The sequence below is a fragment of the Microbacterium lushaniae genome (assembly GCF_008727775.1).
Lineage (GTDB): Bacteria > Actinomycetota > Actinomycetes > Actinomycetales > Microbacteriaceae > Microbacterium > Microbacterium lushaniae.
In genome coordinates this window covers 3,333,210-3,389,258 of sequence record NZ_CP044232.1, presented here as the reverse complement: position 1 = coordinate 3,389,258, position 56,049 = coordinate 3,333,210, and the positions used below count along the sequence as shown (strand labels likewise).

54 protein-coding genes (2 of these 54 running past the window's edge) are annotated in these 56,049 nt (G+C 72.5%); 34 read left to right on the top strand and 20 right to left on the bottom strand.

What is annotated here, in order from left to right:
- The 4 genes in view from F6J85_RS16370 to F6J85_RS16355 are tightly spaced (each overlapping or abutting the next) and all read left to right on the top strand, a layout consistent with a single transcriptional unit that may run on beyond the window.
- Positions 1-756, top strand: partial view of an ABC transporter permease gene (locus F6J85_RS16370; RefSeq protein WP_150926678.1) — the 3' portion only. It extends 93 nt beyond the left edge of the window; only the last 756 of its 849 coding nucleotides appear in the window; the start codon falls outside the window, past its left edge; it ends in the stop codon at positions 754-756.
- Positions 753-1,580, top strand: a complete 828-nt coding sequence (locus tag F6J85_RS16365) for an ABC transporter permease (protein ID WP_150926677.1) — start codon at positions 753-755, stop codon at positions 1,578-1,580. Before F6J85_RS16370 ends, F6J85_RS16365 begins: the two co-directional genes overlap by 4 nt.
- The gene (locus F6J85_RS16360; RefSeq protein ID WP_150926675.1) at positions 1,573-2,379 is read left to right on the top strand and encodes an ABC transporter ATP-binding protein; all 807 of its coding nucleotides are present in this window, start codon (positions 1,573-1,575) and stop codon (positions 2,377-2,379) included. Before F6J85_RS16365 ends, F6J85_RS16360 begins: the two co-directional genes overlap by 8 nt.
- Positions 2,376-3,227 carry a PaaX family transcriptional regulator gene (locus F6J85_RS16355; RefSeq protein ID WP_238706994.1) on the top strand — a complete coding sequence of 284 codons (852 nt, stop codon included), beginning with the start codon at positions 2,376-2,378 and terminating at the stop codon, positions 3,225-3,227. Before F6J85_RS16360 ends, F6J85_RS16355 begins: the two co-directional genes overlap by 4 nt.
- A gap of 54 nt (positions 3,228-3,281) precedes the next feature.
- On the opposite strand, the gene F6J85_RS16350 is transcribed toward F6J85_RS16355, so the two are convergent.
- The 5 genes from F6J85_RS16350 to F6J85_RS16330 are packed head-to-tail and all read right to left on the bottom strand — an operon-like array spanning position 3,282 to position 8,352.
- Positions 3,282-4,808, bottom strand: coding sequence for an acyl-CoA synthetase (locus tag F6J85_RS16350; protein WP_150926673.1), 1,527 nt, complete (start codon positions 4,806-4,808; stop codon positions 3,282-3,284).
- Between the two features lie 44 nt (positions 4,809-4,852).
- A complete protein-coding gene (locus tag F6J85_RS16345) occupies positions 4,853-5,305 on the bottom strand; it encodes a MaoC family dehydratase (RefSeq protein WP_150926670.1) in 453 nt (150 codons plus the stop codon).
- A 15-nt stretch (positions 5,306-5,320) separates the two neighbouring features.
- Positions 5,321-6,505, bottom strand: a complete 1,185-nt coding sequence (locus tag F6J85_RS16340; RefSeq protein ID WP_420846105.1) for an acyl-CoA dehydrogenase family protein — start codon at positions 6,503-6,505, stop codon at positions 5,321-5,323.
- 7 nt (positions 6,506-6,512) lie between these two features.
- Positions 6,513-7,400: an amidohydrolase family protein gene (locus F6J85_RS16335; RefSeq protein WP_150926668.1), complete on the bottom strand. Its 888-nt coding sequence runs from the start codon at positions 7,398-7,400 to the stop codon at positions 6,513-6,515.
- Between the two features lie 22 nt (positions 7,401-7,422).
- Complete coding sequence (locus F6J85_RS16330; protein ID WP_150926667.1) at positions 7,423-8,352, bottom strand: SDR family oxidoreductase; 930 nt, start codon at positions 8,350-8,352, stop codon at positions 7,423-7,425.
- A gap of 91 nt (positions 8,353-8,443) precedes the next feature.
- Here F6J85_RS16330 and F6J85_RS16325 point away from each other — a divergent pair, with 91 nt between their 5' ends.
- Complete coding sequence (locus F6J85_RS16325; protein WP_150926665.1) at positions 8,444-8,911, top strand: MarR family winged helix-turn-helix transcriptional regulator; 468 nt, start codon at positions 8,444-8,446, stop codon at positions 8,909-8,911.
- On the opposite strand, the gene F6J85_RS16320 is transcribed toward F6J85_RS16325, so the two are convergent.
- Positions 8,871-10,124, bottom strand: a complete 1,254-nt coding sequence (locus F6J85_RS16320; RefSeq protein ID WP_150926663.1) for a CynX/NimT family MFS transporter — start codon at positions 10,122-10,124, stop codon at positions 8,871-8,873. The genes F6J85_RS16325 and F6J85_RS16320 overlap by 41 nt on opposite strands.
- Positions 10,125-10,255: 131 nt before the next feature.
- Here F6J85_RS16320 and pcaH point away from each other — a divergent pair, with 131 nt between their 5' ends.
- Genes pcaH through pcaC form a run of 5 tightly spaced genes read left to right on the top strand, consistent with a single transcriptional unit; the run spans position 10,256 to position 14,246 of the window.
- On the top strand, positions 10,256-11,116 hold the full coding sequence (gene pcaH / locus F6J85_RS16315) for a protocatechuate 3,4-dioxygenase subunit beta (protein ID WP_150926661.1): 861 nt from the start codon (positions 10,256-10,258) through the stop codon (positions 11,114-11,116).
- The gene (gene pcaG / locus F6J85_RS16310) at positions 11,116-11,688 is read left to right on the top strand and encodes a protocatechuate 3,4-dioxygenase subunit alpha (RefSeq protein ID WP_150926659.1); all 573 of its coding nucleotides are present in this window, start codon (positions 11,116-11,118) and stop codon (positions 11,686-11,688) included. Before pcaH ends, pcaG begins: the two co-directional genes overlap by 1 nt.
- Complete coding sequence (locus F6J85_RS16305) at positions 11,678-13,078, top strand: lyase family protein (RefSeq protein WP_238706993.1); 1,401 nt, start codon at positions 11,678-11,680, stop codon at positions 13,076-13,078. The genes pcaG and F6J85_RS16305 overlap by 11 nt, the downstream gene beginning before the upstream one ends.
- Positions 13,075-13,851, top strand: a complete 777-nt coding sequence (locus F6J85_RS16300; protein ID WP_150926657.1) for an alpha/beta fold hydrolase — start codon at positions 13,075-13,077, stop codon at positions 13,849-13,851. Before F6J85_RS16305 ends, F6J85_RS16300 begins: the two co-directional genes overlap by 4 nt.
- Positions 13,848-14,246 carry a 4-carboxymuconolactone decarboxylase gene (pcaC, locus tag F6J85_RS16295; RefSeq protein WP_191906662.1) on the top strand — a complete coding sequence of 133 codons (399 nt, stop codon included), beginning with the start codon at positions 13,848-13,850 and terminating at the stop codon, positions 14,244-14,246. Before F6J85_RS16300 ends, pcaC begins: the two co-directional genes overlap by 4 nt.
- Positions 14,247-14,249: 3 nt before the next feature.
- Here the strand turns inward: pcaC and F6J85_RS16290 are convergent, their stop codons facing one another.
- Positions 14,250-15,746, bottom strand: a complete 1,497-nt coding sequence (locus F6J85_RS16290; protein WP_150926655.1) for a peptide MFS transporter — start codon at positions 15,744-15,746, stop codon at positions 14,250-14,252.
- A gap of 196 nt (positions 15,747-15,942) precedes the next feature.
- Between F6J85_RS16290 and F6J85_RS16285 the strand changes: the two genes are divergently transcribed.
- Positions 15,943-17,199: an MFS transporter gene (locus F6J85_RS16285; protein ID WP_150927551.1), complete on the top strand. Its 1,257-nt coding sequence runs from the start codon at positions 15,943-15,945 to the stop codon at positions 17,197-17,199.
- A 122-nt stretch (positions 17,200-17,321) separates the two neighbouring features.
- Here F6J85_RS16285 and F6J85_RS16280 read toward each other — a convergent pair whose 3' ends face one another.
- Complete coding sequence (locus F6J85_RS16280; RefSeq protein ID WP_150926654.1) at positions 17,322-17,726, bottom strand: MerR family DNA-binding transcriptional regulator; 405 nt, start codon at positions 17,724-17,726, stop codon at positions 17,322-17,324.
- A 50-nt stretch (positions 17,727-17,776) separates the two neighbouring features.
- Here F6J85_RS16280 and F6J85_RS16275 point away from each other — a divergent pair, with 50 nt between their 5' ends.
- Positions 17,777-18,991, top strand: coding sequence for an MFS transporter (locus F6J85_RS16275; protein ID WP_150926653.1), 1,215 nt, complete (start codon positions 17,777-17,779; stop codon positions 18,989-18,991).
- A gap of 159 nt (positions 18,992-19,150) precedes the next feature.
- On the opposite strand, the gene F6J85_RS16270 is transcribed toward F6J85_RS16275, so the two are convergent.
- On the bottom strand, positions 19,151-20,506 hold the full coding sequence (locus F6J85_RS16270; protein ID WP_150927549.1) for an MFS transporter: 1,356 nt from the start codon (positions 20,504-20,506) through the stop codon (positions 19,151-19,153).
- A 175-nt stretch (positions 20,507-20,681) separates the two neighbouring features.
- Between F6J85_RS16270 and F6J85_RS16265 the strand changes: the two genes are divergently transcribed.
- The 3 genes from F6J85_RS16265 to F6J85_RS16255 all read left to right on the top strand — a co-directional run bounded on the left by F6J85_RS16265 (position 20,682) and on the right by F6J85_RS16255 (position 23,733).
- Positions 20,682-21,389, top strand: coding sequence for a GNAT family N-acetyltransferase (locus F6J85_RS16265; RefSeq protein WP_238706992.1), 708 nt, complete (start codon positions 20,682-20,684; stop codon positions 21,387-21,389).
- 151 nt (positions 21,390-21,540) lie between these two features.
- Positions 21,541-22,746 carry an L-2-hydroxyglutarate oxidase gene (lhgO, locus tag F6J85_RS16260; RefSeq protein ID WP_150926651.1) on the top strand — a complete coding sequence of 402 codons (1,206 nt, stop codon included), beginning with the start codon at positions 21,541-21,543 and terminating at the stop codon, positions 22,744-22,746.
- A gap of 75 nt (positions 22,747-22,821) precedes the next feature.
- A complete protein-coding gene (locus tag F6J85_RS16255; protein WP_150926649.1) occupies positions 22,822-23,733 on the top strand; it encodes a cyclase family protein in 912 nt (303 codons plus the stop codon).
- A gap of 171 nt (positions 23,734-23,904) precedes the next feature.
- Here F6J85_RS16255 and F6J85_RS16250 read toward each other — a convergent pair whose 3' ends face one another.
- Both F6J85_RS16250 and F6J85_RS16245 read right to left on the bottom strand, forming a co-directional pair.
- Positions 23,905-24,096, bottom strand: a complete 192-nt coding sequence (locus F6J85_RS16250; RefSeq protein ID WP_150921351.1) for a multidrug transporter — start codon at positions 24,094-24,096, stop codon at positions 23,905-23,907.
- A 27-nt stretch (positions 24,097-24,123) separates the two neighbouring features.
- Positions 24,124-24,933 carry an SDR family oxidoreductase gene (locus F6J85_RS16245; RefSeq protein WP_150926647.1) on the bottom strand — a complete coding sequence of 270 codons (810 nt, stop codon included), beginning with the start codon at positions 24,931-24,933 and terminating at the stop codon, positions 24,124-24,126.
- A 227-nt stretch (positions 24,934-25,160) separates the two neighbouring features.
- Here F6J85_RS16245 and F6J85_RS16240 point away from each other — a divergent pair, with 227 nt between their 5' ends.
- Both F6J85_RS16240 and F6J85_RS16235 read left to right on the top strand, forming a co-directional pair.
- The gene (locus F6J85_RS16240) at positions 25,161-26,021 is read left to right on the top strand and encodes a hypothetical protein (protein ID WP_150926645.1); all 861 of its coding nucleotides are present in this window, start codon (positions 25,161-25,163) and stop codon (positions 26,019-26,021) included.
- A gap of 163 nt (positions 26,022-26,184) precedes the next feature.
- On the top strand, positions 26,185-27,570 hold the full coding sequence (locus F6J85_RS16235; protein ID WP_150926643.1) for a glycine--tRNA ligase: 1,386 nt from the start codon (positions 26,185-26,187) through the stop codon (positions 27,568-27,570).
- Between the two features lie 154 nt (positions 27,571-27,724).
- On the opposite strand, the gene F6J85_RS16230 is transcribed toward F6J85_RS16235, so the two are convergent.
- From F6J85_RS16230 to F6J85_RS16220, 3 genes are all read right to left on the bottom strand, one after another.
- Positions 27,725-28,294, bottom strand: coding sequence for an HhH-GPD-type base excision DNA repair protein (locus F6J85_RS16230; RefSeq protein ID WP_150926641.1), 570 nt, complete (start codon positions 28,292-28,294; stop codon positions 27,725-27,727).
- On the bottom strand, positions 28,291-29,919 hold the full coding sequence (locus tag F6J85_RS16225) for a glycosyltransferase family 2 protein (RefSeq protein WP_191906661.1): 1,629 nt from the start codon (positions 29,917-29,919) through the stop codon (positions 28,291-28,293). The genes F6J85_RS16230 and F6J85_RS16225 overlap by 4 nt, the downstream gene beginning before the upstream one ends.
- 99 nt (positions 29,920-30,018) lie before the next feature.
- A complete protein-coding gene (locus F6J85_RS16220; protein ID WP_150926637.1) occupies positions 30,019-31,347 on the bottom strand; it encodes a glutamyl-tRNA reductase in 1,329 nt (442 codons plus the stop codon).
- Positions 31,348-31,529: 182 nt separating this feature from the next.
- Between F6J85_RS16220 and F6J85_RS16215 the strand changes: the two genes are divergently transcribed.
- From F6J85_RS16215 to cofD, 13 genes are all read left to right on the top strand, one after another.
- Complete coding sequence (locus F6J85_RS16215) at positions 31,530-32,363, top strand: class I SAM-dependent methyltransferase (RefSeq protein WP_150926635.1); 834 nt, start codon at positions 31,530-31,532, stop codon at positions 32,361-32,363.
- A gap of 129 nt (positions 32,364-32,492) precedes the next feature.
- Complete coding sequence (locus F6J85_RS16210) at positions 32,493-34,763, top strand: ATP-binding protein (RefSeq protein ID WP_150926633.1); 2,271 nt, start codon at positions 32,493-32,495, stop codon at positions 34,761-34,763.
- Positions 34,764-34,796: 33 nt separating this feature from the next.
- Positions 34,797-35,840 (top strand): uroporphyrinogen decarboxylase, encoded by a 1,044-nt coding sequence (hemE, locus tag F6J85_RS16205; protein ID WP_150926631.1) that lies wholly within the window; start codon positions 34,797-34,799, stop codon positions 35,838-35,840.
- Complete coding sequence (hemG, locus tag F6J85_RS16200; RefSeq protein ID WP_150926629.1) at positions 35,837-37,330, top strand: protoporphyrinogen oxidase; 1,494 nt, start codon at positions 35,837-35,839, stop codon at positions 37,328-37,330. Before hemE ends, hemG begins: the two co-directional genes overlap by 4 nt.
- 107 nt (positions 37,331-37,437) lie before the next feature.
- The gene (locus F6J85_RS16195) at positions 37,438-37,878 is read left to right on the top strand and encodes a hypothetical protein (RefSeq protein ID WP_150926627.1); all 441 of its coding nucleotides are present in this window, start codon (positions 37,438-37,440) and stop codon (positions 37,876-37,878) included.
- A gap of 5 nt (positions 37,879-37,883) precedes the next feature.
- Positions 37,884-38,288, top strand: coding sequence for a phage holin family protein (locus tag F6J85_RS16190; protein WP_150920209.1), 405 nt, complete (start codon positions 37,884-37,886; stop codon positions 38,286-38,288).
- Positions 38,285-38,563 carry a hypothetical protein gene (locus tag F6J85_RS16185; RefSeq protein WP_150926625.1) on the top strand — a complete coding sequence of 93 codons (279 nt, stop codon included), beginning with the start codon at positions 38,285-38,287 and terminating at the stop codon, positions 38,561-38,563. Before F6J85_RS16190 ends, F6J85_RS16185 begins: the two co-directional genes overlap by 4 nt.
- 41 nt (positions 38,564-38,604) lie before the next feature.
- Positions 38,605-39,276, top strand: a complete 672-nt coding sequence (gene hemQ / locus F6J85_RS16180) for a hydrogen peroxide-dependent heme synthase (RefSeq protein ID WP_150926623.1) — start codon at positions 38,605-38,607, stop codon at positions 39,274-39,276.
- A gap of 7 nt (positions 39,277-39,283) precedes the next feature.
- Positions 39,284-40,294, top strand: coding sequence for a hydroxymethylbilane synthase (gene hemC / locus F6J85_RS16175; protein WP_150926621.1), 1,011 nt, complete (start codon positions 39,284-39,286; stop codon positions 40,292-40,294).
- The gene (locus tag F6J85_RS16170) at positions 40,291-41,097 is read left to right on the top strand and encodes a uroporphyrinogen-III synthase (protein ID WP_150926619.1); all 807 of its coding nucleotides are present in this window, start codon (positions 40,291-40,293) and stop codon (positions 41,095-41,097) included. The genes hemC and F6J85_RS16170 overlap by 4 nt, the downstream gene beginning before the upstream one ends.
- On the top strand, positions 41,094-42,077 hold the full coding sequence (gene hemB, locus F6J85_RS16165; RefSeq protein ID WP_150926617.1) for a porphobilinogen synthase: 984 nt from the start codon (positions 41,094-41,096) through the stop codon (positions 42,075-42,077). Before F6J85_RS16170 ends, hemB begins: the two co-directional genes overlap by 4 nt.
- Before the next feature lie 91 nt (positions 42,078-42,168).
- Complete coding sequence (locus F6J85_RS16160; RefSeq protein ID WP_150926615.1) at positions 42,169-43,494, top strand: glutamate-1-semialdehyde 2,1-aminomutase; 1,326 nt, start codon at positions 42,169-42,171, stop codon at positions 43,492-43,494.
- A 59-nt stretch (positions 43,495-43,553) separates the two neighbouring features.
- Positions 43,554-44,561 (top strand): 2-phospho-L-lactate transferase, encoded by a 1,008-nt coding sequence (gene cofD, locus F6J85_RS16155; RefSeq protein ID WP_238706990.1) that lies wholly within the window; start codon positions 43,554-43,556, stop codon positions 44,559-44,561.
- A 45-nt stretch (positions 44,562-44,606) separates the two neighbouring features.
- On the opposite strand, the gene cofC is transcribed toward cofD, so the two are convergent.
- The 4 genes from cofC to cofG all read right to left on the bottom strand — a co-directional run bounded on the left by cofC (position 44,607) and on the right by cofG (position 50,480).
- The gene (gene cofC, locus F6J85_RS16150) at positions 44,607-45,287 is read right to left on the bottom strand and encodes a 2-phospho-L-lactate guanylyltransferase (RefSeq protein ID WP_150926613.1); all 681 of its coding nucleotides are present in this window, start codon (positions 45,285-45,287) and stop codon (positions 44,607-44,609) included.
- A 62-nt stretch (positions 45,288-45,349) separates the two neighbouring features.
- Entirely contained in the window at positions 45,350-46,366 is a 1,017-nt protein-coding gene (gene fgd, locus F6J85_RS16145) for a glucose-6-phosphate dehydrogenase (coenzyme-F420) (protein ID WP_150926610.1), read from the bottom strand.
- Positions 46,363-47,856 (bottom strand): flavin-containing monooxygenase, encoded by a 1,494-nt coding sequence (locus F6J85_RS16140; protein WP_150926608.1) that lies wholly within the window; start codon positions 47,854-47,856, stop codon positions 46,363-46,365. Before F6J85_RS16140 ends, fgd begins: the two co-directional genes overlap by 4 nt.
- Entirely contained in the window at positions 47,853-50,480 is a 2,628-nt protein-coding gene (cofG, locus tag F6J85_RS16135; protein WP_150926606.1) for a 7,8-didemethyl-8-hydroxy-5-deazariboflavin synthase CofG, read from the bottom strand. The genes F6J85_RS16140 and cofG overlap by 4 nt, the downstream gene beginning before the upstream one ends.
- A 135-nt stretch (positions 50,481-50,615) precedes the next feature.
- Here cofG and F6J85_RS16130 point away from each other — a divergent pair, with 135 nt between their 5' ends.
- The gene (locus tag F6J85_RS16130; RefSeq protein WP_150926604.1) at positions 50,616-51,059 is read left to right on the top strand and encodes a hypothetical protein; all 444 of its coding nucleotides are present in this window, start codon (positions 50,616-50,618) and stop codon (positions 51,057-51,059) included.
- Positions 51,060-51,155: 96 nt separating this feature from the next.
- Complete coding sequence (locus F6J85_RS16125) at positions 51,156-52,244, top strand: fatty acid desaturase family protein (protein WP_150926602.1); 1,089 nt, start codon at positions 51,156-51,158, stop codon at positions 52,242-52,244.
- Between the two features lie 21 nt (positions 52,245-52,265).
- Here F6J85_RS16125 and F6J85_RS16120 read toward each other — a convergent pair whose 3' ends face one another.
- Positions 52,266-53,084 carry an ABC transporter permease gene (locus F6J85_RS16120; RefSeq protein WP_150926600.1) on the bottom strand — a complete coding sequence of 273 codons (819 nt, stop codon included), beginning with the start codon at positions 53,082-53,084 and terminating at the stop codon, positions 52,266-52,268.
- On the bottom strand, positions 53,081-54,313 hold the full coding sequence (locus F6J85_RS16115) for an ATP-binding cassette domain-containing protein (protein ID WP_150926598.1): 1,233 nt from the start codon (positions 54,311-54,313) through the stop codon (positions 53,081-53,083). The genes F6J85_RS16120 and F6J85_RS16115 overlap by 4 nt, the downstream gene beginning before the upstream one ends.
- A 112-nt stretch (positions 54,314-54,425) precedes the next feature.
- On the opposite strand from F6J85_RS16115, the gene F6J85_RS16110 reads away from it, so the two are divergent.
- Positions 54,426-55,478, top strand: a complete 1,053-nt coding sequence (locus F6J85_RS16110) for an enoyl-CoA hydratase/isomerase family protein (RefSeq protein WP_150927545.1) — start codon at positions 54,426-54,428, stop codon at positions 55,476-55,478.
- Between the two features lie 75 nt (positions 55,479-55,553).
- Positions 55,554-56,049: the 5' portion of a nuclease-related domain-containing protein gene (locus F6J85_RS16105; RefSeq protein WP_150919827.1), read on the top strand. Its footprint extends 422 nt past the window's final position; 496 of the gene's 918 nt are visible here — the first part of the coding sequence; it begins with the start codon at positions 55,554-55,556; the stop codon falls past the right edge of the window.

The following is a 56,049-nucleotide window of genomic DNA, read 5'->3' as shown; positions in this document are numbered from 1 at the left end:
GTGCTGGGCTTCGCCGGCATTCTCGGCTTCCTCCTGACGTGGCAGCTGCTGCCCACCGTCGGCATCGTGAACCCCGCCTACTTCCCGACCGCGACCGACACGATCGCGCAGCTGTTCGTCCAGTTCCAGGATCTGGAGTTCTGGCGCAACGTCGGACGCACCCTCACCGCGTGGGGGCTGGGACTGCTGATCGCCACGGTGCTCGCGGTGGTCCTGGGGACCGTCATCGGCCTGGTGCCGTTCCTGCGCCGCGCGACGCACACCACGGTGGAGTTCCTGCGTCCCATCCCCTCCGTGGCGCTCATCCCGCTGGCGATCCTGGTGTTCGGATATCAGCTGCAGTCGGCCCTGCTGATCATCGTGTTCGCCAGCTTCTGGCAGGTCTTCATCCAGGTGCTCTACGGCGTCGCCGACGTCGACACGGTGGCCCGCGACACCGCCCGCAGCTTCGGGCTCACGCGCGGCTCGCGCATCGTCAACCTCGTCTTCCCCACCGCGCTGCCCTACCTCATGACGGGCCTGCGCCTGGCGGCGACGGTCGCGCTCATCCTGGCCATCACGGCGGAGATGTTCATCAACAACCCCGGCATCGGGCGCGTGCTGATGCTCGCCCAGGCCGGCGGGCAGTGGACGACGGTGTACGCCCTGGTGATCGTCACCGGGTTGCTCGGGCTCGTCATCAACCTCATCTTCCGGGTCATCGAGCGCCGCTCGCTGTCGTGGCACCAGTCCGTCCGCGGGGAGGAAGTCCTGTGAGCGCCCTCTACACGAGCACCGTCGTCACGCCGCGCCGCCGGTCGCGCACGTGGACCAAGCTCGGCCAGAACACCGCCTTCGCCCTCGGCCTTCCCCTCCTCCTGCTGGTGATCTGGGGGCTGTGGTCCACGGTCGCCTCGGCACGGTTCTTCCCAGGTCCGCTCGTGATCCTGGACGCCTTCATCAGCACGTGGATCGGTCCCGCCTTCTTCGCCGACGTCCTGCCCAGCCTCGGCCGGCTCGCGATCGGCACCGTGCTGGCGGTGGCCATCGGCATCGCCGCCGGCACCGTGATCGGGCTCGTCCCGTGGTTGCGGGAACTCCTCGAGCCGGTCTTCGAGTTCTTCCGGGCGGTCCCCCCGCCCGTGCTCATCCCGATCGTCGCCGTGCTGGTGGGCGCCAACGACCTCATGAAGGTCGTGGTCATCGTGACGGGGGCCATGTGGCCGGTGCTGCTGAACACGATCGAGGGGGTGCGCTCGACCGACTCGGTCATGACCGAGACCGCCCGTTCGTTCGCCCTGACGCGGGGGGAGCGACTGCGCTACCTCGTGCTGCCCGCCGCGAGCCCGCGCATCATGGCCGGTGTGCGGCAGTGCCTGTCGATCGCCCTGATCCTCATGGTGATCTCGGAGATGTTCTTCTCGTCGTCCGGTCTGGGGTTCCAGATCGTCTACTTCCAGCGCAACTACCTCATCGCCGAGATGTGGGGCGGCATCGTGCTGCTCGGGCTCATCGGCGTGCTGCTCGCGGTGATCTTCGGGTTCGCCGAGCGCCGGGTGCTGCGCTGGTACCACGGAATCAAGGAGGTCGAGCATGCCTGAGACGCTGCTCAAGGTTGAGCACCTGAAGAAGGTCTACGAGTCGTCCACGGGCGATGTCGAAGCCATCGGCGACATCAGCTTCACGATGAACGCCGGCGAGCTGGTGTGCATCGTGGGGCCCTCCGGATGCGGCAAGACGACGCTGCTCAAGTGCGTCGCCGGGCTCCTGCGACCCACCGCAGGCGTGGTCGAACTCGACGGCAAGAAGGTCACCGGCCCGCCGCCGAACATGGCGCTGGTGTTCCAGGAGTATGGGCGGAGCCTCTACCCGTGGCTGACCGTGCGGGGCAACGTCGAGCTTCCGCTCAAGCACAAGAAGCTGAGCCGCGCCGAGCGCGACGGCCTGATCGACGACGCCCTGCAGGCGGTCGGGCTCGACCACGCAGCCAAGAGCTACCCGTGGCAGTTGTCGGGCGGCATGCAGCAGCGCGTGGCGATCGCCCGCGCGGTCGCGTACCAGCCCGAGGTCCTCATCATGGACGAGCCGTTCGCCGCCGTCGACGCGCAGACGCGCGCCGACCTGGAGGACCTCGTGCGCGCCCTGCACCGCGACCGCGGGATGTCGATCATGTTCGTCACGCACGATATCGACGAGTCGGTGTACCTGGGTGAGCGGGTCATCGTCCTGTCGAAGTCGCCCACGTGGGTGCAGGAAGACCTCGCGATCGACCTCGCCCCCGAGCGCGACCAGATCACCACGCGCGCGCTGCCCCGCTTCACCGAACTCCGCACGCACGTGTACGAGCAGATCCAGCGCGCCAAGCGCGGTGAGGCCATCCGCCCGGGGACGCCGGCGTGACCACCACGGCGGCCGCGACCGCAAGCGCGGGCGGGGCTGCCGGTGGGCCGGTCATGATCCGCAAGCCGCGCCAGCTGCTGCTCGCCTTCTTCGGCGAGTACGTGTGCGACCGCTATTTCCAGCCGCTGCGCACGAGCGTGCTGCTCACGGTGCTCGAGGGCGCAGGGGTGGCCGCGTCGGCGGTGCGCACGAACCTCGACCGGATGGTGCACAGCGGGCTGCTCGAGCGGCGCCGCCTCGGCCGCGAGATCGCCTTCGAACTGACGCCCCACGGCATCGAGGTCCTGCGGGAGGCGTCCGGCCGCGTCAACGGCCCTGCGCCGTTCGAGCCGAAGGGGGAGGGGTGGACGCTGGTGACCTTCAGCGTCCCCGAGCACATGCGCACGCTCCGCCACCGCCTGCGTGCGGCTCTGACGTGGTCGGGCTTCGCCCTGGTGCGCGACGGACTGTGGATCGCGCCCGGAGAGGTGGATCTCGCGGCCGCGATGGATGCGATCATCCCCGACCTGCCGCCCGGGTCGGTCAACGCCTTCGCCGCGAGCGAGCTGCCCGGGTTCCCGATGGACGAGGCGGTCCGCGCGGCGTGGGACGTCGAGGGGATCCGCCGCGCGCACGAGGAATTCGCCGCGCGGTGGGAGAGTCACGGCGAGGGGGATGAGTCGCATCCCCTGTCCACGCGCGTGCTGCTGGTCGCCGACTGGCTCGCGCTCCTGCGCGCCGACCCGCGTCTTCCGCGGCAGTACATGGACGCCGACTGGCCCGCCGACCGCTCGTTCGAGCTGTTCCAGCGCCGTCATCGCGAGTTCGCCTTCCCCGCCGTGCGGGACTTCGCGAACCTCGTCGGCTGACGCGCCGTCGGTCGCATCCAGCCGCACGGTTCTGCTGTACGCGGCTGGAAACCGCTACACGCGCGGCGTGTACCGGGCGCGCAGGTCGCCCTTGCGCACCTTGCCCGACGCGGTGCGCGGCAGCTCGTCCACGACGATCGCGTTCTTGGGGATCTTGTATCGGGCGATCTTGCCGTCCAGGTGCGCGCGGACCGCCTCGGTGTCGACGGATGCGCCCTCCCGGACGGTCAGCACCGCCCATGGAACTTCGCCCCACCGCTCGTCCGGGACCCCGATCACGGCGACGCCGGTGACGTGCTCGATGTCGCTGAGCAGGTTCTCGACTTCGGCGGGATAGATGTTCTCGCCGCCGGAGATGATCATGTCCTTGAGGCGGTCGGCGATGAAGAGGTAGCCCTCGCCGTCGAGGTAGCCGAGGTCGCCCGATCGGAACCAGCCGTCGGCCGTGAAGGCGTCGGTGCTCGCCTCGGGCAGCCCGTGGTAGCCGAGGAACACGTTCGGTCCCGAGATCTCGATCTCGCCCACGGTTCCCCGCGGCACCATCGCGCCGTGCTCGTCGGCGATCCGCACGTCGGTGAAGAAGTGCGGGACGCCCACGCTGCCCTGCTTCGCCCGTGTCATGTGCGGCGCCAGCGACGTCGCGCCGGGGGATGTCTCGGTCATGCCGTAGCCCTGTGAGAACGACAGGCCGCGCTCCTCGTACGCGTTGAGGATGCGCGTGGGCACCGCCGAACCGCCGCACGTGAGCTTCGCGAGGGTCGAGAGGTCGGTGGCCGCCCACTCCGGGTGATCGGCCATGAGCTGGTACGTGGTGGGGACTCCGCTGAGCATCGTGACGCCGTGGCGCTGGATCTGCGCGAGGGCGCTGCCCGGCTCGAACCCCTTCTCCAGCACGATGGTGGCGCCCTTGAGGATCACCGGCAGGGCGCCCATCCCGAGCGAGGCGACGTGGAAGAGGGGGGAGATCATGAGCGCCACGTCGGTGGAGACGACGTCGTAGTCCACGATGCAGTTCATGGAGACCCACGTCAGGTTGCCGTGACTGAGGACCGCGCCCTTGGGCCGCCCGGTGGTGCCCGACGTGTAGATGATCGCGGCCGGATCCCCCAGCTCCACGTCGGCGTCGGCGTGGCCCCCGGACGCGCCGCGCAGTGCGGGCGCCAGGCCGGCGGCATCCGCGCTCCCCTCCCCGGTCACCAGGACGTGGGCGATCCGCGCGGCCTGGACCCCGGGTGCAACGCGCTCGGTGAACTCGGGGTCGTGGATCAGCGCCACGGCCTCCGAGTCGGTCAGCACGTGGGTGACCTCGGGGGGCGCGAGCCGGGTGTTGACGGGGACGAACACGGCGCCCAGCTGCACGGTGCCGAACAGCACCTGCAGGAACTCGGGGCTGTTCTCGCCGAGATAGGCGACCCGGTCGCCCTTGCCGACGCCGCGCTGGCGCAACACCGCCGACACGCGGTCGGCGGCGTCGGCCAGCTGGCGATACGTCGTCTCGTGCCCGTCGAAGACGAGCGCCGTCTTCTCCGGCGACTTCAGTCGCCGCTTGGTCATCCAGGAGCCGAGGCCGTGGTTGTGCATGGAACTCTCCGTCGAGTTGCTCGGCGCCCCGAGGGGCGCACGGGTCAGGCGTAGAAGCGGTACAGGCCTCGTGCGACGATGGCGGGCTTGGAGCCGCCCTCGATCTCGATGGTCTGGTCGACGGCGAACTGGTAGCCGCCGGCCACCTCGGTCACCTCGGCGATGACGGCGTTCATGCGCACGCGCGCGCCGACCTTCACGGGGGAGACGAAGCGCACCTTGTCGAGGCCGTAGTTGACCTTCGTGGTGACGCCCTCGAGGTCGAACAGCTCCGACCAGAACTTCACCGTCAGCGACAGCGACAGGAAGCCGTGCGCGATGGGGGCGCCGAAGGGGCCGGATGCGGCGCGAGCCGGGTCGACGTGGATCCACTGGTGGTCGTCGGTGGCGTCGGCGAAGAGGTTCACGCGATCCTGCGTGACCTCGAGCCACTCCGACCAGCCCAGGTCGGTGCCGGCGAGGCTCGGAGCGTCGGCGTATGCGGCGATGGTGGTCATGGTGTTGCCTTTCGATCAGAGGAATGCGGACACGCCGGTGAGGGCGCGGCCGACGATGAGGGAGTTGATCTCGTGCGTGCCCTCGTAGGAGTAGACGGCTTCGGCGTCGGCGAAGAATCGCGCGACGTCGTTCTCGAGGAGGATGCCGTTGCCGCCGACGACCTCACGCGCCAGGGCGACGGTCTCGCGCGCGAGCCGTGCGGTCTGCAACTTGGCGAGGGCGGAGTTCTCGTCGAGGTACTCGCCGGCGTCCTGGCGCGCCGACAGCTGGACGATCATGCCCAGCGACGAGGTGAGGTTCGCCAGCATCCGCGCCAGCTTCTCCTGCACCAGCTGGAACCCGCCGACGGGACGGCCGAACTGCTCGCGCTCGCGCACGTAGCGGACGGCCGCGTCCAGCGCGCCCGCCTGCAGGCCCGCCGCGATCCACGCGACGTCCGAACGCATGACGCGCAGGATGCGGGCCACGTCGGCCCAGCCGTTCACCTGCAGCAAGCGGGCCGACGCCGGCACCCGGACGCCGTCGAGGGTGACCACGGCGTTCTGCATGGGGCGCAGCGACACCTTGCCGGTGATGGTGCGCAGCCCGACGCCATCGGCGGTGCGCGGCACGAGGAAGGCCTTGATCAGTGCGTCTGCGGTGTCGCGGGCGAAAACGGTGAGCACGTCGGCCGTGTCCGCTCCGCCGATCCAGCGCTTCTGGCCGTCGATGACCCAGTCGTCGCCGTCGCGGCGAGCGGTCGTGGCGAGCCCGCCGGCGATGTCGGAGCCGTGCCCCGGCTCGGTGAGGGCGAAGACGCCGGCGAGGTCGAACGAGCGGATGCGGGGGTCGAGCTCCGCCGCCTGTTCGGGCGACCCGCCGTGCCGGACGGTGGCGCGGAACAGCCCCGACTGGGCGTTGTAGAGCGTCGCGACGGAGACGTCGGTGCGGGCCAGGACGTAGTTGCGGAAACCGGAGAACATGCTCGACGCCGCCTCCGCGGCATCCACGCCCTGCGGCTGCATGAGATCCAGGGGGACGAGGGCCTCGAGGATCGCCGGCGGCATGGTCGCCGATTCCCACGCGTCCGCCAGCAGCGGCCGCACCTGCTCGTCGAGCACGCTCTGCAGTCCGCGCAGCGCGTCCCGGGCGGGCGCGCTCAGATGCGTCGGCGCGAACCCGAACGGGTCGATGCCGAACGTCGCGTCGCTGGTCAGCACGGGAGCGTCAGCCTCCCAGTCCGAGAAGACGTGCGGCGTTGTCCTTGAGGATCCCCGGCATGACTTCGGGCTTGAGGGCGGTCTGCTCGACGTCGCGCATCCAGCGGTCGGGGGTGAGCAGCGGGAAGTCGGAGCCGAACAGCACGCGGCGCTTGAGGTAGGAGTTGGCGGCGCGCACGAGCTGCTCGGGGAAGTACTTCGGGCTCCAGCCCGACAGGTCGATCCACGTGTTGTGCTTGTGGGTCGCCACCGACAGCGCCTCGTCCTGCCACGGCACGGAGGGGTGGGCCATGATGATCTGCAGGTCGCCGAACTCCGCGGCCACCGCATCCAGCAGCATCGGGTTCGACAGCGCCAGGCGGAAGCCGCGACCGCCGGGCATGCCCGCCCCGATGCCGGTCTGGCCCGTGTGGAACAGCGCCACCACGCCGGCGTCCTGCAGCGTCTCGTACAGCGGGAACCACTGCTCGTCGCTCGGGTCGAACCCCTGCACGGTGGGGTGGAACTTGAAACCCCGCACGCCGTGGTCCTCGATGAGGCGCCGGGCTTTGTCCACGGCGGCGGCGCCCTTGCGGGGGTCCACCGATCCGAAGGGGATCAGCACGTCGTTGTTGCGTGCGGCGCCGTCGGCGATCTCCTCGCTCGACAGCGGCGGGTGGCCGAGGTTGGTCTCGGAGTCGACGGTGAACACCACCGCCGCCATCTTCCGCTCGCGGTAGTAGGCGGCCACGCCGTCCAGGTCGGGGGCGCCGTCGTCGGTGCTGAAGTACTTCGCGGCGGCTTCGGCGAGGTCGGACGGCAGCGAGGCGTGCCCATGCCCGTCGACCTCGATGTGGACGTGGACGTCGATCGCGGTGATCGCCTCGAGGTCGATCGCGGATTCGTAGCGGGTCATCGTCGGCCCTGAGCGCGGGGGGTCAGGCGCCCGGCGCGGGCCGCTGCAGGTCTTCGGGCAGCGGCGGGAACTTCTCGCCGACCGACTGCAGGGGGCCTACCGCATCGGCGAAGCCGTCCTGCAGCGCGTCGTACGACCAGCCGCCGTCGTGGTAGGCCGTGGCCACCGGCTCGGGGTGCGACCACAGCTGCAGGCGGTCGCCGCCCACGCCGATGGCCTGGCCGGTGACGCCGGCGGCCGCATCCGAGGCGAGGTAGGCGATGAGGCCCGCGACGTCGTCGCTCGTGCCGAAGCCGAGGTCGTGGCGGAAGAACGCCGGCATCGGCTCGCCCTTCTCGTCCGCTTCGACGGCGGCGGCGAAGTACGGCACGGTCGCCGTCATGGCCGTGGCGGCGACGGGGATGACGGCGTTGACGGTGATGCCCGCCTTCTTCAGCTCCAGGGCCCACGTGCGCACCATGCCGACGATGCCGGCCTTGGCGGCGGCGTAGTTGGTCTGGCCGAAGTTGCCGCGCTGCCCGGTGGGGGAGCCGATCGTGATGATGCGGCCGGGGATCTCGTTGGCGCGCATGTAGGTCGCCGCCTCACGCACGGTCGTGAACGTCCCGCGCAGGTGCACGTTGATGACGGTGTCGAAGTCGTCGTCGCTCATCTTCCACAGCACGGTGTCGCGCAGGACGCCGGCGTTGGTGACGAGGATGTCCAGCCGCCCGTAGGTGTCGACGGCGGTCTGCACGAGCTGCTTGGCGGTCTCGGTGGGTCCGACCGGCGCGACCACGGCGACGGCCTTGCCGCCGGTGGACTCGATCGATGCGACGGCGTCGGCCGCGGTGGCGGCGTCGACGTCGTTGATGACCACGGCAGCACCCTGCCGTGCCAGTTCCTGTGCGTATGCGAGTCCCAGTCCCCGGCCCGAACCGGTGACGATGGCGACCTTGCCTTCGAGCGACATGAATGACTCCTTCGTTCCCACTCATCCAACTGCACACCGTTGAAAATGTCAATCATTCGCGTTATCCATCAAGTCGGCTAACATCGATGCCATGTCGAAGCCCGCGGACACGGCCGCTTCGAGGGCCGGTCTGGGCGACTCGGTGCTCACCGACGATCTCAGCTTCCTGCTCGCGCGCGCCAATGCCCTCTCGCTCGCCGCCGGTAACGCCGCCCTCGCCGAGCACGGGCTGCGGGCGCGCTCGTACTCCGTGCTGGCCCTGTCGGCCACCGACGCACGGCCGTCGCAGCGGGAACTGGCGGAGTTCCTCCGGCTCGACCCGAGCCAGGTGGTCGCGCTCGTGGACGATCTGCAGTCCCGTGGCCTCGTCGAGCGTCAGCCCGATCCCGCCGACCGGCGCGCGAACGTCGTGGTGGCAACGGATGCCGGGCGCGCGCTGTTCGCCGCGGCCGCCGAGACCGCGCGGCGCTCCGAGGTCGGCGTGCACGCCGACCTGAGCGCCGATGAGCGCGACCAGCTCATCCTGCTGCTGCGCCGCCTGGCCTTCCCTTCGGATTGACCCGCGGTTCGAGCACGAAGCGGTCGCGACCGGCGAAGACCCCCACGACGCTCTGTCCGATCATCGCTGCGAGCAGGAGCGACAGCGACGCGAACCATCCGCCCACCGCGGCGTGCAGTGCTCCGAAGGCGACGGGGCCGACCGCGGCGATGAGGTAGCCCACCGACTGCGCCATGCCCGACAGGACGGTGGCGGTGTCGTGGTCGCGAGCGCGGTGCGCCACGAGCGTCAGTGCCATCCCGAGCGACGCCCCGCCGAACAGGCCCAGAAGCACGCACCACACGAGGATGGCGTCGGGTGCCACCATGAGTCCGACGGTGCCGGTGATGCCCAGGACCGGGATCGCGGCGGGGATGAACCGCTCCGCGGCTCCCCGCAGGACGAGGGGGATCACGAGGGAGCCCGCCAGGGAGCACAGCTGGTAGATCATGACGTCGAAGCCGGCGACCAGCGGGCTGCGCCCCGTCGACACGGAGATCGTCGCAAGCCACGTCACGAGCATGTAGAAGGTGGACGCCTGCAGGCCCATGTAGCCGGCGACCAGCCACGCCGTGCGGTCGGACCAGATGCCGGTCGGCGGACGGCGTGCACTCCCGCGCGGCGGACGCGGCGGATGCGTGCCCCGCGCGGCCCACGCCCACGCGCCGATCGCGAACGGCAGGAGGATGCCGCCGGTGATCAGGAGGGCGACGCGCCATCCCGCCTCGTCGCCGACGGCCTGCGCGATCGGCACCGCGACGCCGGAGGCGACGGCGCCGACGGCGCCGAGGAGCGCCGTGTAGACCGCCATCATGAGGGCGGTGCGCCCGGGGAAGTCGCGCTTGATCGCGGCGGGCATGAGGACGTTCGTCAGGGCGAGAGCGGCGCCGATGATCGCCGTCCCCAGCCACAGCGCGGCGGGCATGCCGGGAAGCGATCTCACGATCGTGCCGGCGGTCAGCAGGACGAGTGCCCACGTCACGACGCGGGACAGCCCGAACCGGCGGCTGAGGTCGTGGGCGAGCGGCGACACGATCGCCCACGCGATGAGCGGGATGGAGGTGATCAGGCCGAGGGTCGCGACCGACATGCCGGTGTCGTCGCCGATCCGGTCCAGGAGCGGCCCGACCGCTGTCACCGTGGGGCGCATGTTCGCGGCGACCAGGCACACCGCGATGACGAGGGTCCCGGATGCGACGGGAGGCAGCCGCGTCGCTTTCGTGTCCTCGCCCATTCTCACGGACTCTAGTCCAGTCGCGGGGGACCCGCGGCCGTCGCTGATTCTCACTCGGTGGGAATGGATCTCCGGGGGCGGTCGCGGGATGTCACCCTGAATGTCGAACCCGGTGAGCCAAAGGAGTCCACATGACCTCAGCGCAGCCCGACGCGCCGGAGCGGGGATCGTTCTCGTCGCCCGCGGAGCCGACCGCCGCAGCACCCGAATCGCTGCTCGCCTCGCCCGACATGCCGTCGCAGAACCAGATCACGCAGGAGATCGTCGACCACCACGCCGCCGCTCAGCGCCGTGCGGACGCGGGTGAGAAGCTCCCGATCAGCCTGCACGACTTCCCGCCGTACCGCTCGAGCCTCCTGCGCCACCCGACGAAGAACCTCAAGCTGGTCGACCCCGAGACCATCGAGCTGTGGTCGCCGGCGTACGGGCAGCGCGATGTCGCCGCCATCGAGGCCGACCTCACGCTGCAGCACACCGGCGAACCGCAGGGCGAGCGCATCACGGTGCGCGGGCGCCTCCTGGACTCGTGGGGCCGCCCCGTGCGCAACCAGCTCATCGAGATCTGGCAGGCCAACGCGGCAGGTCGCTACATCCACCAGCGCGACCAGCATCCGGCGCCCCTGGACCCGAACTTCACCGGAGCGGGCCGCACGATCACCGATGACGACGGCCAGTACGTCTTCACGACGATCAAGCCGGGCCCGTACCCGTGGAAGAACCACGTCAACGCGTGGCGTCCGGCGCACATCCACTTCTCGATCTTCGGCTCGGGGTTCACGCAGCGCCTGGTCACCCAGATGTACTTCCCGGGCGACCCGCTGTTCCCCCTCGACCCGATCTACAACACGATCTGGCGTCAGCAGGACCGCGATCGCCTGGTCGGGGTCTACGACCACGACCTGTCGGTGCCCGAGTTCTCGATGGGGTACCGCTTCGACATCGTCGTGGACGGCCCCGACGCCACCTGGTTCGAGCCCGAGGGAGAGCACTGATGGCCATCCGCCGACCCCAGGAGCCCACGACGCACGAACCCACCGGCGGCCAGACCGTCGGGCCGTTCTTCGCGTTCGGGCTGGACTACGCCAAGAAGCATGAAGTCGTCTTCCCGCACAGCCCGGGCGCGATCGTGCTCGGCGGCACCGTGTACGACGGCGCGGGCGCGCCGATCCCCGACGCCGTCGTGGAGATCTGGAGCGCCGACGAGAACGGGCAGATCCCGCGCGCCCAGGGCGCCATCCGCCGCGACGACCACACCTTCACCGGCTTCGGGCGTTCGGCGACCACCGACGTCGGGCACTACGAGTTCTGGACCTGCAACCCCGGGCCCGTCGACGGCGGCGCGCCGTTCTACTCGGTCGTCGTGTTCGCCCGAGGTCTCCCCGACAAGCTCGTGACGCGCATCTACCTGCCCGAGTACGAGGAGCTGCGGGAGAAGGACGCGCTGCTGTCCTCTCTCGAGCCCGACGAGCGCGCTACGCTCATCGCAACACGCACGCCCGACGGCCATCTGCACCACGACATCTGGCTGCAGGGCGAGAAGGAGACCGTCTTCCTTGCCTTCTGATGCATCCCCCGGCACCGCACGCGCTGTGGATGCCGGACTGCTGTCTCCGGTGACCGTCGGTCACGACGAGACGGTGACGGATGCGGCCGTCCTCGGCGCGCTCGTCGAGGTGGAGGCGGCACTGACCCGCGCGTACGTGCGGCAGGGCATCGCCCCGGCGGCAGCGGCTGAGGCGGTCGCGTCGGCGGGGCAGCGCGTCGGCTCCGACGTGCAGGCGCTTGCCGCAGCATCCGTGGCCGGCGGCAACCCCGTCATCCCCCTGGTCGGGATGCTGCGGGAGCACGTGCCGGCCGACCTGCGCATGTGGGTGCACCGTGGCGCCACCAGCCAGGACATCCTCGATTCGGCCCTCATGCTCGTCGCCCGCCGGGCCGTCGGCGACATCCAGGCGTCGCTGCACGCGGCGGATGCGGCGCTGTCGGCGTTCGCCGCGGCCCATCGCGGCGACGTCGCGGCCGCCCGGACGCTCACGCAGCATGCCGTCCCGACGACCCTCGGGCACCGTGCCGGCATGTGGGTGCGCGGCGTGCGGCGCGCCGCCGACCGGCTCGCCGAGGCGGGCGATCGCCTGCCCGCCCAGCTCGGAGGCGCCGCCGGCACCCTGGCCTCGTTCGTGGAGATCGCCGGAGCCGCCGCCGCCGCCGAGCTGCCCGCGGTGTTCGCCGACGAACTCGGGCTGGCAGCCCCCGACGCGCCGTGGCACACCGTCCGCTGGCCCGTCACCGAGCTCGGCGACGCCCTCGTCCAGGCGATCGACGCGGTCGGCGTGCTGGCCGCCGATGTCGCCACCGCCAGCCGCACCGAGATCGGCGAACTGGCCGAGGGGACCGGCGGCGGGTCGTCGGCGATGCCGCAGAAGCAGAACCCCGCGGCATCCGTGCTGGTGCGCTCGGCCGCCCTGCGCGCCCCGCAGCTGGGCGCGACGCTGCACCTGGCCGGCGCATTCGCCGTCGACGAGCGCCCCGACGGCGCGTGGCATGCCGAATGGCCGACGCTGCGCGAGCTCCTCCGCCTGGCCCTCGGCGCCACCGCGACGGCGGCGACGCTGGCCGCGGGCCTGCGGGTGGATGCTGAGGCCCTGGCCCGCAACGTCGCCGCGACCGGGGGGCTGCTCGTCTCGGAGCGGCTCTCGCTCGTGCTGGCGCCTGCCCTCGGCGCCGCCCGGATGCCGGAGCTCGTGCGGGCCGCAGCCCAGGGCGCCGACCTCGCCGCCCTGCTGTCCGCAGAGCCGGCGGTCCGCACCCTCGCCGATGAGCAGGGCGCCCCTTCGGTGGACGCCTTCGTCGCCGAGCTGCTCGATCCGGCCCGGTACACCGGGCTCGCCGGACGATTCGTCGACGACGTCGTCACCCGGAAGCGCCCCGCCGCCGCAGGACAGGAGAACGCATGAGCACCCCGCCGATCTCACTGAGCGAACCCGTCGGGCCGCCCGATGCGCCGCTCCTGGTGCTCGGTCCGTCACTGGGGACCTCGACCATTCTGTGGGAGACCACGGCGCCCGCTCTCGCCGAGCAGTATCGCCTCCTCACGTGGGACCTCCCCGGGCACGGCCAGGCGCCGCCGGCGACCGAGCCGTTCACCGTCGCCGACCTCGCCGACGCCGTGGCCGACGCCGTGGCCGAGCCGTTCCTGTACGCGGGGGTGTCCCTGGGCGGATGCGTCGGACTCGAGCTGCTCCTGCGGCATCCCGACCGCGTGCGCGCCGCCGCCCTCCTGTGCACCGGCGCCGCGATCGGCACGGGTGACGGGTGGCAGGAGCGGGCCGCGCAGGTGCGCGCCCAGAGCACGTCGACGCTCATCATCGGCTCGGCCCAGCGGTGGTTCGCCCCCGGTTCGATCGAGAAGAACCCCGACATCACCGGCCGCCTGCTGCGGGTGCTGCAGGAGACCGACGACGAGAGCTACGCGCTGTGCTGCGAGGCGCTCGCCGGTTTCGACGCGCGCGACCGGCTGGGGCGGATCACCGCACCGGTGCTGGCGGTGTGGGGTGCCCATGACGGGGTGACCCCGGAGGGCTCCGCGCGCGAGATCGCCGAAGGCGTGCGCAACGGACGCGCCGTCGGCATCGCGGATGCGGCGCACCTGGCGCCGGCCGACGACGCGGCGGCCACCGCATCCGTGCTGCGCGACTTCTTCGACGAGGTCACGGGGGCCCGCGCATGACGCGGCCGGGCGGAGAAGGACTGAGCGACCAGGAGCGCTACGACCAGGGCATGGGTGTGCGGCGCGAGGTGCTCTCGGACGCGCACGTGGACCGTGCCGTGGCGAACACCACCGAGCTCACCGCCGACTTCCAGGACTTCATCACGCGCGTCGCATGGGGCGACATCTGGTCGCGCCCCGGCCTCGACCGCCGTTCGCGCTCGGTCGCCGTGCTGACCGCGCTCATCGCTCTCGGCCACCACGAGGAACTCGCGATGCACCTGCGTGCGGCCCTCCGCAACGGCCTGACGGTCGACGAGATCCGAGAGGTGATCCTGCAGGCGGGCCTGTACTGCGGTGTGCCGGCGGCCAACACCGCCTTCCGCATCGCCTCCGAGGTCTTCGCGCAGGACTGACGCTCAGCGCACGCCCTTCATGAGGCGCAGCACGGGCTTGACGGCCAGGAGCAGCGCGATGCCCAGCACGATCGCGATGGCACCCAGCACCGTGAAGTACGGCACCTCGTCGCGCGGGTCGTAGAACTGGGCGAGCCATCCGGCGATCGAGGTCCCCAGGGCCACCGAGAGGAAGTACAGCGCCACCATCTGCGTGTGGAAGCGCTCCGGGGCGAGCTTGGTCGAAGCCGACAGCCCGACAGGCGAGATGAACAGCTCGGCGAGGGTGAACACCAGCAGGATGGCGACGATCGCCAGCAGCGGCGTGGAGTTGGGGGCGCCGTTGGCCCACGGCAGGAAGAGCAGGAACGCCGCGCCCATGATCATCACGCCGAGCGCGAACTTCGTCGGCGTCGACGGCTGCCTCGGGCCGAGCTTCGTCCACACGGCGGCGAAGACCCCGGAGAGGATGATGACGAAGATCGGGTTGATCGAATTCACCCACGACACCGGCATCACCCACCCCAGGATGTTGCGGTTCAGCTGCTGGTCCGAGTAGATCGTGATCACGGTGAACTGCTGCTGGTACAGCGCCCAGAACCCGACGTTGACGACGAACAGCGGGATGAACGCGAACACCCGCGAGCGCTCGGTGGCGCTGATGGCGGAGGAGGCCAGGATGACCGCGAAGTACGCCACGGCGGCGACGATCGTGACGAGGATCACGATGACGGCGAGGTTATCCGCGCGGACCACCCCGAGCAGGACCAGCGCCACGACCGCGGCGATGCCGGCCACGGCGATTCCCACGACCAGCAGCCGGCGGTCGGCCGGCAGGGGGTTGGGCACCGTGCGGGATGAGGCGGGCAGCTGCTTGCGCCCGAAGGAGTACTGCAGCAGGCCCAGGGCCATGCCGACGGCGGCGGCGCCGAAGCCCCAGTGGAATCCGACGGTGGACTGCAGCGCCCCGGTGATGATCGGGCCGAAGAACGCGCCCAGGTTGATGCCGAGGTAGAACAGCGAGAACCCGGCGTCGCGGCGGGTGTCGTCGGCTCGGTAGAGCGAGCCGACCACGGACGTGGCATTGGCCTTGAGGCCACCGGATCCCACCGCCACCAGGATGAGGCCGACGCCCAGGCCCCACATGCCGGGGAGCAGGGCGAGGGCGATGTGGCCGGCCATGATCACGATCGCGCTGTAGAACAGCACCCGCTCCGACCCGAGGAGACGGTCGGCCACCCACGCGCCGAGGATCGTGGAGAGGTACACCGTTCCGCCGTAGGCGCCGACGATGCCCGCCGCGATCGAGCGGTCGATCGCCAGGCCGCCCTCGGCGACGGTGAAGTACATGTAGATGAGCAGGATGCCCTGCATGCCGTAGAAGCTGAATCGCTCCCACATCTCCACGCCGAACACGTGGGCCAGGGCCCACGGCTGTCCGAAGAACCGTGTGTCGCCGTCGCCGGCGCCGCTCACGGCGGTGCCGCCGGTGTCGTCACCTCCGTGGGATGCATCCGACATGGCGCCAGGCTAACCCCGCGTTCCCGGATGCACACGGGCCCTGTGCCGGGCGGGGGGACGCGTGCGGCGGGATACGCTGGACGCGGCCGATCCGCGCCGCCCCCTTCGACCCCGGAATGCCGTGACCCCCGCTGCGCCCCCTCTGGCCCCGGGCTGGCGCACGTGGCTCGTGTGGGTGGTCGGGGTCGCCGCCTACATGCTGTCGGTGACCAACCGCAGTTCGCTCTCGGCGGTCGGCGTGGACGCCGCGGTGCGCTTCGACGCCGACGCATCCGCCCTGTCGATGTTCGCCGTCGTGCAGCTCGCCGTCTACGGCGGCCTGCAGATCCCCGTCGGCCTGCTGCTGGACCGCTTCGGTGCCCGCCCCATCGTGACGGTGGGCATGGTGCTCATGGCGGTGGGACAGGCCGTCATGGCCCTCGCCTCCGACGTCGGCATCGGGCTGCTGGCGCGCGTGCTCATCGGCGCCGGCGATGCGGCCGTCTTCCCCAGCGTGCTGCGGGTGATCGCGCTGTGGTTCCCCGCCCAGCGGGCGCCCGTGCTCGTGCAGCTGACCTCGACCATCGGCCAGTTCGGGCAGATCCTCTCGGTGATCCCGCTGGCGCTCCTGCTCCACGCCACCTCGTGGTCCATCGCGTTCGGGTCGCTGGCGGGCCTGGGTGTGCTCTTCGCGGTGCTCGCCTTCACCGTCATCCGCAGCCGTCCGCCCGGACGCACCGCGGATGTCGCCGTCGACACCGACACCGGGGCCATCCAGGTGGTCCGCTCGGCCGCCGACCTGCGGGAGGGGTTCCGCGAGTCGTGGGCGCATCCGGCGACCCGCCTGGCGTTCTGGTCGCACTTCGCCACGCCCTTCGCCGGGACCGCGTTCGGCCTGCTGTGGGGTTTCCCGTTCCTCACCGCCGGCGAAGGACTCTCGCCCGCCGCAGCATCGCTCGTGGTGACGTCGTTCATCGTGTTCCTGATCGCGCTCGGTCCGATCATCGGGGCGCTGTCGACGCGGCATCCGATGCGACGATCCCGCTTGCTCGTCCTCCCGGCGGTCGCCTTCCAAGCGGCCGTCTGGCTCGCGGTGATCGCATGGCCGGGCCCCGCGCCGCTGTGGCTGCTGTTCGTCCTCGCCTTCGCGCTGGGTACCGGCGGGCCGACCTCGATGATCGCGTTCGACCATGCCCGCACCTACAACCCCAGCCATCGGCTGAGCACGGCCACGGGCATCGTCAACGGCGGCGGCTTTCTCGCGGGGCTCCTGGCGATCCTGTTCATCGGCATCGCGATGGACGCGCAGGGCGCGGGCACGCCCGAGACCTACACCCTCGACGCGTTCCGGAACGCGTTCCTCACGCAGGTTCCGCTGTGGGCGCTGGGAGCGGTCATGATCGTGTTCGAGCGCAAGCGCACGCGCGTCCACGTCGGCCTGGATGCGCCGCGGCGCCGTCGCCGGCCGCGCTGAGGCGCGTCGGCCGACCTGCCGAGATCAGGAGAATCGCCGGAATCAGGACGCATTGTGCCTCCGGCGTCCTGATCTGGGCGATTCTCCTGATCTCGGCGCCGGGCGCGGGCGCCGGTCGCGGGTCAGCCGGCGGATGCGTCACCGGCCGAAGCGGGGTGCCCGACCAGGTCGCCGTGCGGGGTGCGGCGCAGGTACCGCGTGAGTGCGTCGCGACTGCGCGTCAGGCACGAGATGCGCCCCTCGATGGCGGCGAGCTCGCCGGCCAGCTCCTCGGCCAGCCCTCGGGTGCACTCCGCGGGCGCCGGGGTGTCTTCCCATCGCTCGATGTCGAGGACGAGGCGCGTCATGCGCGTGGTCAGTCCCGCCGAGATGAGACCGCGGACCCGTTCGGCCTCGGCCACGGCCGTCTCGGCGTAGGCGCGGTATCCGTTCGCGGTGCGGTGGGAGGCGAGCAGACCCTGCTCCTCGTAATACCGCAGCATCCGTGTGGGGATTCCGGTGCGACGGGACAGTTCGCCGATCCTCATGCGCCGACCCCCTTGACCTTGACACTGATGTCACACTTTAGCGTCGGAGCATGGCTGAATCCCGACCTGTTCCAGTCGCCGTGCGACGCTTTCCCGCCGCCACGCTCCTCCTGCTCTCCCTCGGCGTCTTCCTGACCGTCACGGCCGAGGCGCTGCCGGCGGGGATGCTGCCCGAAACGGCCGCCGACCTGCGTGTCTCCCCGGAGCAGGTCGGCCTGCTCATCTCGGTATGGGCGGTGACGGTCATCGTCACCAGCATCCCGCTCGCGCGCGTGTTCGCGTACGTCGACCGACGGCTCGTCGTGGGCGGATCGCTGGCCGTGTTCGCCCTGGCGAACGTGGCGACGGCCTGGGCGCCCGACTACGGCATCGCCCTGGCCACACGCGTGGCCGCCGCCGTCGCGCACGGCGTCTTCTGGGCCGTGGTCATGGTCTACGCCACGGCGCTGCTCTCGCCGTCGCACCTGGGCCGCGGGCTCGCGATCGTGACCGCCGGCGGCACGGCCGCCACGGTCGCGGGACTCCCGGCGGGCACCGTGCTCGCCCAGCTGGTCGGGTGGCGGGTCGCCTTCGCTGCCCTGGGCCTCGCCGCGCTCGTGATGGCGGTGCTCGTGGTGGCGCGGATGCCGCGGCTCCGTCCGCCGCGACCCGACGGCGACGTGCACGCGGGTGGCTTCTGGCGCGACCGGTCGCTGCCGGCGATCGCCGCCTTCGGGGTCGCAGCGGTGCTCATCGCGCTCGGGCAGTTCGCGACGTTCACGTACGTGCGTCCGCTCCTGTCGTTCGCCGGGTTCGACGAGGGGTGGGCGGCGGCGCTGCTGTTCGTCTACGGCACGGCGGGCCTGGTCGGCGTCGTGGCGGCGGGGTGGCTGGCGGATCGCTTCCCGCGGGCGGCGCTGGCCGCGACCCTCGTGGTCTTCGCCGTGGCCCTGGCGACACTGGCGGCGGCCATGTCCACCGCGGCGGCGGTGGTCGTGGCGCTCGTCCTGTGGGGCGCGGCGATCGGCGCGATCTTCCCGCTGCTGCAGGCCACCCTCATGCGCGCGGCCACCGACCGCACCCGCACGCTGGCCAGCGCGGGCATCGTCGTGCTGTTCAACGTGGGTATCGCCATCGGGCCGTGGCTCGGCGGCGTGGTGGGCGGAGCATCCGCGCCGCAGGTGACCGCGGCCGTCTCGGCCATCGTCCTCGCCGCCGCCGCCGTCGCCGGGGGCGCAGGCGTGCTCCTGGCCGGACGCCGGGCGCCAGTGCGTGACCGAGCCTGACCGCCGGCCTTCGTCGTGCCCCGGCCGTCGGGTCGCCGCTCCCGAAATCAGGAGGATCGCCGGAATCAGGACGTATTTGGGCTCCGGCGTCCTGATCTGGGCGATTCTCCTGATCTCGGCGCGCGGCGCGGGGCGCGGGGAGGGAGCAGGATGCGGTGGTCAGCGCCGCCGCGGCTCGGGCAGCGAGGGATGCCGCTCGCTCGGGCTCGGCCGCGGCGGGATGAGCAGCGCGAGCACGAGCGCGACCACGGCGGCGCCGATGCCGAGGACGAACGCGGTCTGGAACGCGCCGGCGCTGGGCACCTGCATCCCCTCGTGCGTCGTCGACATGCCGGCCAGGACCGCCCCGACCACCGCGGCGGCCGTGCTCGTACCGAGCGAGCGCGACAGCGCGTTCAGGCCGTTGGATGCTCCGGTCTCGCTGGGCGGCACCGAACGCATGATGAGCATCGGCATGCTGGCGTAGCCGAAGCCGATCCCGAAGCCGATGAGGATGTTGGCCACGAGCAGGTGCCAGATCTCGCTCGCCCACACGAGCGAGAACGCGTATGCGAGCACGAGGGACGCGGCACCGGCGATCAGGAGAACCCGCGGGCCCACCATGCGGGCGAGCCGGCCGGAGAGGGGCGAGAGGGCCATCATGATGAGCCCCGAGGGCATGATGATCAGGCTCGCCGCCAGCAGCGACAGTCCGAAGCCGACGCCGGTGGCGGTGGGGAGCTCGAGCATCTGCGGGTAGGACACCTGCGAACTGAACAGCGCGAATCCCATCGCCACCGACGCGAGGTTGGTCAGCAGCACCGGCCGGCGGGCGGCGACTCGGAGGTCGAGCAGCGGTTCGGCCACCCGCAGCTCGAACCATCCCCACGCCACGAGCACCACGACGCCCCCGGCGCCCAGGCCCAGCGTCAGCGGCGAGGTCCAGCCCCACTCGCTTCCCCGCGAGACGGCCAGCAGCACGCTCAGCAGCCCGACGGCCAGGCCTGCCGCACCGATGAAGTCGAACCGGCCGGCCGTGCGCAGGACGCTCTCCGGGACGATCCACACCACGAGCGCGAGCACGATGACCCCGAGGGCCGCGGAGATCCAGAACAGAAGGTGCCAGTCGCCCTCGTCGGCGATGACCGCGCTGATCGGCAGCCCCAGCGATCCGCCGACGCCGAGCGTCGCGCTGATGAGCGCGATGGCGGAGTCGATCCGGTCTTCGTGCAGCACGTCGCGGAGGATGGAGATGCCCAGCGGAACCACGCCGGTCACCGCGCCCTGGAAGACCCGCCCCACGATCACGCCCACGATGTCCGTGGACATGGCCGCGATCACCGATCCGATCACCATCGCCGCCAGCAGCACCAGCACGATGCGGCGCTTGCCGTACATGTCGCCGAGCCGGCCGGCGATCGGTGTGATCACCGCCGCCGACAGCAGGGTGGCCGTCACCACCCACGCGGTGTCTTCACGCGGGGCGTCGAGCAGATCCGGAAGCCTGGTCTGGATGGGGACGACGAGGGTGAACATGAACGACGAGCACAGCCCTGCGACCGCCAGCACCGCCACGATCAGGGCCTGCGGGGGAAGTCGGGTCAGCCTGCGTCTATCCCCGCGCCCCGTCACCGATCCAGGCTATCGGGGCTGGAGAGCCCAGAAGGTCGCGTACGGGACGCCGGAGCGCACTCGGTGCCAGACTGTGCGTGTGAGGGAGCCCTCCGACATCGAGATCCGCGAACTGGCCGATATCGCGCAGGTGCACACCGCCGCTGCCGTACTCGCGGAGGTGTGGCCGGCAGACCGCCAGGCGCTGCCCGTGCAAGCCCTGCGCGCCCTGCAGTACTCGGGCAATTACGTCGTCGGGGTCTACGACGGCGAACGCATGGTGGGGGCATCCGCCGCGTGGTTCGGGCCCCCCGCCGGCCGCACGATGCACTCCCACGTGACCGGGGTGCTGCCGGAGTATCAGGGGCGCGGGGTCGGGCGCGTGCTCAAGCAGCATCAGCGCGACTGGGCGTTCACCCGGGGGATCGGCCGCATCACGTGGACCTTCGATCCCCTCATCGCCCGCAACGCGCACTTCAACCTGCAGGTGCTGGGCGTCCGCGTCACCGACTACCTGGTCGATCAGTACGGGGCGATGCCGGATGCGGTCAACCGCGGTGTCCCGTCGGACCGGCTCCTGGTGTCGTGGGCGCTGGCCGAACCGCCCGCAGCCATGCCTGACGCCGCCGCCGTCGCGGCGGAGGTGCGGATCCCCGGCGACATCGACGCGATGCGGCGGGAGACGCCCGCCGCGGCGGCCGCGTGGCGGAACGCGGTGCGACGGGGGCTGCGGCGGCACCTGGAGGCGGGCCTGCGCATCGGCGGCTTCGACGACGAACGCGGCTACCTCCTGGTGGCCGCCCACTGACGCCCGACGTGGGGCTCGGCGGCACGCGGCATCCGCCGTCGCTTGCCATCCGGGCGGTTCCCGGGGATGCTGGGACCGGCGGGGGCCGCGGGTGGGACCGTGACACGAGCCCCGCCGCTTCGGGGGAGAGTGCACATGACGGATGCGTCGGATGGCTGACCGCGTCGGCATCATCGGCGGAGGCATCGTCGGCGTGGCGATCGCGCGGGAACTGAGTGCGCGCGGCGATGAGGTCACGGTCTTCGAGAAGGAGGCCCGGCTCGCCCAGCATCAGACCGGGCGCAACTCCGGGGTGGTGCATGCGGGCCTCTACTACGCGCCCGGGTCGCTGAAGGCGCAGTTGTGCGCGGCCGGGCGGGTCTTCATCCGCGAGTTCTGCCAGGAGAAGGGGCTGCCCTACCGCGAGGTCGGCAAGCTCGTCGTCGCCGTGGACGACAGCGAGCGGGGAGCCCTCGCCGAGATCGAGCGCCGCTCGATCGCCAACGGCGTCCCCGACCTCGCGCGCATCGACGACGTCGCCCGCCTGCGTGAGATCGAGCCGCACGTCGCCGGCGTGGCGGCGGTGCATTCACCGCACACCGCGATCGTGGACTACGCCGCGATCACCGAGGCGATGGCGCAGGACGTGCGCGCCGCAGGCGGCAGCATCCGTCTGGGACACGAGGTGACCGGGATCCGCTCGGAGGCCGGGAGCATCCGCGTGGTGACGCCGGTCTCCGACGACGTCTTCGACCGCGTCGTGGTGTGCGCGGGGCTGCACTCCGACGTCGTCGCGCGACTGGTCGGCGCGGATCCGGCGCCGAAGATCCTCCCGTTCCGCGGCGAGTACTGGGAGCTCGCCCACGATCGCACCGACCTGGTGGCGGGCATGATCTATCCCGTGCCCGATCCGCGCTTCCCCTTCCTGGGCGTGCACTTCACGCGGGGCGTGTACGACACCGTCCACGTCGGACCCAACGCGGTGCCGGCGCTCGCACGCGAGGGGTATTCGTGGCTGAGCGTGTCGGCGCGCGACACATGGGAGTCGCTGCGGTGGCCCGGCGCGTGGCCGCTGGCCAGGCAGCACTGGCGCATGGGCGTGGACGAGATCAGCGGATCGCTCCTCAAGCCGCTGTACTACCGGAAGGCCCGGCGCTTCATCCCCGAGCTGCGCCTCGCCGACCTGACGCACAAGACCGCCGCCGGCGTGCGCGCGCAGGCGTGGGGACGCGGGGGAGAGCTGCTCGACGACTTCCAGGTCGACCAGGTCGGCGCCGTCACCCTGCTGCGCAACGCGCCGTCGCCGGCGGCGACCAGTTCGATCGCGATCGCCCGGTACGTCATCGACAACCACCTGGCGACCGCCGCCTCGTCCTGAGCACGTGACCGGAACCGTGTGCACCATGGCATCTTCGGGCGGGCCGTGCGAGGCGGGCCCGCCTACTCTCACGCCATGACCGAGCACCGAGCGCACTTCGACTTCGACATCCGCTTCGCCAACGGCGGAGGGCTGACCGGAACCGGGTTCCGCCTGGACGTGCCCGCCGCCGATCTCGACGACGACGCCCTCGCCCGGCTCCTCGTGCGCCATCTCGGGCTGGCGCTGGTGGCAGAGGTGACGCTGCGCGACGTGCGGATCGTCGCGGAGCCGCACCGCGGCAGCCGTGGCGTGGATGCGGCATCCGAACGGACGCGGCGGATCATCGACCTGAGCCATCCCATCCACGCCGGCCTGGTCACCCACCCCGGGCTGCCGGCGCCGACCATCGAGCCCCACCTCACGCGGGAGGACTCCCGGGCCAGGTACGCGCCCGGCACGGAGTTCGCGCTGGATGTCATCACGATGCTCGGCAACACCGGCACCTATCTCGATTCGCCCTACCACCGGTACGCGGATGGGGCGGATCTGGCCGCGCTCGACCTCGAGACCCTCGTGGGCCTGCGCGCCGAGGTGTTCCACCTCGAAGACGCGTGGGATGCCGCCGCCCGCGGCATCCGCGCCGAGACGCTCGCCGATCGTGACGTGCGCGGCGCCGCCGTCCTGCTGCACACCGGCTGGGAGCGATGGTTCGGCCGGGAGGAATACGGGCGCGGTGCGCCGTTCCTCACGGGCGAGGCCGCCCGGTTCCTCGTCGAGCAGGGCGCCGTGCTCGTGGGCATCGACTCGGTCAACATCGACGACATCGAATCCGGCGGGGAGCGGCCGGCCCACTCCGGGCTGCTGGCCGCCGGGGTCCACGTGGTCGAGCACCTCACGCGGCTGGGCGAGGTGCCCGCTCGAGGGGCCCGCTTCACCGCCGCACCGCCCGCGGTGGAGGGGTTCGGCACGTTCCCGGTGCGGGCGTTCGCCGAGGTCGGGGCCTAGACGGGCGGGCGGCGCGGCCCCGGCCTGTCCGGCGGGGCGTGCGGCGGCCTGCCCGGCGTGCGGCGGCCTCCCGGCCTGCCCGGCAGCCCGATGGTGCAGAACTCAGGAGAAACCGGGCCGGGGGGAGGCCGCGCGGGCCGTAACGGCCCGGATCTCCTGAGTTCTGCGCGGTCAGTCCTCCTCGGCGGCGGGGTCGCCTTGGCCGGGGCCGGGCCGCACGGCTGCGTCGTCGCGGATGTCCACGCGCGTCACGCCCTCCCGGTGGGTCACGTCGATGCGGGGCGCGGCGTCCTCCTCGGTCGCGTCCGGCGCCGAGGTCAGCTGATCGGTGCGCTTCTCGTCGTCGCTCTGCGGGTCGCTCATGGTTCCTCCTACGGTGGTCGAAGTGGGTCAGCCGGCGTTGCGCCAGTCGTCGCTGGTGAGGTCGGATCCGGCCTGCGGCCCCATCTGCAGCATCCCACCGTCGACGACCCAGCTCGCGCCGGTCACGTACGACGCGGCCGGGGAGGCAAGGAAGGCCACGACCGATGCGACCTCCTCGGGCCGCCCGGGGCGGCCGAGCGGGATGCCGGGACGGTGCGTCTTCTCGGCATCCTCGGAGTCCATGTCGGTGAGAGGCGTCGCGATCTCACCGGGTGCGACGGCGTTGACCGTGATGCCCTGCGCGCCCAGCTCCTGCGCCATGGTCTTCACCAGACCACCCAGGCCGTGCTTGGCCGCGACGTACGCGGCGCTGCCCACGCGAGGCTGATGCTCGTGGACGCTCGTGATCGCGATGATGCGCCCGCCCGTCCCTGCCGCCGCCATCCGCCGCGCGGCGGCCTGGATGGCGACGAACGCGCCGTCGAGGTTCAGGCCGAGGTCCTGCCGCCAGCCGTCGAGGTCGAGGTCGAGGGATGCGCCACCCGAGCCGCCGCCGGCGTTGTTGACGAACACGTCGACGCCGCCGAGCTCTTCGGCGAGGCCGTCGATGACGCCCCCGGCGGAAGCCAGGTCGGTGGCGTCGAAGCGGGCGATGACGGCGCGTCCGCCGCGTGCGCGCACGGCCTCGGCGGTGCGCTGGGCGCCCTCCTCATCCGAGTGCCACGTGATGCCCACGTCCAGCCCCGCTTCGGCGAGGGCGACGGCGCACGCCGCGCCGATTCCCGAGTCCGAGGCGGTGACGATCGCACGGCGGGGGGAGAAGTCGGAGGTGTCCATGCATCGACGCTACGAGCCCGCATCCCCCGCGCCGACACCCTTTACATCCGCCGCTCCCGGCGTTAGCGTCCCCGCCTTCGCCGCCCGCGCCCCGGCGCCCCAGCCCCCCGCGCCCCGCCCCGCCCCGGCGAAAGTGCATCACCTCGGCGAGAGTGCACCGGATTCGGTGCGGATTCGCCGAGGTGATGCACTCTCGGCGACTCGAGCGCCGGGAGTACCCTGACCGCATGAGCGAGGTGCGGGCCGCAGCATCCGCGGTGACACTCGCGCTGGCGGGGGCCCTGCTCGTCGGATGCGGCGGCGCCGACGCCGAGCCGGAGGCGCTCCCCGCCGGGGTGGAGGTGAGCCTCGTGCAGCAGCGGTCGGATGTGGCGGCGCGGCAGGCCCAGGTGCGCGTGCGCAACGACGGCGACACCCCGGTGACGCTCGGTGCCGTCGAGGTGGCCGACCCGAGATTCGACGGCGTCGCGGTGCGCGTGGTCGACCGCACCACGACGCTGGCTCCCGGCCGCGGCGTCGACATCCGCGTGCAGCTTCCCCCGGTGGACTGCGCGGGCCAGGATGCGGCCACCACGACGGTCGCGATGGAGATCGAGGTCGGCGACACGGCGTACCGCGCGGAATCCGACATCTCCGACACCCTCGGGTTCCTGCTCGAGCTGTATGCGCGCGAGTGCCTCGCCGACGCGCTGGCCGAGGTCGCGACCGTCTCGATCGCCGGCTTCACTCCGGCCCCGACCGGGCAGGCGGGCGGGCTGACCCTCTCGATCGAGCCCACCGGAGCGGGCACCGCGCGCCTGGAGGCCGTGGACTCGACGCCGCTGCTCATGTACGTCGCCGGGGCGCCGCCGGCTCCCCTTCCCCTCGGCATCGACATCGGCCCCGGCGCATCCGCGACCACCGTCGAGATCCCACTGGTGCCGCAGCGCTGCGATCCGCACGTCGTGCAGGAGGACAAACGCGGCACGATCTTCACCGTCGACGCGGTGGTCGGTGACGTGCGGGGCGAGATCGACATCCCCGCGCCGCCGGAGATGAAGGCGCGGATGCTGACGTGGGTCGCGGAGTGGTGCGGCTTCGGCGGATGACCCCGCCCCGCCCGCGATTGGCGCGGCGCAGGGGGCCGGCATGCCGCGGTCCCGCGCGGGGACTGCGCCACGAGCACGGCGGCGAGGGGGCCGGGCGCCGCTCGGTAGAATCGAGGCGCCGAGATTCCGCGGCATCCCACCTCTTGCGACCATTGGAGCCACCGTGGCCGAACAGTCCCGCCTCGACAAGGTCATCGCCCTCGCCCGCCACCGCGGGTTCGTCTTCCAGGCGGGCGAGATCTACGGCGGATCCCGCTCCGCGTGGGACTACGGACCCCTCGGCACCGAGCTGAAGGAGAACATCCGCCGCCAGTGGTGGCAGACGTTCGTCCGCGGCCGCGGTGACATGGTGGGCCTGGACTCCTCGATCATCCTGCCCAAGCGAGTGTGGGAGGCATCCGGTCACGTCGCCACCTTCACCGACCCGCTCGTGGAGTGCCTGCACTGCCACAAGCGTTTCCGCGCCGACAACCTCATCGAGGACTTCGAGGCGCGCAAGGGCCGCGCCGCCGAGAACGGGCTGGGGGATGTCCCGTGCCCGAACTGCGGCACGAAGGGGCAGTACACCGAGCCGAAGGCGTTCTCGGGCCTCGTCAAGACCTACCTCGGCGTCGTCGACGACGAGAGCGGCCTGTACTACCTCCGTCCGGAGACGGCGCAGGGCATCTTCGTCAACTTCAGCAACGTGCTCACCGCCTCGCGGCGCAAGCCCCCGTTCGGTGTCGGGCAGGTCGGCAAGGCGTTCCGCAACGAGATCACGCCGGGCAACTTCATCTTCCGCACGCGTGAGTTCGAGCAGATGGAGATCGAATACTTCACCCCTCCCGCCGAGGCGGACGAGTGGTTCGAGCACTGGGTGGAGGCGTGCTGGAACTGGTTCATCGACCTCGGCATCCACGCCGACAACATGCGCCGCTACGACGTCCCCGACGAAGACCGCGCGCACTACTCGGCCGGCACGATCGATGTCGAGTACCGCTTCGGGTTCCCCGGCAAGGAGTGGGGCGAGCTCATGGGCGTGGCCAACCGCACCGATTACGACCTGAAGAACCACTCCGAGGCATCCGGTCAGAGCCTGACCTTCTTCGACCAGGCGTCGGGGGAGAAGTACACGCCGTTCGTGATCGAGCCGTCGTTCGGGCTGACCCGCGCGATGATGGCGTTCCTCGTCGACTCCTACGTGGAGGAGGAGGTTCCCAACGCCAAGGGCGGCGTCGACACCCGCACGGTGCTCAAGCTCGACCCGCGACTGGCCCCCGTGAAGGTCGCCGTCCTGCCGCTCTCGCGCAACGAGCGGCTCTCCCCGCTCGCGCGCGAAGTCGCCGACGGGCTGCGCGGGTTGTGGAACGTCGACTTCGACGACGCCGGTGCGATCGGCCGGCGATACCGCCGGCAGGACGAGATCGGCACGCCGTACTGCGTCACGGTCGACTTCGACTCGCTCGAGGACCACGCCGTCACGGTGCGCGACCGCGACACGATGGCGCAGGAGCGCGTGCCCCTCGACGCCCTCCACGCGTACCTGACCGAGCGCCTCCGCGGCGCCTGACGCCGACTGCCCGCCGCGCACAACGGCGGGGACTTTCGGTGGCGCGCCGGGTGCGGCGGCAGTGGGGCGGCGTGTCGGCGACGAAGCCCGCGGTTGTGCGCGCGCGGATGGGATCGCCGCGCGCGGATGGCGCAGGCGGAGCGCGGCCCGGCGGCTACTGCTGCTTCGCGGCGGCCTTCATGGCGCGCTTGTGCTCGCGCACCTTCGTGAGCGAGTCGGGGCTGGTGATGTCGGCGACCGAGCGGAACGAGCCCTCCTCGCCGTAAGGGGCGGATGCGTCGCGCCAGCCCGGTCCGTCGAAGCCGCACTGCTTGCCCAGCAGCGCGAGGAAGATCTTCGCCTTCTGCTCGCCGAAGCCCGGCAGCCGCTTCAGCCGCGCGAGCACGTCGGCGCCGGAGGGGGAGTCCTGCGTCCAGATCGCCGCGGCGTCACCGCCCCAGTCCTGCTCGACGGCCGCGCACAGCGCCTGCACGCGCGCGGCCATCGAGCCGGGGAAGCGGTGGACGGCCGGCGGCGTCTTGAACGCCGCGGCGAACGCGTCGGGGTCGTATCCGGCGATGGTGGCGGCATCCACCGCGCCGATGCGGTCGCGGATCTTCAGCGGTCCGGTGAAGGCCGTTTCCATCGCGATCTGCTGATCCAGCAGCATTCCGACCAGAAGCGCGAGCGGATTCTCGGTGAGCAACCGGTCGGCATCGGCGTCGGCGGTGATGTGCAGGCTCATGCTGCCATCCTCCCACCGGCGCCCCGCCGGCGGATGCGGCGCACCAGGCGGCCGGCGCGGCGCACGCCGCGGGCCACCGCGTCGCGCGCGCGCCCGGCCGGCCACTCCCGCTCGAGCGCGAGCGTCCCGTCGCTGCTGCGGACCAGCGTGCACCGGCGCCCAGCGAGCACGGGGGAGCGGCCGACGGCGTCGACGACGGCCTGGTCCGCGCGCAACGGCACCTCGCGGCTCCAGCCGGCGTGCTGCACGCGCACGCGGAGCGGACCGCCGCGCGAGGTGCTGCGACGACCGAAGGTGTGCAGCGGGTCGATCGTCAGGGTCGCGGCATCCAGCCTCGTCGCACCTCGCCCGGGGATGCGGCGAGCCGGACCGCGCCGGTCGCGCAGGAACAGCTCGACGTGGTCGTCCTGCAGATCGCGGGTCGCATCGAACGTCTCCTCCGGCACGACGTCGAGGCCCAGTTCCGCCGGCGGGCGCCACACGAGCGTGCGCGCGGCGCTGCGCGCCGCGGCGGTGGAGCGGGCCGGGATCCGCCGTTCCTCGAAGACGACGGGCTCGTCCCCGGCCGTGAACGCTCCGACGCGGACGGTCAGGACGAGCTTGCCCCGGCGCATCCACCGGGCGGCGGTCACCTCGGCGCTGCACGTGAGCGCGGCCTCGAACCCGGCCAGGCGGACGAGCTCGTCGCGGTGATCGCCCAGCAGCAGTGCCGACCGCACGCGCAGCGGGAAGGTCAGGCCGCGCTGGACCCCGGGGCCGAACCTGCGGCGGGAGAGGGGGACGACGACGTCGAGGAACCGGGCCCGGTAGTCGTCGGGATAGCGGAGCATGCGGCGGCCGCCCAGCCGCTTGAGGATCTTGCCGCGATACCAGTGCCGCAGCAGGGTGTCGCGCAGCGGGCCGGGACTGGTGTGCTCCTCGACGATGTCGAGCACGGCCTCCAGGTGCGGGAAGTAGGTCTCCGGACCGATGCGGGACGAACTGGCGCTCCCGGGGTTCTTCAGCCACGCGTAGCAGCGCTCGCTGGCGAGGATGGAGATGGTCGTGGCGGCGAAGTAGGCCTGCATCACGAACAGGTGATCCTCCAGGCGCACCTTGCCGTCGGGGAAGCGGATGCCGTGCTCCCGCAGGAACGAGGTGCGGAAGAGCTTGTGCGGCGTGAGGAGTTCCAGAAGGGGGTCTTTGCCGAGCTCGGCTCGCGGGATGTCGCGCCGGAACATCTGCGGGATCCGCCGGCCCACGCCCACCACCTTGCCGATCACGACGTCGGAGGAGTACCGGTCGGCGTAGTCGCACAGGTGCTGCAGGGCCCCGTCGAAGAAGCGGTCGTCCTGATCGGAGAAGAAGACGTACTCCCCGCGGGCGGCGTCGATGCCGGCGTTGCGGGGGGCACCGGGCCATCCGGTGTGCGGGAGCGTGAGCACGCGCACGTTCGGCCGGGTCTGCGCCACGCGCGCGAGGCGGTCCCGGGTCTCCTGGCCGGAGCCGTCGTCGCACAGGAGCACCTCGAACCGACGGGCATCGAGGGTCTGCCTGTCCAGCGACGCGATGAGGTCGTCGAAGCCTGCTCCCGGCTCGAACACGGGAACGATCACACTCACCCGTACCGATGTCGGTTCCGTCACTCGTGCGCCCCTCGCCTCGACGCGGGCCGGGAATGCCCGGTTCGCGTGCAGGGACTATCCAACATGGCTGTCGAGGGAGCGGGTAGGGGCCAGGTCAGATCACGCGACGCCGGCATCGGATGCCGAGGCGTCGGGCTCCTCGTCGCTGACCTCGATGCCGAAAAGCGTCGACAGGGCGGCGAAGTACTCCTCGCCGCGCCCCAGCTCGGCCAGCTCGTGCGCGCGCGCGGTGGGGGCGTGCAGCAGCACGCCGACGAGGTGGCGCAGGGCCTGCTCGGTGCGGCCGTCGTCGTCGCCGCGCGCTCGAGCGCGAGCGATCTCGCCCTCGAGCACCCCGAACGCGTGGGTGCGCAGCGCGACGACTCCCGGGGTGACGTTGCGGCGCTCGCCGACGACGGCGAAGCGTCGCGCGGCGTCGCGCACGACTTCGCGGGCGGCGTCGGTGGCCTGCAGCTCCTCCACCGGAGCGTGCAGGCGGATGGTCTCCAGATCGAGCAGGTCGACGCCGGGGACGCCGGCCACATCGGGGTCGACGTTGCGGGGCAGGCCGAGGTCGATCACGAGCCGGCGTGCGAGGGAGCCGGCGGGGTGCCCGTCCGTTGCCGGCGCGACCGTCTCGGAGCCGGTCCGCCCAGCGGCGAGGGTCGCCGCGCTGAGGACGGGATGCTCCGCCGAGGTGCACGTGATGACGAGGTCGGCGTGCGCGGCGACGGACGGGTAGCGCTCGGCGGCGAGGTTGTGCAGGCCGTACTTCGCAGCGAACTTCGCGCCTCGGCCGGAAGGCGAGTACACCGAGATGTCCTGTGCGCCCTGATCGCGCAGTGCTGCGACGGTGGCGGCGGCGTAGGCGCCCGTGCCCACCAGCAGCACCCGCAGCGCCGACCAGTCGGCGATCCGGCTGTCGGCCAGTTCCAGGGCGAGACGCACGAGCGAGCGACCGGCACGGCTGAGGGCGGTGGCGTTCTTCACGCCGCGCTGCGCCTCCGAGGCGCGTTGGAAGAGCCGCTCGAGTTCGCCGGAGGTCGCGCCCAGGCGGCGCGACTCTTTCAGTGACCGGCGCACCTGTCCGGCGATCTCGCCCTCGCCGATGACGACGGACTCGAGTCCGGATGCCACGGCGAACAGGTGCTCGGCGACCTCGTCGCCGCCGAGGACCCGGTACGAGCCCTCCAGTTCGGCGGCCGAGACGCCCGTGGCCGATTCGATCGCGGCGAGCGTGGCCTCCACGCCGACGACGCGGGAGGCGGTGACCGGCTCATCCATGTCGACGTAGGCCTCGAAGCGGTTGCACGTGGCGACCACGACGGCGCCCTGCACGCATTCGGAGTGCGCGGCGATGAGGGGGGCGACGGGAGTGGAGGGGACGCTGAGGCGCTCGAGAAGCTCGAAGGACGCGGTCTTGTGACTCGCGGAGACGCACAGCAGCACGAGAGGAGATTCTACCCGCGCGCCGCAAGTGGCCGGCCGGATGCCTCGACGGCGAGGGAACCGGCCCCGCGGTCCGTATGGGGCGCTGCGGGCGTGCGTGCGGATTTCCGTGCGGGGCACGGATGCCGCGGCCGCGCGCGGCGAGGAGGGTTGGCCTGTCCGCACGACAGGAAGGAACTGACATGACCGATACGCAGACATCCGTCGTCGACGAGGACGATCGGGCGCTCAAGGCGAAGCACCGTGCGATGTGGGCGTCGGGGGACTACCCCGCGCTCGCGAGCGATCTGATCTGGTCGCTGGGCCCGCATCTGATCGGCGCCGTCGGCGTCCAGGCGGGCGACCGCGTGCTCGATGTCGCCGCCGGCAGTGGCAATGCCGCCATCCCGGCGGCACTGCGCGGAGCCACGGTGGTCGCCTCCGACCTCACGCCGGAGCTGTTCGACGCCGGTCGCCGTCGCGCCAGGGAGGCAGGTGCCGACCTGGAATGGCGGGAAGCGGATGCCGAGGCACTCCCCTTCCCCGACGACGCGTTCGACGCGACCGTCTCCTGCGTGGGCGTGATGTTCGCCCCGCACCACGCGCGCTCGTCCGCCGAGATGCTGCGCGTCACCCGCCCGGGCGGACGGATCGGCGTGCTCAACTGGACGCCGGAGGGATTCGTGGGCCGCATGTTCGCCACGATGAAGCCGTTCAACGCGCCGCCCCCGCCCGGAGTGCAACCCGCACCGCTGTGGGGCGATGATGCGCACGTCCGCGAGCTGTTCGGCGCATCCGTCACCGATTTCTCCGCCGTGCGCGAGACCGTCACGATCGACCGGTTCGACACGGGCCGCCGGTTCCGCGAGTACTTCGCCTCGCACTACGGGCCCACCATCGCGGTCTACCGGCGCATCGCCGACGATCCCGTGCAGGTCGCGGCGCTGGATGCGGCGCTGGACGAGCTCGCGGATGCCATGATCGCCGACGGCGGGATGCAGTGGGAGTACCTCCTGGTCACCGCGACCGTGCGGTGATCAGGGCGGCGTGCCGGGGGGAATGGGCGGCGATCCGCCGCACGTGGCCGGGCGGGCCGTTGTCCGTCCGGCCACGGTCGCTCCTGACACGCCCTTCCGCCTGCGCCGCGCCTGAGTAGAGTGGCGCCCGTGAGCGGGTCCGCCCTCACACCGCGCGAGCGCGCGGTGCTCGCCGCGGTGGAGCGGCGACAGACCAACCCCGAGATCGCCGCGGAGTTGTTCATCTCCGTGCGCACCGTCGAGAGTCACATCGCGAGCCTGCGGCGCAAGCTCGCGGCCGAGAGCCGCACGGCCCTCGTCGAGGCCGCCCGCGCGCGGCACGCGTCGTCGGTGCCGGTGCCGGCCGACACGCTGCACGGCCGCGACGAAGACCTCTCGGCCGTGCGCGCGCTCCTCGAACGCCACGGGTGGGTCACGATCGTGGGGCCGGGAGGGGTCGGCAAGACCCGCCTCGGTCTCGAAACCGCGCACGGCGATGGCGCCCGCACACCGCTCGTGGTGGAGCTCGAGCACGCGACCCCCGATGACGTGGCCACCCGGATCGCCCGCGCCCTGGGCCTGGAGGCCACCCCCGGCGACCTGCAGGGGGCCGTCTCGGTCGCGCTGGCCGCGCGCGCACATCTCCTGCTCCTGGACAACGCCGACCGGGTCGGACCGGCCACGGTCGCGGTGGTCGGCGCCCTGCGGATGCGCGTCCCGTCCCTGCGCGTCCTGGTGACCTCCCGTACCCCGCTGGGCGCGTCGGGGGAGGCGGTGCACACCCTCCGCCCCCTCGCGGCGGAGGGCGCGGACTCGCCGGCGTGCGCCCTGCTGTCCGATCGCCTGCGTGGGGCCGGAGGGGACGCCGACGACGCGCCCCTGGTGGCGCGGATCGCCGAGCGGCTGGACGGACTTCCGCTCGCCCTCGAGCTGGCCGCATCCGTGGCTCGCCACCTCCCGCTCGCCGAACTGGACGCGCGCCTGGCGCGCGACCTGGCGACGTTGGACCGCGCCACCCCGGCCGGACGGCACCGCAGTCTCGACACCGCCTTCGGATGGACGTGGGACCTGCTGTCGGCGCAGGAGCAGGACGTGCTCCGGCGCCTCGCCGCCCTTCCCCGCACGTTCGACATGGACCTCGCCGCCGCCGTGACCGGGCCCGGCACGACCGGCGTCGTGCTCCGGCTCCTCGATCACTCCCTGATCGTGCCGACCCGCAGTCATCCCGGCCGGTTCCGGCTGCTGGCCGTCATGCGCGAATTCGTGCACGCCCGTACGGAGGCGGCGACCATCCGGGAGGTGCTGGAACTGCACGCCCTCGCCGTCTCCCGGACCGCCCGGGCGTTCATCCGGACCGCGCGCACCGACGCGAGCCCGTCCGCGGCGCACCGGTCGGCGGTGCTGTGCCCGGAGGTCAACGCCGCCCTGCGGTGGATGATCGCGGCGGGTCACCCCGACGCGATCACGCTCGCCGCCGACCTCGCCGTCGGCGTCGAGCAGTACGGGGCCGACATCGACAGCATCGACGCGCTCGCCGACGCCGCCCGCGACGAGGGGGTGCTCGCCTCCGCCACGCCGCAGCAGCTGCTGGCGGTGGGCGCGGCGCTCGCGTTCGTCGACATCGGCCTCGTCACCGCCCTCGCCCAACGAGCGGCAGCGGTCGCCACGGATGACGACGGTACGCGCGCCGCGGAGCAGCTGGCGGCGTGGGCGGCCGCCTACCGCGGTGACGTCGAGGCCGCGCTCGCGCACTGCGCGGCAGCGGAGCGGCTGACCGGCGTCGATTGGGATCGGGGAGCCATCCACCAGGCGCGGGGGATCGCGCTGCGCGGCGGCACGGCACCGGACCGGGCCGCCGCGCTGGCGGCGTTCGCGTCGTCGATGCGCGCGTACGCACGGGCAGGCGACCTCGTCCACGTCAACAACGTGCGGTACATGATGGCCTCCGTCGCCGCCGGCGACCCGGATGACCGCGAGCGGGCGGTGAGGTGGGCCGCGCAAGCGCGCGAAGCGGCCGAGGCGATGCAGAACGCGCACGAGACCGCGCACGCGCAGCTCGTGCAGGCCTCCCTCGGGCTCGCCGAGGCGGGCGATCCCGACGACCTCGTCGACGCCTTCCGCCACCTGGGCGACCTCCGCTGCCTGCACCGGGCGCTCATGCTGCGGGCCGCCGCCGCGCCGCCCCGCGAGCGCATCCCCTACCTGAACGAGGCCCTCGACATCGCCACGACCGCGCGCGACCCGGCACGCCAGATCGCTGCGGCCGACGAGCTCGTTCGCGCCACAGCCGCCGCATCCGATCGCACCGGCGCCCTGGCCGCCCTGGACCGGCTCGGTGCGCTCGCCGGAGTCGAGCGCGCCCGCGCGGCCTGTCCGACCGAACTGATGGCCGACTTCATGGGCGGCACCGCCGTGCCCTGACGCCCAGCCGGCACCCGGACGCCGGGTGCGAGGATGGGAGACGTGGCCTCACCCGACGCACCCCTTCTCCGTGCCCTCCGCGGCGACCGCCCCGACCGCACCCCGGTGTGGTTCATGCGCCAGGCCGGCCGTTCGCTGCCGGAGTACCGCGAACTCCGCGTGGGTACGCGGATGCTGGACGCGTGTCTGACACCCGACCTGGCGGCCGAGATCACGCTGCAGCCGGTGCGGCGCCACGGAGTCGACGCGGGCATCTTCTTCAGCGACATCGTCATCCCGCTGCGCCTCGCCGGCATCGACGTGGAGATCGAGCCGGGGCGCGGACCGGTCTTCGCCGACCCGGTGCGCACCGCATCCGATGTCGCGCGCGTCACCGCGATCGACCCGGCCGCCGTCGCGGAGGCCGCCGGCCCCGTGCGCGAGGCGGTGCGCATCGTCACCGACGAACTCGGCGACACGCCCCTCATCGGCTTCGCCGGCGCCCCCTTCACGCTCGCGGCGTACCTCGTCGAGGGGGCACCCTCCAAGGAGCACCTGCGTGCGCGCGCGATGATGCACGCCGATCCCGCATCCTGGCATCGGCTGGCCGGCTGGCTCGCCGAGGTGTCGGGGGCGTTCCTCCAGGCGCAGGTGCGGGCCGGCGCCTCGGCCGTGCAGCTGTTCGACTCGTGGGCCGGCTCGCTGTCCGCCGCCGACTATCGCGCGTACGCCGCACCGCACTCGCGCGCAGCGTTCGAGGGCGTGGCGGCGCCCCGCATCCACTTCGGTGTCGGCACCGGTCCGTTCCTCGCCGACATGCGCCTGGACGGGATCGCCGATGCCGTGGGCGTGGACTGGCGCCAGCCGCTGGATGAGGCCGCCGCGGTCCTGGGCGAGGGCACGACGGTGCAGGGGAACATCGACCCGGCGCTGCTGTCGGCACCCGAAGAGGTCCTCCTCGCGCACGTCGCGGACGTGCTGGCGCGCGGCCGACGTGCGCGCGCGCACATCCTCAACCTCGGTCACGGCGTGCCACCCGACACCGATCCGGACGTGCTGAGCCGCATCGTGGCCTTCGCCCATGAGGAGGCGGTGTGAGCGAGGGCCCGCTGGACCACCTCGCCGCGCACGCCCGCGAGAAGCATGTCGTGGTCGTCGGCGGCGGCATCGCCGGCCTGGTCGCCGCGCTGGAATGCGCGAAGGTCGGGATGCGCGTGACGGTGCTCGAACAGGGGCCGCGCGTGGGCGGTGTCGTGCGGTCGGCGGAGATCGACGGCCTCGTCCTGGATGTGGGCGCCGAGAGCTATGCCACCCGCGGCGGCACGGTGCGTTCCCTCGTCGACGAACTCGGGCTGAGCGAGGAGGTCACCACCCCCCGCCCCGCCGGCGCGTGGGTGGCGGGTCTGCCGGGCGGGGCAGCGGCGCCGCTGCCGCGCGGCGGCGTGCTGGGCATCCCCGACAACCCGTGGGCGCCGGAGGTGCGGCGCATCATCGGCTGGCGCGGCGTGTGGCGTGCCTACCTCGACCGTCTGCGTCCGCCGCTCACCATCGGCCACCAGCAGAGCCTCGGGCAGCTCGTGCGCAGCCGGATGGGCGCGCGCGTGCTGGAGCGTCTCGTCGCCCCCGTGACCAGCGGGGTGTACTCCGCCCGTCCCGACGACATCGACGTCGACCTGGCAGCGCCAGGGCTGAACGCCGCCCTGACGCGGACGGGATCGCTCAGCGGCGCCGTCGCCGAGCTGCGCGGCGGCCGCACCGCCGCACCGGGGAGTGCGGTGGAGGGCCTGCGCGGAGGCATGTCGACGCTCGTGGACGCTCTCGCCGAGCGGGTGCTGCAGCTGGGCGGCGACATCCGCACCGGCACGCGGGTGCGCGGCCTGGACGCCACCGAGAAGGGCTGGGCGGTGCACGTGGCCCCCCACGAGGGCGATGCCGCGTCCGCCGAGGACGGGGCGGCCCCGCCGGTCGACGCCGACGCCGTCATCGTGGCGGTGCCGGAAGGCGCCGCGCGCGAACTGCTCGCTCCGGTCGCGCCGCTGCTGGATCGCGAGGCGGCGCCCTCGCCCGTCGTGGAGGTCGTCACCCTCGTCGTCGATTCCGCCGCGCTGGACGCCGCACCCCGGGGCTCTGGGGTGCTCACGGTGCCGGGCACGGGGGCGGCGAAGGCCCTCACGCACTCGACGGCGAAGTGGGAGTGGGTGGCGCGCGCCGCCGGCCAGGGCCGCCACGTGCTGCGGGTCTCCTTCGGCGCGCAGGGGGAGGAACCGGCCACCGCGCAGCTCGACGACGCCGCGGCCGCGTCCCTGGCGCTCACTGAGGCCGCCAGGATGCTGGGCGTCCGACTGGATGCGGCCCACGTGCGCGGCGCGCGGCGCGAACGCTACGCGCAGGCGCAGCCGGCGGCCACGATCGGCCGCGCCGCCACGACCGCCGCGGCCCGCGGTGCCCTCAGCGCCGTCGCGGGCCTGGGCGCGACGGGCGCGTGGCTGGCAGGCACGGGGCTCGCCCAGGTCGTGCCGGACGCACGTGCCGAGGCCGACCGCATCCGCTCGGCGCTGCTGTGGCGCGACGCGGGCTCGGGCGCGTGACCCTGCCTCCCCGCTCGGAGGATGTCAAGGGTGAATGCCGCGGATGGAATACGGGGCTACTGTGGGATCGCACCGCACCTCCCATCATCGATCGTGAGGAGAGCCCCATGAAGGGCAAAGTAGGACTCGTCATCGGCCTCGCGGCCGGCTACGTGCTCGGCAGTCGCGCGGGCCGCGAACGCTACGAGCAGATCAAGGAACAGGCTGTGAAGGCCTGGCACACCGACCCGGTGCAGAAGCAGGTCGACAAGGCCAAGGCGTTCGGCACCTCGGCGGCCAAGGTCGTCCCGGGCGTCCTGTGGGACGGCGCCAAGCGCGTCACCACGGCAGCCGGCGGCTCGGGCAGCGTGTCGGAGAAGGCGCAGCGCGCTGCGGCGGCGGCGAAGTCGGCCGCCCGTGACGTCGCCGACGCCGTCGAGGACTCGCTGGAAGAGGCCGAGGAGGCCGCGACCGACTCCGCCTCGGGCGACACGAAGACCTCCTCTGACACCAAGACGGGTCAGAAGAAGGCCGACGAGACCAAGAGCGCCACCAGCGCCGGGAGCTGACTGACATGACCACGCCGCGCGGGTTCCGCGACCGCGCCGACGAGAGTCTGTTCACGCTGCTCGGGGACATCCCCGAGCTCGTGCGCAATCTTGTCGTCGCCGAGATCAATGCCGCCAAGAAGTGGCTGGGCGAAACGGCGAAGCAGGCCGGGATCGGGGCCGGGTGGCTCGTCGGCGCCCTGTTCGTGCTGTTCTGGTCGCTGCCGGTGTTCTTCGCCTTCGTGATCGCCGGCCTGTCGTCGTGGTGGCCGGTGTGGCTGTCGGCCCTCGTGGTGTTCGGCGTGATGCTGGTCATCGTCGCGATCCTCGCGCTCCTGGGCATCATGCGATTCCGCCGACTCGGATCCGGGGAGAACCCCGGACAGGCGGTGGCCGAAGACATCCGGATCGTGAAAGAGGCCCGCGAATGAGCGTTGACCGACCCGTTCCCGTTCCCCGCACCGCCGTCGCGCTGGGCATCTCCGATCCCGTCGAGAAGGCGCGCGCCGAGCTGAAGGCGACGCTCGCGGCCATCGAGGTCAAGGCGAACGTGCCCAAGCGCGTGGGTCACGGTGTCGACCGCGGCGTGGCGCAGGCGCGCGAGTTCGCCCGCGTCAACCCCACCGGCGCGGCTGCCACCGTCGTCGGGGTCGCTGTGGCCGCCGGCCTGGCCGTGTGGGGATTGGTGCGGCTCTACACGCGGTGAGCGCGTTTGGTCGCTCGGGCGCCGCGGAGCAGACTGGAGGCATGCCCGAGCACTCTCCCGAATCCGTGTTCACTCTCTGGGCGGTGCTCCGCCGTGACCCTGACAATCCCGTCGCCGAGCCCGACGACACCGAATTGAGCGACATCGTCGCCCTCATCGAGAGCGGCGGGGTCACCGTGCGCGGCTTCTACGACGTCAGTGGCCTGCGCGCCGACGCCGACCTGATGATCTGGATGCACGGCCCGGATGCCGAAGCTCTGCAGCGCGACCTGCGCCGCCTTCGCCGTACCGAACTGCTCCGTCCGCTGCTGCCGGTGTGGAACGCGATGGGGGTGCACCGCGACGCGGAGTTCAACCGCGCACACGTCCCCGGCTTCCTGCGGGGCGTTCCGGCGAAGCAGTGGCTGACGGTGTACCCGTTCGTGCGCAGCTACGAGTGGTACCTGCTTCCCGAAGCCGAGCGCCGCGCGATGCTCGCCGACCACGGTCGCAAGGGCGCCGCCTTCACCGGTGTGACCGCCAACACCGTCGCATCCTTCGCGCTGGGCGATTACGAGTGGCTCCTGCCCATGGAAGCCGACGTGCTCACCGATCTCGTCGACATGATGCGCGAACTCCGCTACACGGAGGCCCGCCGGCACGTCCGCGAGGAGGTGCCGTTCTTCACGGGGCGCCGCATCGACCCGCGCGAGGTGCCCGAGGTGCTCCAGTGAGGCGCCGATGACCCTGCGCCTGGGCACGCGGCGCAGCGCGCTGGCCCTCGCTCAATCCCAGCAGGTCGCCGACGCGCTCGCGGCGGCGTCGGGGCAGGCCGTCGAACTGGTCCCGATCGTGAGCGAGGGCGATGTCTCCCGGGCGTCGCTGTCGCAGCTGGGCGGCCGCGGGGTGTTCGCCACGACGCTGCGCGAGGCGCTGCTGGCCGGGCGCTGCGACCTGCTCGTCCATTCGCTGAAGGATCTGCCCACCGCGCAGCCCCCGCAGCTCGTGATCGCGGCCACCCCGGCACGGGAGGACGCACGCGATGTCGTGATCACCCGTGACGGTACGCCGCTGGGCGACCTCGCCGAGGGCGCCGTCGTGGGGACCGGGTCGCCGCGGCGCATCGCCCAGGTGCGGCGCCGCAACCCCCGTGTGAGCGTGCAGGACCTCCGCGGCAACGTCGACTCCCGCCTCGCCCGTGTGCGCGACGGCGAGCTGGATGCGGTCATCCTCGCCGCCGCAGGGCTCTCCCGTCTCGGCGGCGACCTGGGCGGTCTGCACGCGGAGCCGCTCGGGCTGGCCGACTGGCCGACCGCGCCGGGCCAGGGCGCGCTCGCGGTGGAGACCACCGCCGATGCCGACGCCGCGCTGCTCGCCGCGCTCTCGAGCCTCGACGACGCCGCGACCCGCACCGCGGTCACGGCGGAGCGCGCGGTCCTGGCCGGCCTGGATGCGGGGTGCTCGGCGCCGGTCGGAACGCATGCGGAGGTCACGGACGGGGATCTGCGGGTTCGCGCCATCGTCTACGCCCTCGACGGGGCGCGGAGAGTGGGGCTGGACCGCACCGTTCGTCTGGAACTCCCTCCGCCCGACCAGCGGGGGTATGGTGGGTACCCAGGTAGCGGCGATGGCGCGGATGCTGCCGACGGCGCGGACCCGATCGCGCGTGCTACGCGCACCGGGCACGACATTGCACGTCGGCTGCTCGAACGCGGGGCGGCCGATCTGGTACCACGAGAGTCGACCCCATGAATCACAGCTCCCGGCATACGCCGGCACCCAGCAAGCCCCTGGCGGGCTGGCGTGTGCTCGTGCCGCGCGGGGGCCCGTGGGGTGACGGCGTGGCCGCGACCCTCCGTCAGCAGGGCGCCGTGCCCGTGATCGCCCCGCTGATCAACTTCGCCCCGACCAACGACCAGGCGAGCCTCGAGCAGGCACTCGCCGACCTCGCCGCCGGGGCGTTCGACTGGCTCACCGTCACCAGTGCGACGACGGTGGACGTGCTCTACGCCTACCGCGCGCAGATCCCCGCCAAGACCAAGATCGCAGCCGTGGGTGAGACGACGGCCGCAGCCCTCCAGGCCGTCGGCTACCGCGTCGATCTCGTCCCCGAGCGCGACAACTCCGCCGCGGGACTCGCGGAGGAGATGATCGCCCGCGAGAGTGCGCCGCGCGACGTGCTCACGCTGCGCAGCGAGATCGCCAAGCCCGTCCTCACGCGGCTGCTGGCGGAGGCCGGCCACCGGGTTCGCAGCGTCGTGGCCTACCGCACCGTGGGGGTGCCGGTGTCGGACAAGGTCGCGGCCGACGTGGCATCCGGCCGGATCAACGCCGTCCTCGTCACGAGCGGTTCGGTCGCCGAGCAGGTGCACGCCCAGTTCCCCGACATCCCCGCCGCGACCGTGATCGCCGCCATCGGTCCCCGCACCGCCAAGGACGCACGCCGCAGCGGTCTGAGCGTGGATGTCATCGCCGATCAGCAGACCGTGGACGCGCTCATCGACGCCGTCTCCCGCTTCTCCCTCCCGCACGCCTCCGACGAGTTGCAGCCGTGAGCTTCCCGCAGCATCGCCCCCGGCGCCTCCGCCACACTCCGGCCGTACGCCGCCTCGCGCGGGAGACTCACCTCGTCCCCTCGCAGCTGGTCCTCCCGCTGTTCGTGCGCGAGGGCATCGCCGATCCGGTGCCGATCTCCTCGATGCCGGGCGTGCACCAGCACACCCTCGACTCCCTGCGGGCGGCGGCTGCGGATGCCGCGACGGCCGGGCTCGGCGGAGTCATGCTGTTCGGCGTCCCGGCGGTGCGCGACGCGGTCGGATCCGGTGCCGACGATCCCCGTGGCATCCTCAACGTCGCCACCGAGGCGCTCGTGGCCGAAGTGGGCGACGCCCTCGTGGTGCAGACCGATCTGTGCCTGGACGAATTCACCGACCACGGCCACTGCGGCGTCCTGGACGCCCGCGGCGGTGTCGACAACGACGCCACCCTCGAGCGGTACGCCGCGATGGCTCTCGCTCAGGCGCGCGCGGGGTCGGGGATGCTGGGGCTGTCGGGGATGATGGACGGCCAGGTGGCGCACGTGCGGGCGGCTCTGGATGCCGAGGGCTTCACGGACACGCTGCTGCTGGCCTATTCGGCGAAGTACGCGGGAGCCTTCTACGGGCCGTTCCGCGAGGCGGTCGATTCGCAGCTGACCGGCGATCGCCGCACGTACCAGCTCGACCCGGGCAACGGCCGCGAGGGCGTGCGCGAGGCGCTGCTGGATGTGGACGAGGGCGCCGACGTCGTCATGGTCAAGCCCGCCCTGCCGTACCTGGACGTGCTCGCCGACGTGCGCGCCGCCGTGGACGTGCCCGTGTGGGCGTACCAGGTGTCGGGCGAGTACGCGATGGTCGAGGCCGCCGCCGCGAACGGCTGGATCGACCGCCGCCGCGCGATCGAGGAGAGCCTCGTGTCGATCCGCCGCGCCGGCGCCGACGCCATCCTGACCTATTGGGCGGCCGAGGCCGCCCGCTGGCTCCGCGCCGACCTGTGAACGTCGGAGGATCGCGCCGACGTCGGAGGATTTCCCCCGCATCCTCCGACCTTCGCGACATTCTCCGACGTGGGTGGAAGGGAAACCGCACATGACCGACCGCAACGACGAGTGGTTCGACAGGGCCCGCGACGTGATCCCGGGCGGGGTGAACTCGCCCGTGCGCGCCTACGGGTCCGTCGGGGGCACGCCGCGCTTCCTGGCGTCGGCGCGCGGCGCGACGGTGACGGATGAGGCCGGTCGCACGTACATCGACCTCGTGGCGTCGTGGGGCCCGGCCCTGCTCGGGCACGCACATCCCGACGTCGTCGCCGCCGTGCAGGACGCGGCATCCCGCGGGCTCTCCTTCGGGGCTCCCACCTCGGGCGAGGTGGAGCTGGCCGACCTGATCGCCTCCCGCGTCACGGTCGGTACGGCCCGCCCGGTCGAGAAGGTGCGGCTGGTCTCCACCGGCACCGAGGCGACCATGACCGCCATCCGCCTCGCGCGCGGGGTCACCGGGCGCGACCTGCTGGTCAAGTTCGCCGGTCACTACCACGGCCACTCCGACGGGCTCCTGGCCGCGGCCGGCTCCGGCATCGCGACGCTGGCCCTCCCCGGATCGGCGGGCGTGCCCGCCCCCATCGCCGCGCAGACCCTCGTGCTGCCCTACAACGACCTCGACGCCGTGCGCGACGCCTTCGCCCTCCACGGCGACCGCATCGCCGCCGTCATCGTGGAGGCGGCCGCGGCGAACATGGGCGTGGTGCCGCCGGCCCCGGGCTACAACGCCGCGCTCGCCGACATCGCCCACGAGCACGGCGCGCTGTTCCTCCTCGACGAGGTGCTCACCGGGTTCCGCGTGCATCCGGCCGGGTTCTGGGGGCTGCAGCAGGCCGCGGGCGAGGAGTACACGCCCGACCTGTTCACCTTCGGCAAGGTTGTCGGCGGCGGGATGCCGCTGGCCGCCCTCGGCGGACGCGCCGACGTCATGGACGCCCTCGCCCCGGCCGGCCCGGTGTATCAGGCGGGCACGCTGTCGGGCAATCCGCTGTCGGTCGCGGCGGGCCTGGCGACGCTGCGCGGGGCGACACCGGACGTCTACGCGCGCGTGGATGCCGCGGCATCCGCGATCGCCGACGCGCTGTCGGCGGCGCTCACGGCCGAGGGCGTCGTGCACGCCGTACCCCGGGCGGGCTCCCTGTTCGGCGTCGCGTTCCTCCCCGACGCCCCGCGAGACTACGCCACCGCGCTCACGCAGGAGTCGTGGCGCTACGCGCCGCTGTTCCACGCGATGCTCGACGCGGGCGTGTCGCTGCCGCCGAGCGTCTACGAGGCGTGGTTCCTCACCGCTGCGCACGACGATGACGCCGTGAGCCGGGTGATCGAGGCCCTCCCCGCCGCCGCGCGGGCCGCCGCATCCGCCGTCGCGCCGTGACCGATCCCGGCCGCGCGGCCGCGAGTGTGCATCACCCCGGCGAGAGTGCATCGAGTTTCGTGCACTCTCGCCGGGGTGATGCACTTTCGGCGGAGGATGGTCCGCGCGTCGTCGTGCTGGCCGGCGGCGTCGGCGGCGCGAAGTTCACGCTCGGCGTGCGCGCGGCCCTGGGTCGCCGAGGGGCGCCGGAGGCCACCGTCGTGGTCAACACCGGAGACGACCTGTGGCTCTCGGGCGTGCGGCTGCAGCCCGATGTCGACTCGATCACGTACGCCCTCGCGGGCGTGAACGACACCCACCGCGGCTGGGGGAGGGCCGACGACACCGAGCGGGTCAACGCCGAGCTGCAGGAGTGGGGCGCGGGCTGGCCGTGGTTCACGCTCGGCGACCTCGATCTCGGCACGCACCTGGCACGCACCGGATGGCTGCGCGACGGCCTCACCCCCACCCAGGTGCTCGAGCGGATGTCGCGGCGCTGGAACCTGGGCGCGCGCCTGCTGCCCATGACCGACGCCGAGGCCGACACGATCGTCACGGTGCGGGACGCCGACGGCGCCGAGCGCGACCTGCACTTCCAGGAGTGGTGGACGCGCCATCGCGCCGCACTCACGCCGGTGCGCTTCGACAACCCCGGCATCGCGGCCGCGTCCCCTGCCCCCGGAGTGGTCGAGGCCATCGCCGCCGCCGACGTCGTGCTCGTGGCGCCGTCGAACCCGGTCGTCTCGATCGGGCCGATCCTGGCCGTGCCGGGGATGCGCGAGGCGCTGGCGGCCGCATCCGCCGTCGTCGGTGTCTCGCCCATCATCGGCGGCCGGGTCGTTCGCGGCATGGCCGACGTGTGCCTCACGGCGATCGGCGTCGAGACCTCCGCGGCCGCCGTCGCCGCGCACTACGGCGCGCGAAGCTCGGGCGGGCTGCTCGACGCGTGGCTGATCGCCGAGGAGGACGCCGCTGCCGCGCCGGACGTGGATGCCGCGGGCATACGGTCGGTGGTGGCGCCGCTGTGGATGACCGACGTGGACGCCTCGGCCGCGATCGTCGACGCCGCACTCGCTGCCGCGTCCTGACGCCCTGCGCGCAGCCCGACGGGGGCGGGGCGGCCCTCCCGCCCGCTACGCGACCGGTGCGGCGCTCAGCAGGGCGGCGGTGCGGGGTCCGAGCCCCAGGGCCTCCGCGGCCGCCAGCTGTGCGGGAGTGTCCACGTCGCGGCGCAGGGTCGAGTCCTCCGGCACGTCGAGGTCGGTGCATCCGAGCAGCCGGTGGCGGGCGGCGGAGTCCTCGCCGAACGCCGTCGTCCACACCGCTCCCGGGCGGGCGGTGACGAGCGTCGACCCGGTGCCCTCGGCATCGGGAACGAGCCCGCGCTCCACCGACCCGGCGGCGCCCAGCGCCGCGTCGAGGTCGACGGAGCGCAGCGCCGGCAGGTCGCCGAGGAGAGCGGCGCGGGGTGCGCCCTGGCCCGCCGCCTGCGCGCCGAGGGCGATCGCGGCGTCCAGGCCCGCCGCATCCACCTCGCGTACGATCTCCACCCGCGGCGTCCCCGTCGCCGCCCGGATCAGCTCCTGATCGTCTGTCACGACGACGACGCGCGCGACGCGGGTCGCGCCTGCCGCCGCGGCGATGGTGTCGAGCGCGATCGCGCGAGCGAGGGCAGCGCGGTCGACCGCCGCATCGGCGAGCCGCGTCTTTCCGACCGTCGCGGGCTTGACCGGGACGATCACGACCCACCCGTCCGCGCCGTACTCCGGCTCATTCGCGCTCGTAACCGGTTCCAGCGGCGGGTTCGGGGTCATGCGGTTCGTCCATCCTGTCGAGGTCGGGGGTGGCGCCGCGCGGGCGCCGGAACGGGGAGGGGTCAGCTGAAGCGGGAGCGCAGGCGCGGCAGGATCTCCGCCCCGTACATGCGCAGGAACTCCGCCTGGTCCTCACCCGGGTCGTGGAAGACGAGGTGGCGGAATCCGAGCTCGATGTACCGGGCGATCCGCTCGACGTGCTCGTCGGGATCGGTGGAGACGATGAAGCGGGATGCGGCGCGCTCGATGGGCAGCGCGTCTGCCAGGCGCTGCATCTCGATGGGGTCGTGCACGCCCATCTTCTCATCGGCCGAGAGCGCGAGCGGTGCCCAGAAGCGGCACTTGTTCAGCGCCGTGTCGGCGTCGGGGTGGTACGAGACCTTCACCTCGATCATCGTGTCGATCGCGTCATCGGCGCGGCCGGCCTTGCGCAGGCCCTCGTGCAGCGCCGGCAGCAGGGTGTCGGTGTACAGCTCGGGCGCCTTGCCGCTGGTGGTGATGTACCCGCCGGCGATGCGACCGGCCAGGCGGGTTGCGGCCGGACCGGAGGCGCCGATGTAGATCGGCACCTTCTCCTCGGCCGCGGGCCTGTCGTAGATCGTGGCATCCTTCACCGAGTAGTACGTCCCCTCGAAGGTGACGCGTTCGCCGTCCCACAGCTTCTCGATGAGCGTGATCGCCTCCTTGAGGCGCTGGAAGCGCTCCGGCGGCTCGGGCCATTCCAGCCCCAGCGTCACCTCGTTGAGCGCCTCCCCCGTCCCCACGCCCAGGATGACGCGGCCGGGATACATCACGCCCAGCGTCGCGAACGCCTGCGCGATGACGCCGGGGTGATAGCGGAAGGTGGGCGTGAGCACCGAGGTGCCCATGACGATCCGCGACGTGCGCTGACCGAGCGCCCCGAGCCACGGCAGCGCGGCCGGGGCGTGCCCGCCGTCGTGCATCCAGGGCTGGAAGTGGTCGGAGAGGAAGACCGAGTCGAACCCCATCTCCTCCGCCAGCACACCGAACTCCAGCAGTTCGGCCGGCCCGAACTGCTCGCTCGAGGCCTTGTACCCGAATCGCAGCGGTACCGTCATGACTCTTCTCCCATCCCCCCGCGCACGGGGGCGTGCTCCCACTCGAACTCTGACCCGTCGGCCGCGGCGAGCCGCTCGCGGAACGCCTGCACGGTACCCGGCCACAGCAGGGTGAGACGCCCCGAGCGGGCGTCGACGTACCAGTTGCGGCATCCGCCGGTGATCCACGGCGTGGATGCGGCGGCCTCGACGATCTCGCGGGTGTAGGCCTCCTCGGCCTCCGGGCGCGTGCGCAGGACGGCGCCGGGCCGGCGATCGCGCAGGGCCAGGGCGCGCACGGCGTACGCGGCCTGCTCCTCCACCATGAGCACCGAGGAGTTGTGACCGAGGCTCGCGTTGGGGCCGTTCAGCACGAACATGTTCGGAAACCCCGACACGACCGTCGAGCCGAACGATGTCATGCCGCCCGACCAGTGCTCGGCGAGCGTGCGGTCGTCCTCGCCGCGCACGAGGTCGGCGTAGGGCTGCTGCGACGCGGTGAACCCGGTCGCCAGCACCAGCACGTCGGACTCCACGCGCGTTCCGTTCGCCGAGACGAGCGTCGAGCCCGCCACGGCGGCCAGCGCCGAAGGCTCCAGGGTCACCGCACCCGACGCCACGGCGGGGTAGAAGTCGTCCGAGAGCAGCACGCGCTTGCACCCGAAGGCGTAGCCGGGCGTGAGCGCGGCGCGCAGCGCCGGGTCGGCGACCTGCGATGCCAGGTGGGCCAGCGCGATCTCCCGCGCCGCGGCGGCGGCTTCGGCGTCGCCCGAGCGCGAGGCGAATCGTGCCTCCCCCTCGGCGTACAGTGCGGCTCGGAGGCGGGCCAGCTCGCCGGGGTGCTCGGAGAAGCGGCGCTGCTCGTCCTCGGTGTACGTCGACTCCCCACGGGGCACGATCCACGCCGGCGTCCGCTGGAACAGCGTGAGCGCACCGGCGACCCGCGCCAGTTGCGGCACGAGCTGCACGGCGCTGGCGCCGGTACCCACCACGGCGACCCTGCGGCCGGCGAGCTCGACGTCGTGGTCCCACCGCGCGGAGTGGAAGATCGGCCCGGGGAAGGTCTCCAGCCCCGGGATCGCGGGGACGTCGGGCTCGGTGAGACGCCCGCACGCGAGCACGAGGGTGTCGGCGATGATCGGCTCACCGCCGGTGCGGATGCGCCACACCGCGGCGTCGGCATCCCAGTCGGCTCCGAGCATGGGGGTGCGCAGCCGCATGCGGTCGCCGAGCCCCTCGGTCTCGGCGATGCGGGAGAGGTAGCGGTGGATCTCCGGGCCGGGCGCGAACGTCGCCGACCAGTGCGGGTTGGGGTGGGCGGCGAAGCCGTACAGGTGCGAGGGCACGTCGCACGCGACGCCGGGGTAGGTGTTGTCGCGCCACGTGCCGCCGACGGATGCTCCCCGCTCGAGCACGACGAAGTCGTCGCGTCCCGCGCGGCGCAGTGCCATCGCCATCCCGAGCCCGGCGAATCCGGCGCCGACGATCGCGACCGCCGTGCGCGTCGTCATCGCCCGCCCTCCTGAGGCTCGACGGGGGCCGGCCGAGGGGTGCGGTAGTCGGTGGTGCGCCGGCGGAACGGCCGGAACAGCCGCGCAGCGATGCGCGCCGCATCCGTCGCCGGCAGTTCCAGGCCCTGCTCGATGCCGGTGTCGGGGAGCACGCGGCCGTCCAGCAGCGTGCCGCCGAGGTCGTCGCCGCCGGAGCCCAGCAGCACCGCGGCCGCCTCGCGGCCGACGCGGGTCCACGGGATCTGGATGTGCGGGATGCTGCCGGACAGCAGCAGGCGCGACACCGCGACCATGGCGCGGTGCTCGTCGATCGGTGCGCGTCCGGGGACGAGGGGCGTGCCGTGGCCGGGCAGGGGGATCGGGACGAACTCCGTGAACCCGCCCGTGTGGGTCGATCGGGTCGCTGAGCCCGTCGACGCGTCCTGGATCCGCCGCAGCATCCGCAGGTGGGCGACCCGCTCGGCCGCCGTCTCGACGTGACCGTAGAACAGCACCGACGTGGAGCCGAACCCCGCGCGGTGGGCGGCGGTGATCCCCTCCGTCCACCGGTCGATGTCGAGGTCGCCCGGGGCCACGAGGGCGCGGACGCGTTCGCTGAGCACCTTGACCCCGGTGCCGGGGACGGTGTCGACGCCGGCGGCGCGGAGTGCGTGCAGGGCCCCCTCGAGTCCGAGACCGCCGCGCTCGGCGAGATCCCACACGTCCTGCGGGCGGTAGGCGTGCACGTGCAGGTCGCCGGCGGCGTCCTTGGCCGCGCGCACGATCTCGAGGTACGCCTGCGGGTCCTCTTCGTCGGGCAGCCGCCCCTGCACGCACAGCTCGGTCGCGCCCAGCTCGGCGGCGTCCGTGGCGATCTCGGCCACGTCATCCAGGCCGAACGTGCCCGCCCCGCCCCGGCCCGCGGCACGGAAGCCGGTCGAGGTGAGGTTGCGGTTGACCACGAGCGTCACGGCTTCGCCCACGGTGTACCGGCGCACGTCGTCGGCCGTCGCGGCGAGCGCGTCGAGGTCGGATCCGGTGGCGCGCAGCAGCGACTCCCACTCGGCGTCGTCGAGGGCGAGCGGATCCGCCGCCGCCCGCTCCGCCAGGCGGCGGCCGGCGCTCGGGTGCGCAGAACTCAGGAGATCCGGGGCATCCGGGGCTGTGGCGGCCAGCCGACTCGGCGTGTCTCCTGAATTCTGAACGGCGGCGGATGCGCCGGATGCGGCGGGTGAACCGGCCTCGGCGCCGGATGCGCCGGATGCGCCGGATGCGGCGGATGCGGCGGGGGCGGTGGGGTGCGCAGAACTCAGGAGATCCGGGGCATCCGGGGTCGTCGCGGCGCCTCCGTTCGGCGTGTCTCCTGAGTTTTGAACGGAGGGAAGCGGCGAGGGGCGCACATCGGCGGCCAGGCCGTCGGCGTCGGCCAAGGCGGACACGGCCGGATGCAGCGCGGGGTCGATCCACGCGTCGGCGGCGCGGACGTACTCGGGGTGGGCGGTCAGCCGTTCCCGCAGCGTGAAGCCGGCGTCGGCGGTGAAGCGGGCCAGGTCGTCGAGGTGGGGCCACGGCCGCTCGGGGTTGACGTGGTCGGCGGTCAGCGGCGACACGCCGCCCCAGTCGTCCGCTCCCGCGCGGATGAGCAGGGCGAACTCCGCCGGATCCGACAGGTTCGGCGGCACCTGGATGCGCATGCGCGGCCCGAACACGAGCCGGGTGGCGGCCACGGCGGCGACGTATTCGCGCAGGTCGGCGTCGGGTGCGCCCTGCATCGCGGTGCGGGGCTTGGCGCGGAAGTTCTGCACGATCACCTCCTGCACGTGTCCGTACCGCTCGTGCAGGTCGCGGAGGGCCACGAGCGACTCCGCCCGGTCGCGCAGGGTCTCGCCGATGCCGACGAGGATGCCGGTGGTGAACGGGATCCGCGACCGCCCGGCGTCCTCGATCACCCGCAGCCGCAGCGCCGGGTCCTTGTCGGGGGAGCCGAAGTGCACCTGCCCGGGCTCGAGGAACAGCCGCTCCGAGGTGGTCTCCAGCATCATGCCCATCGAGGGGGCCGTGGGACGGAGCATCCGCAGTTCGTCGGCGGTCATGACGCCGGGGTTCAGGTGCGCGAGCATGCCGGTCTCGGCGGTGATGAGGCGCGCGATGGCGCCGACGTACTCCAGGGTCGAGGCGTAGCCGTGCTCGTCGAGCCACGCGCGCGCTTCGGGCCAGCGGTCCTCCGGGCGGTCGCCGAGGGTGAGAAGCGCCTCCTTGCACCCCAGGGCCTGGCCCTGTCGGACGACGGCGAGCACCTGCTCGGGCGACATGAACGCCGGCTTGCGCTTCTTCAGGAGCTGTCCGGGGGTGTCCACGAACACGCAGTAGTGGCAGCGGTCGCGGCACAGCGTCGTCAGCGGCACGAACACCTTGCGCGAGTACGTCAGCACCGCCGGACGGCCGGCGTGGATCAGACCCGCGTCGCGCACCGCGGCCGCGGCATCCAGGAGCGCGTCGAGATCGTGGTCGGTCGCCGCCAGCAGCACCTCGGTGTCGTCCGCATCCAGCACCGCTCCCTGCGCGGCTCGCGCGAGCACATCGCGAACGGCTGGATGGGGCAGGCCCCGGGGTGTCACCTGCGGCACGACGCTGCCGGTGGTCATGCTTTCAGGCTATCCCGATCGGTGGGGGCCGGCTCCGTGCCACCCGGGGGTTGACCGCCGCGCCGGAGACGGATCGTTGCCGACCTGTGAGCATTCGTGCGCACGGCGGTGCGGTGCCGCTGGCAGACTGTCCGCATGGTGACGCTGCTGCTGGACTCGACGCAGCTGGAGGTCGTGCTCTCGACCGTCGAGCGTGCGCTGTCGTTCCGGCGGCGCAACATCGTCGTGCCGCGCGAGCAGATGGTGAAGGCGCAGCTGACCGATGACGCGTGGACGTGGTTGCGCGGCGTGCCCAGCCCCGGTACCTACCTGCCCTCGGCGGTCGCGATGGGGTCGTGGAAGTCGGCCTTCGGTGCGGATTTCGCCCTCATCCGCCGTCGCCGCCCCGGCGTGGTGATCGACCTGTCCGGTCACGAGGAGTTCGAACGGCTCATCCTCACCACCCGGCACGGCGTGGCACTCATGCGTGCGCTGCGGCTGGATGTCGCCGACGAGCCCGAAGACGTCGCCGTGCTGGCGACCTCGACGGCGCCGAAGGTGCGACGCCGTCGGCCCGTCGTGGCACCCGGCGTCGGCTGAGCGTATTCAAGCGGATCGACGCTCTGCAACGCCAGCCTTTGCGTCGGTCGCGGCCGATCGGGTCGAATGGGAAGACGACACCGATGGAGCGTGCCCATGACGACGGTCGAACCGCGACCCGCCCCCACCCGTGCCGCGCGAAAGGGCGCGCACGTCAACAGTGACTTCACCGAACTCGCCAAGACGATTCAGGCCAGCGGCCTCATGCGTCGCCGTTACGGCTACTACTGGGCCAAGCTGATCGGCCTGCCCGTCCTCGTCATCGCGATCCTGGTGGCCTTCGTGATGATCGGCGACACGTGGTGGCAGCTGATCACCGCGGCCGTGCTCGGGGTCGTCTTCACCCAGGTGGCCTTCCTCGGGCACGATGCGGCGCACCGCCAGATCTTCGTGTCCGGCAAGTGGAACGACTGGACGAGTCTCATCATCGGCGACCTGTTCATCGGGATGAGCTACGGATGGTGGCGGCACAAGCACACGCGCCACCACGCCAACCCGAACAAGGAGGGCGCAGACCCCGACATCGACCTCCCCGTCGTCAAGGTCACCCGCGAACGCCTCCGGGACCGCAACCGGCTGGTTCGATGGCTGGGAAGCCACCAGGGGGCGTTCTTCTTCCCGATCCTCCCGTTGGAGGGGATCGCGCTGCACGTCGCGAGCGTGCAGCGCGTGCTCGCCCGGGAGCCGGTCGCGCACCGCTGGGTGGAGATCGTCTTCCTCAGCATCCGCCTCATCGGTTACGGGGTGCTCGTCTTCGTCGTGCTGTCACCGGGGATCGCCTTCGCCTTCCTCGCCGTGCAGCTCGGGGTGTTCGGCTTCTACATGGGCGCCTCGTTCGCGCCCAATCACAAGGGCATGCCGATGGTGCCCAAGGACGCCAAGCTGGGCTTCCTGGAGCGCCAGGTGCTCACGAGCCGCAACATCCGCGGCAGCCGTTTCATCGACATCGCGATGGGCGGTCTGAACTACCAGATCGAGCATCATCTGTTCCCCTCGATGCCGCGCCCCCACCTGCGCAAGGCTGCGCGCATCGTGTCGGAGTACTGCCGCTCGCGGAACCTGCCCTATACCGAAACCGGTCTGATCGAGTCGTACGCGATCGTGATCAAGTACATCAACCGGGTGGGTCTCAGCGAACGCGATCCCTTCGACTGCCCGCTGGTCGCCCAGCGCAGAGCCCTCTGACGAGCGCGCCTGGGGCCGGCGTCAGTTGACGTCGCGCCGCCAGCTGGTGAACTGGCCCACGACGACGAACACCAGTGCGTAGGCGAGCAGGACCAGGCCGCCGCCCCACCACGCGAGCGGCTCGGTCGCGGTCGGCATGCCGAGCGAGAACGCGCTCGCCCCCACGAGGGCGTCGCCGGCGGCCCCCGGCAGCACGCTCACCACGGGTCCGAGGCCCTCGATGAAGCCGCCGGCCAGGCGCACGAGCGGCTCGATGAACTGCGTGAAGGCCAGCACGATGACGATCGCGACCACCTGGTTGCGCACGACCGACCCCACGCCGATGCCGATGAGGGTCCACAGCACGAAGGCCAGCAGCATCCGCCCGGCCAGGGCCCACGTGTCCGATGACGCCAGTCCGGTCTCCAGGCCCGAAGCGGCGAGGATCACGGCGCCGGGGCCGACGGTGGCGACGAGCCCCAGCACGCCGAACAGCAGCCCCATGACCACGCCGATGACGACCTTCGCGGCCAGAGCCACACCCCGACGGGGGACGGCGAGGAAGGTGGGGGTGAGCGTCTTGTGCCGGAATTCGGTGGTCACCATGAGCGTGCCCACCAGCAGCGGGAAGACGTACCCGAACGAGGTCGCGGTGCTGTAGATGACCGAGGGGAGGGCATCCGGCGGCACCAGCGGGGTCTCGGTCCCGCCCAGCGCCCCGGTGGCGAGGGACGTGAGCAGCAGTCCGAAGCCGGCCGCCGTCAGCCCCACGTAGATGATCAGGACGAGACCGAGGATCCACCAGATCGCGGTCGTGAACTGCTTCGTGAGCTCGGATCGGCTCGCGGTGACGAGGCTCATCGCCGTCCCCCCTCGTGGTCCTGGCGTTCACGATCGGCGAGCTCGTCGTCGTCGCGGGCGGGGAGGACGATGTCGATGACGCCGGTGGACGCGACGGCGAAGGATGCGGTGGCCCCGGAGGCCTCGTCGGCATGGCCGCGTTCCGGCTCCGGGTCGGGCTGCGGCCCCGGCTCCGGCGTCGGCTCGGCGCCGGGCAGCTCCGCCGCCTCGGGCTCCGGCCCCACGGCGTCGGCCGCCGGCTGCGACTCGGGTCCGTCCCCGCCCTGAGGCTCCGGCTCGGTCTCGCCCGCCGCATCCGCGGGCACAGGGGCGGCCCCGCCGGCGCTGACGTGCACGCGCTCGCCGCTCACGAGCTCCAGGAACACGTCCTCGAGGGTCGCACCGCGGCGCTGCAGGCTCGACAGCGCGATCCCGGCCGCGTGCGCCACGGCTCCCACTTCGGCCGGCTCGGCGGTGCGCACGGTCAGGCCGTTGCGAAGCACCTCGAACGAGTGCCCGGCCGCCGTGAGGGCCGCCTCCAGTGCGGCCCTGTCGGCCGCGTCGACCACGGTGGCCTGATCGGATGCCTCGGCGAGGTCTTCGATGCCGCCCTGGAACACCAGGCGTCCCTTCGCGATGATCAGCAGCGCGTCCACGGTCTGCTGCACCTCGCCCAGCATGTGGGAGGAGACCAGCACGGTGCGTCCCTCTGCGGCGAGGGCGCGGAGCAGCCCGCGCATCCACCGGATGCCCTGCGGGTCCAGGCCGTTCGACGGCTCGTCCAGGACCAGCACGCCGGGGTCGCCGAGGAGGGCGTACGCGAGGCCCAGGCGCTGACGCATACCCAGGGAGAATCCGCCGACCTTTCGGCCTGCGGCATCCGCCAGGCCGACCAGGCCGAGCACCTCGTCGACGCGGCCGCGCGGGATGCCCGCCGCCCGGGCGTAGACGAGCAGGTGATTGGCGGCGGTGCGACCGGGGTGGAAGCTCGATGCCTCCAGCACGGCGCCGACGGACTGCAGAGGCCGGGCGAGCTTGGCGTAGGGCACGCCGCCGATCGTCGCGGTACCCCCGCTGGGGCGGACGAGGCCCAGCAGGATGCGCAGGGTCGTGGTCTTCCCGGCGCCGTTGGGGCCGAGGAACCCGGTCACGAGGCCCGGTTCGACGCGTGCGGACAGATCCGTGACGGCGGTGACGGGGCCGAAGCGCTTGGTGACGCCGGAGAACTCCAGCACCTGTCCTTCGGGCATGCCGAACCTCTCGTCGTTGTGCGATTCCCCCTATCTTCCCGGATATCCCGGGTTTCCGCGGGAGCTCGCGTCGCCCGGACGTGTCGGCCGGTAACGTGGCGGCGTGGGGAACATGACGGATGAGGGGGACGCGGACGTCCTCGTACGGGTCGGCGGCAGTCTCGGACGGCTCACGCTGAACCGCCCGAAAGCGCTCAACGCGCTCAGTCACGACATGATCCAGCACCTCGCCGCCGCCCTCGCCGGGTGGCAGGACACCCCCGACGTCGACGCGGTCCTCCTGGACGGGGCGGGCGATCGTGGTTTCTGCGCGGGCGGCGATGTGCGGCAGCTGTACGAGCAGATCGTCGGGGGCCACACGGCGGATACGGCCCGGTTCTTCCGGGACGAGTACCGGCTGAACTCCGCGATCGCCACCTCGGCCGTTCCCGTGGTCAGCGTCGCCGACGGCATCACGATGGGCGGGGGCATCGGCCTCACGGGGCACGCCGCCCTGCGCGTGGTCACCGAACGTTCGCGGCTGGCGATGCCCGAGACGCGCATCGGCTTCACCCCCGACGTCGGCGGATCGTGGCTTCTCGCGCGCGCCCCCGGCCGTCTCGGGGAGTACCTCTCCCTCACGGGGGCGTCGATGGATGCCGCCGACGCGATCTACGCCGGCTTCGCCGACCATCTCGTGCCCACGACGCGCTTGGACGCTCTGCGCGAGGCGCTCGGGGCGGGCGCGGATGCCGCCGACCCCGCCGAGCTCGTCCTGCTCTTCGACGACACGCCGCCTCCGTCCGGGCTCGCCCAGGCGCGCGAGTGGATCGACGACGCGTTCGCCGGCGCCACGATGGCCGAGATCGTCGGCCGGCTCCGTGCCCGGCCGGAGCCCGAGGCCGCCGAGGCCGCCGCTACGCTCGCGGCCCTGTCTCCCACCTCCCTCGCGGTGACGCTGGAGGCCGTACGGCGCGCGCGGCAGCTGCCCGATCTTCGAGCGACGCTGGCACAGGAGTACGCCCTCGTGACGTGGTTCGTCACGACCCAGCCCGATCTCGTCGAGGGCATCCGCGCGCAGGTGGTCGACAAAGACCGCTCGCCGCGCTGGCAGGGCGAGGTCTCGCCGGATGCGGTCGAGGAGGCGTTCGCGCACACCCCCGCTCTGCCGCTGTGGGAGTCGTGAGGTGACGCTCGGGGCGGGCGCGCCCAGAGCGAACGGACAGCCGACCCACATCCGCCGCGGATTAGCCTGACAGACGTGTTCGACAGTCCCGTATCCGCGTCGGCGTACGAGGTGCTCGGCGTGGAGGCCGGCGCCGACGACGACGCGCTCCGGCGCGCCTACCGTCTGCGCCTGCGCCAGACCCACCCCGACGCGGGCGGCGACGCCGCGGTGTTCATCCAGGTGCAGCGGGCGTGGGAGCTCATCGGGACGCCCGAGGCCCGCGCCGCGTACGACCGCGGCCGTGGTTCCTCCGGCGCGGAGTGGGCCGGTCCGCGCGCCGCCGCGTCGCCGCGACCCGACACCCGCCCGCGGGCACGCTCGTACGGCCAGCCCGGAGGGTGGCGCCGCGAGCGCTACCTGACGCTGATCCGCGAGTGGGTCGGGCGCGGAGTCGACCTCGCCGACCCGTACGACCCGCAGCTCGTCCGCTCCGCCCCCCACGACCTGCGGCGCCTCCTCGCCGATGCGCTGGCCGAGGAGGCCACGGCCCGGGTGGTGGCCGACCTGGGCATGGGGTACACGGTGTGGC

Coding starts and splice junctions, on each gene's coding strand:
- pcaH (WP_150926661.1), top strand. CDS start 10,256: ATGACCTCAGCGCAGCCCGACGCGCCGGAGCGGGGATCGTTCTCGTCG.
- pcaC (WP_191906662.1), top strand. CDS start 13,848: ATGACGCGGCCGGGCGGAGAAGGACTGAGCGACCAGGAGCGCTACGAC.
- F6J85_RS16300 (WP_150926657.1), top strand. CDS start 13,075: ATGAGCACCCCGCCGATCTCACTGAGCGAACCCGTCGGGCCGCCCGAT.
- F6J85_RS16115 (WP_150926598.1), bottom strand. CDS start 54,313: ATGCCCGAAGGACAGGTGCTGGAGTTCTCCGGCGTCACCAAGCGCTTC.
- F6J85_RS16325 (WP_150926665.1), top strand. CDS start 8,444: ATGTCGAAGCCCGCGGACACGGCCGCTTCGAGGGCCGGTCTGGGCGAC.
- F6J85_RS16255 (WP_150926649.1), top strand. CDS start 22,822: ATGACCGAGCACCGAGCGCACTTCGACTTCGACATCCGCTTCGCCAAC.
- cofG (WP_150926606.1), bottom strand. CDS start 50,480: ATGACCACCGGCAGCGTCGTGCCGCAGGTGACACCCCGGGGCCTGCCC.
- F6J85_RS16285 (WP_150927551.1), top strand. CDS start 15,943: ATGCTGTCGGTGACCAACCGCAGTTCGCTCTCGGCGGTCGGCGTGGAC.
- F6J85_RS16335 (WP_150926668.1), bottom strand. CDS start 7,400: ATGACCCGCTACGAATCCGCGATCGACCTCGAGGCGATCACCGCGATC.
- F6J85_RS16280 (WP_150926654.1), bottom strand. CDS start 17,726: ATGAGGATCGGCGAACTGTCCCGTCGCACCGGAATCCCCACACGGATG.
- pcaG (WP_150926659.1), top strand. CDS start 11,116: ATGGCCATCCGCCGACCCCAGGAGCCCACGACGCACGAACCCACCGGC.
- hemC (WP_150926621.1), top strand. CDS start 39,284: ATGACCCTGCGCCTGGGCACGCGGCGCAGCGCGCTGGCCCTCGCTCAA.
- F6J85_RS16140 (WP_150926608.1), bottom strand. CDS start 47,856: ATGACGACGCGCACGGCGGTCGCGATCGTCGGCGCCGGATTCGCCGGG.
- hemQ (WP_150926623.1), top strand. CDS start 38,605: ATGCCCGAGCACTCTCCCGAATCCGTGTTCACTCTCTGGGCGGTGCTC.
- F6J85_RS16240 (WP_150926645.1), top strand. CDS start 25,161: ATGAGCGAGGTGCGGGCCGCAGCATCCGCGGTGACACTCGCGCTGGCG.
- F6J85_RS16330 (WP_150926667.1), bottom strand. CDS start 8,352: ATGTCGCTCGAAGGCAAGGTCGCCATCGTCACCGGTTCGGGCCGGGGA.
- F6J85_RS16290 (WP_150926655.1), bottom strand. CDS start 15,746: ATGTCGGATGCATCCCACGGAGGTGACGACACCGGCGGCACCGCCGTG.
- fgd (WP_150926610.1), bottom strand. CDS start 46,366: ATGACGGTACCGCTGCGATTCGGGTACAAGGCCTCGAGCGAGCAGTTC.
- F6J85_RS16215 (WP_150926635.1), top strand. CDS start 31,530: ATGACCGATACGCAGACATCCGTCGTCGACGAGGACGATCGGGCGCTC.
- F6J85_RS16170 (WP_150926619.1), top strand. CDS start 40,291: ATGAATCACAGCTCCCGGCATACGCCGGCACCCAGCAAGCCCCTGGCG.
- F6J85_RS16190 (WP_150920209.1), top strand. CDS start 37,884: ATGACCACGCCGCGCGGGTTCCGCGACCGCGCCGACGAGAGTCTGTTC.
- F6J85_RS16110 (WP_150927545.1), top strand. CDS start 54,426: ATGACGGATGAGGGGGACGCGGACGTCCTCGTACGGGTCGGCGGCAGT.
- F6J85_RS16185 (WP_150926625.1), top strand. CDS start 38,285: ATGAGCGTTGACCGACCCGTTCCCGTTCCCCGCACCGCCGTCGCGCTG.
- F6J85_RS16160 (WP_150926615.1), top strand. CDS start 42,169: ATGACCGACCGCAACGACGAGTGGTTCGACAGGGCCCGCGACGTGATC.
- F6J85_RS16320 (WP_150926663.1), bottom strand. CDS start 10,124: ATGGGCGAGGACACGAAAGCGACGCGGCTGCCTCCCGTCGCATCCGGG.
- cofC (WP_150926613.1), bottom strand. CDS start 45,287: ATGACCCCGAACCCGCCGCTGGAACCGGTTACGAGCGCGAATGAGCCG.
- F6J85_RS16125 (WP_150926602.1), top strand. CDS start 51,156: ATGACGACGGTCGAACCGCGACCCGCCCCCACCCGTGCCGCGCGAAAG.
- F6J85_RS16130 (WP_150926604.1), top strand. CDS start 50,616: ATGGTGACGCTGCTGCTGGACTCGACGCAGCTGGAGGTCGTGCTCTCG.
- F6J85_RS16120 (WP_150926600.1), bottom strand. CDS start 53,084: ATGAGCCTCGTCACCGCGAGCCGATCCGAGCTCACGAAGCAGTTCACG.
- F6J85_RS16230 (WP_150926641.1), bottom strand. CDS start 28,294: ATGAGCCTGCACATCACCGCCGACGCCGATGCCGACCGGTTGCTCACC.
- F6J85_RS16275 (WP_150926653.1), top strand. CDS start 17,777: ATGGCTGAATCCCGACCTGTTCCAGTCGCCGTGCGACGCTTTCCCGCC.
- F6J85_RS16360 (WP_150926675.1), top strand. CDS start 1,573: ATGCCTGAGACGCTGCTCAAGGTTGAGCACCTGAAGAAGGTCTACGAG.
- lhgO (WP_150926651.1), top strand. CDS start 21,541: ATGGCTGACCGCGTCGGCATCATCGGCGGAGGCATCGTCGGCGTGGCG.
- F6J85_RS16245 (WP_150926647.1), bottom strand. CDS start 24,933: ATGGACACCTCCGACTTCTCCCCCCGCCGTGCGATCGTCACCGCCTCG.
- F6J85_RS16345 (WP_150926670.1), bottom strand. CDS start 5,305: ATGACCACCATCGCCGCATACGCCGACGCTCCGAGCCTCGCCGGCACC.
- F6J85_RS16250 (WP_150921351.1), bottom strand. CDS start 24,096: ATGAGCGACCCGCAGAGCGACGACGAGAAGCGCACCGATCAGCTGACC.
- F6J85_RS16195 (WP_150926627.1), top strand. CDS start 37,438: ATGAAGGGCAAAGTAGGACTCGTCATCGGCCTCGCGGCCGGCTACGTG.
- F6J85_RS16270 (WP_150927549.1), bottom strand. CDS start 20,506: ATGTTCACCCTCGTCGTCCCCATCCAGACCAGGCTTCCGGATCTGCTC.
- hemE (WP_150926631.1), top strand. CDS start 34,797: ATGGGAGACGTGGCCTCACCCGACGCACCCCTTCTCCGTGCCCTCCGC.
- F6J85_RS16350 (WP_150926673.1), bottom strand. CDS start 4,808: ATGCACAACCACGGCCTCGGCTCCTGGATGACCAAGCGGCGACTGAAG.